This is a genomic window from Mesobacillus zeae (assembly GCF_003570705.1).
GTDB lineage: Bacteria > Bacillota > Bacilli > Bacillales > Cytobacillaceae > Mesobacillus_C > Mesobacillus_C zeae.
This window is the reverse complement of sequence record NZ_QWVT01000029.1, coordinates 171,433-229,103: the sequence shown is the minus strand read 5'-3', so window position 1 is coordinate 229,103 and position 57,671 is coordinate 171,433. Positions and strand designations below refer to the sequence as shown.

The following is a 57,671-nucleotide window of genomic DNA, read 5'->3' as shown; positions in this document are numbered from 1 at the left end:
TTGCATCTTTTTTAGGAAGGCTCATTGACTTTGAAACAACATACCCATCCTTATCGATCAAATAAAGCTCCGTTTCGACCATCGAGGTCTCTGCACTTTCTTTTTTGCCGCCATCTTTTGCTTCTGCCGCCGTTTTACCTTCAGTGCTGCCCGCTTCGCTGTCCTTCAGGTAAGTGACATTCTGCGGCGGGTCTATTTCTTTCTTCTCTTCATTTCCCAAAAGGCCGCAGCCGGACAGAAATACCGTGGTCGCCAGCACTGCCGTCCCCATCATAGCTGCACGTTTATTCCCAGACATATACATCCCTCCAAACACAGTTTGTACTACATGTATACGGGCTTGTTTCCATTTTAGACCGCTTGTCAAAAAAATAAAAACAGCTCCGTTTATGGAGCTGTCAGATTGTAGAGTAACCCCCTATTTTTTATTACTGATTTTGAAAATGGGAGTTTTTGAAGTTTTTTTATCTCTCGGACTAATATATAGATATTAACCTAAGACAAAAGCTGTCAGGAAACTAAACTAGCTAAGTTTCGATATTTTAAGTCATTTCCTCTTCAAGAATGCCCCTTTTTTTACCAAGCCGGCAGCCCGATGTATGACTCTCTTATCCCAGCTGAATTTTCTTTACATTGTCAACAGCTTGTCCGAGCCATTCCGACGCGATTGCCGAAAAAATCTTCCTTGATCCAGTGGTGTAAAATTCATGGACGGGTCTCTCTCCGCCTTCCAGAAGCATACCGCTATGATGGAGAATGGTGCTGACTTCCCTCGCAGTCTCTTCACCTGAACTGATTACTCTGATACAATTGCCCATCTCTTCTTTGATGATTGGCTCAAGAAGAGGATAGTGGGTACATCCGAGAATCAGTGTATCAATTCCGGTACCTTTCAAAGGCTGAAGGGTTTCAGCGACAATTTTTTCTGCAAGGGCACCTCTGTATTCACCGCTTTCAACGAGCGGAACAAATTTCGGACATGCCAGGCTGACCGCCTCGGTCCTGTCGTTAATTAATTTCAGCGCAAACTCATAAGCGCCGCTCCTGACTGTTCCTACGGTACCAATTACACCTACTCTGTAATTCTCGGTTACTTTGATTGCTGTCCTTGCTCCAGGATGGATGACACCGAGGACAGGGATATCGAGTTCTTGTTTTATGTCTTCGAGCGCAGCAGCAGTTGCCGTATTACAGGCAATTACAAGCATCTTAATGTTTTTTTCGAGCAAAAAACTGGTCAATTCCCATGTGAACCTGCGGACTTCCTCTTCAGGCCGGGGGCCATAAGGACAGCGGGCTGTATCGCCCAGATAAACGATTTTTTCATTAGGAAGCTGACGCATCACTTCTTTGACAACTGTCAGGCCCCCCACTCCTGAATCTATTATTCCTATTGGGTATTTCAAAGTTCTCGCCTCAACCTTCCCGCATTTCTTGGTGCAATTTAGCCATATTTTGTTTCAAAAGGAGAATCTCTTCCCCTGTATAATTCCTCAGGACATCCTGAAGGTAAATTTGCCGTTTCCTGATGACTTCATCAATGATCCTCTCCCCTTCTTCAAGGAGATGGATACGCACAACCCGCCGGTCATTCGGATCTTTCACCCTGACGACAAGCTCATTTTTTTCCATGCGGTCCACTAGATCTGTTGTTGTGCTGCATGCCAAAAACATTTTTCCAGACAAGTCGCCAATAGTCATATCTCCATCTTCAAACAGCCATTGCAGGGCAATAAACTGCGGCGGAGTAATGGTATAATTGCTTAAAATTTCACGGCCCTTTTGCTTAACAATTCCAGCTATGTACCTAAGATCCTTTTCTATATCGGCAAACGTGGCTGAATCCACGCGATGCTCTCCGTCTTCAAGTTTCATCGTTTACACTCCTATTATTGTTGGCATCGAAATCACTGGCCTGATTGTAGAGAAGTCTATCAATTCTCTTATTTTCTACTTTTTTCGGCAAAAATTCAAGAAAGAAATGAAGCCTGCAATGCTGCCGGCTTCACTCCGCGTGTTACAGATCGCTTGAACCCGGCTGATCGAGCATTTGCCGGCTATTCAATTAAAGTTCTAGCTCTCCCATTCTCAGGAGCTCTACAACAGCTTGAGAACGCCCCTTTACGCCAAGCTTCTGCATAGCGTTTGAAATATGATTGCGAACCGTTTTCTCGCTGATAAATAGTTCACTCGCAATTTCTTTTGTCGTTTTGTCTTGTACCAACAGTTCGAATACTTCTCTTTCTCGTTTGGTGAGTAACGGCTTGTGAGTATAGTCATTCTCCTTCAAGTATTGTAACCCTCCTTGCCTTCGCCAGCTGTGAACAACGGGGTGGGTATAATTTAGTCACGATATCATATGTCAGCGAAAGACGTGAAGTGACGGTTAATACACAGAGTAATCCATTAAAAAGAAAAATGTGCGTTTGCTACCGGATCCCTGATTTATCAATGCCTGTAAACTGCTTCTTCATTTCTTCGGTCCATGCCGAGCCCCTGCCTGTTTTTTTCGAGATCTGGACAATCGTACCCCGGCCGGCAAGGCACACGCTTCCGTCATCTTTTTTGGCCATGTAGTGAAGGTCAACCGAGGAGTTTCCAATCCTGGCAGCTTTTACATACACCTTAAGATTTTCATTAAAATATATCTGCTGCAGGTAATCACACTGAAGGTCTGCAACGACCGGGATTTTTTCGCTTTCAGGCCTGACCCAGTCCTGCATGAATCCTTTGCTTTGGAAGTATTGTATCCTTGCCTGCTCAAAGTAGACAAAAGGTACAGTATTATTTAAATGCCCAAACATATCAGTTTCGGAAAATCGTACAGTGACCGGATAGAAAAACTCAAATTCGTTTTCCCACTGTAAAAAGTTTTCTACATAGTCCAGTTTTCCCACATTGATGCCTCCTGTAAAAATGAATGCTCATTCATTCGTTATTCTCTTATTATAATTATTTTCAGATAATTTGCAAGAATTTCACTCCCGGTTTGGCGCTAATCGCGGCAAAGAAAAATAGCCCAGCTCCTTGATAGTGCTCCTGCCATTTAGCAATCTATCATTCAGGAATGCTATCATTACCACAACAATAAAAAAAAGCCTCTTCCTATACGGAAAAGGCTGTTTTAGCTTTAAATCTGGTCGCTTCCAAAAAAGCTCTTGAAAGCCTGGATGGTTGTCGCCCTGTTCAAAGCAGCGATCGATGTAGTCAAAGGAATGCCTTTCGGGCAAGACTGTACACAGTTCTGCGAATTGCCGCAGTTTGACAGGCCTCCATCTCCCATGATTGCTTCAAGGCGTTCCGCTTTATTCATTTCCCCGGTTGGATGGGCATTGAACAGGCGTACCTGTGACAATGGCTGTGGTCCAATAAAGTCGGATTTGCTGTTAACGTTCGGGCAAGCCTCAAGGCAGACGCCACAAGTCATACATTTAGAAAGCTCGTACGCCCACTGCCGTTTCTTTTCAGGCATACGCGGTCCAGGACCAAGGTCGTACGTTCCATCGATTGGAATCCATGCTTTCACCTTTTTCAAGGAATCGAACATTCTCTTCCTGTCTACCTGAAGGTCGCGGACAACAGGGAATGTCCGCATTGGCTCAAGACGAATTGGCTGCTCCAACTTGTCGATCAGAGCTGTACAAGACTGTCGTGGCCGGCCGTTGATGACCATTGAGCACGCGCCGCAAACCTCTTCAAGGCAGTTCATATCCCAGGCAATCGGCGATGTTGTTTCACCTTTTGCATTAACAGGATTCCGCCTGATTTCCATCAGCGCGGAAATCACATTCATATTAGGACGGTATGGCAAGTCAAACGTTTCTTCATAAGGGGTCGCATCAGCAGAGCCCTGACGTGTGATGATAAACCGGACAGTTTTATTTTCTGACATACCTCTTTACTCCCCTTTCTTTTTAGAGTAATCACGCTTACGCGGTTTGATTAATGAAGTATCGACATCTTCGTAATGGAAAGCAGGTGCCGCATTATCAGCTACAAACTTGGCCATAGTCGTTTTCAGGAATTCCTCATCGTTCCTGTCTGGGAACTCTGGCTTATAGTGTGCCCCACGGCTCTCGTTTCGGTTATAGGCTCCGATAGTAATGACGCGTGCAAGCTGAAGCATGTTGTTGAGCTGACGAGTAAACACCGCTCCTTGATTGCTCCATTTTGCCGTATCGTTAATATTGATATTTTGGTAGCGTTCCATCAGTTCGACAATTTTCTCATCCGTTTTCAAAAGTCTTTCATTGTTGCGCACGACGGTTACATTATCTGTCATCCACTCTCCAAGCTCTTTGTGAAGGACATAGGCGTTTTCAGTGCCGTTCATGTTCATGATGCTGTTCCATTTATCCTCCTGCTGCTTGGTAAAACGGTCAAACACTAAAGAAGAAACGGATTCAACACTTTTTTCGAGTCCATTGATATAGCGGATCGCGTTCGGGCCCGCTACCATTCCGCCGTAAATAGCAGAAAGCAGGGAATTGGCACCAAGACGGTTTCCTCCATGCTGTGAATAATCGCATTCTCCAGCCGCAAACAACCCTGGGATATTGGTCATTTGGTCATAGTCGACCCACAGGCCGCCCATGGAGTAGTGGACTGCAGGGAATATTTTCATTGGAACCTTGCGCGGGTCATCACCCATAAATTTCTCATAGATTTCTATAATTCCGCCAAGCTTAATATCAAGTTCTTTCGGATCTTTATGGGAAAGGTCAAGATAGACCATGTTTTCTCCATTGATTCCGAGCTTTTGTTCAACACAGACATCAAAAATTTCACGTGTTGCAATATCACGCGGGACGAGATTCCCGTATGCAGGGTATTTTTCTTCAAGGAAATACCAAGGCTTCCCGTCTTTATAAGTCCAGACACGACCGCCTTCACCACGGGCAGATTCACTCATCAGGCGCAGCTTGTCGTCTCCAGGAATGGCCGTCGGGTGAATCTGGATGAATTCACCGTTTGCGTAATAAGCTCCCTGCTGGTAGACGATGGATGCAGCTGAACCCGTATTAATGACCGAGTTCGTGGATTTCCCGAAGATAATTCCAGGGCCGCCGGTAGCCATGATTACAGCATCGGCAGCGAATGACTTAATTTCCATCGTAGTCAGATCCTGGGCAACGATTCCGCGGCATAGGCCTTCATCATCAATGACCGCGCCAAGGAATTCCCAGCCTTCATACTTTGTAACAAGCCCATCCACTTCAAATCGGCGCACTTGTTCGTCAAGTGCATAAAGAAGCTGCTGGCCTGTTGTAGCGCCGGCGAACGCTGTACGGTGATGCTGTGTTCCGCCGAATCTGCGGAAATCAAGCAAGCCTTCCGGTGTACGGTTAAACATGACGCCCATCCTGTCAAGCAGATGGATAATGCCAGGAGCGGCTTCTGTCATTGCTTTTACAGGTGGCTGGTTAGCCAGGAAATCGCCGCCGTACACTGTATCATCAAAGTGCTCCCATGGGGAGTCTCCTTCACCTTTTGTATTGACTGCTCCGTTTATGCCCCCCTGAGCACAAACTGAATGCGAGCGCTTGACCGGCACAAGTGAAAACAGTTCCACAGCCGTGCCTGCTTCCGCAACCTTTATGGCAGCCATCAAGCCTGCAAGCCCTCCACCTACAATTATTATCTTACCTTTAGTCATAGAGACCAACTCCCCCAATCCAAAGTCTGTCCATATATTCCGTTTATTGATAGCTTTCCATTAGATAAATGCTGCGAGTGCGCGCATTCCGACAATCGACAAGGCAACAAAGATTCCGATTGTGACATAGGTAGAGATCACTTGGGATCTCGGCGTCACAGTGATGCCCCAGCTCACGAAGAAAGACCACAATCCGTTAGCAAAATGGAAAACAGTAGAAAGGATTCCGATTGCATAAAAAGCGACCATAAACGGCGATGACAGGATATCCGCCATCATGTTGAAGTCAACTTCAGCCCCAAACGCGGCAGCAATGCGTGTCTCCCATACATGCCACGCAACAAATACAAGCGTGATGACTCCGGAAATCCGCTGGATCATGAACATCCAGTTCCGGAAGTAGCCGTACTGGCTGACATTATTCTTAGCGGAAAAAGCAATATAAAGCCCGTAAATAGCATGGAATAATAGCGGCAAGTAAATTACGAATACTTCCAGAAAAATCCGGAACGGAAGATGTTCCATGAATCCTGCAGCTTTATTGAAGGATTCCGCCCCGCCAGTCGCAAAGTGGTTGATTACAAGGTGCTGGACCAGAAAAAGCCCAACAGGTATGACGCCAAGCAATGAATGAAGCTTACGCCAGAAAAACTCTCGATTTTCCGCCATATGTATACCCCCTCTTGATATTAAAGCATGATGACAGGCCCATCCCCATAATCTCTGACAATAGCTGATTATTAAAAGCCTGACATCAAAATCTTACAATTGTGTGACATGTTCATTTTACTCCCATCGACAAAGACCGTCAAGAAAACGGATACACGATATGTTTATATAAATACAATTATTTAAAAATATTGATATATCGTTTTTTCTTTAAAAACATGGATTTACCCTTGCCTTTTTGATATATCGACATAATTTTTATGCAAGGTTAATCTTTTTTGAACTTTGATCACCCGTCAATTTTATTTTTCCTATTAGGATTGTCGGTATTTTTCTCCACAGGCTTTCCCCCAAAAAAATCAGCAGGTAAATTCGCAAGAAACCCTGCCTGTATCCAGGCAGATTGTATATAATAGAGAAATAGAAAGAGGGGAATAAACTTGAGCGAACTAACATCACCGAAAAATAACGAAAGCGCCAGCCAGCCTGCTGCTTCTGCATTTGGATATGAATTGATCAGGGATGTCCTGCTGCCCGACCTTCTCGGCAAGAATGAGCCCGATATTCTTTACTGGGCCGGAAAAAAACTCGCAAGAAAATATCCTCTCGGAAGCATGGAAGAAATCTTTGACTTTTTCCGGTATGCTGATTGGGGCTTGCTGAGCATCAAAGAAGAGAAGCGTAAGGAAATGGTGCTTGAACTTCAGGGCGAGCTGATTTCCTACCGCCTGAAAGAAAACAGCAATCTCAGCTTCCAGCTTGAGGCCGGGTTCCTTGCGCAGCAGTTTGCCATGCAAAAACAAGCTACGGCTGAAACCTTTGAACATTCCGGAAGGCGCTCGGGACGGATAAAGTTCACTGTCAAATGGGACAGCAGCGATCCATTAATGTGAAATTCGTAAAAAAAGCTTTCAAAGCACCGCTTTGAAAGCTTTTTTATTAATGCTGCCCGACCGACTGCTCCGACAGCCCAAACGCACTGTGGAGGGTTTCAACTGCTTTGACCATATTGGTATCATCAATGACTGCTGACACTTTGATCTCTGACGTGCTGACCATTTTCACCATAATTCCGCTGCCCGCAAGGACTTCAAACATTTTTGCGGCTACTCCTGGATTTGAAATCATTCCAGCTCCAACAATCGATACCTTTGCAAGGCTTGTCTCTGCTTCAATGGACCGGCACCCGATGGCTTCTTTGTTTTTTTCAAGGACACTGAGAGTTTCTTCAAGGTTCGGGCTTTTAATGGAAAAAGAGATAGCCGCATGATTCCTCTCTGTCCGGCTTTGAATAATGATATCGACATTAATATGATTTTCAGCTAGCAGTGAAAAAATCGCTGGAAGGCTATTAATTGAATCTTCAAGTCCGATGACAGAAATCCTTGTGATTTGATCCTCAAACGCTATACCCCTTACAACCAGGCTTTGTTCCATACGATTATCCTCCCCAATCATTGTTCCCGCTTCCTGTTCCATGCTGGACCTTACTTCAAGCGGCACTCCATAATTCTTTGCATATTCGACAGCCCTTGGATGTAGGACTCCGGCGCCGAGGTTTGCGAGCTCAAGCATTTCATCATACGACACGCTAAGAAGCTTACGCGCGCTTTTCACATACCGGGGATCCGTAGTAAAGACTCCGGTAACATCCGTGAAGATTTCACACTTATCTGCATGAAGTGCCGCGGCAAGGGCAACTGCAGTAGTATCCGAACCACCTCTTCCAAGCGTTGTGATTTCCCCTTGCTCAGTTATCCCTTGAAATCCGGCTGCGACAACCACTTTCCCGGCTGCCAAATCCCTGCTGATTTTTTCAGTCCGGATTTCTATAATCCTTGCATTTCCATGGACTGCTTCTGTGACAATCCCTGCCTGCCAGCCTGTATAGGAAACTGCTTCAATTCCATGCTGCTTGAGTGCGAGGGCAAACAGGGAAATCGTCACCTGCTCCCCGGTCGACAGAAGCATGTCCATTTCTCTCTTTGCAGGTGCCGCAGTCAGGTCCCCAGCCATTTCAACAAGCTTGTCCGTCGTTTTCCCCATTGCCGAAACAACTACAATCACATTATTGCCTTTTCGCTTTTCAGCGATTGCCCTTTCTGCAGCATTTCGTATCTTCTCAACACTTCCTACCGATGTTCCGCCAAACTTTTGTACAATCAGTCCCATCCTTAATCCCTTCTTCCTGACTCGTCATTCCCGGTTTTCCCGGAGTGCTTCCGCTTTTTCCCCAAAAACGAAAAAAAGCAATGAGAAAGCGTCTCATTGCTGTGACAACGTATATAAATACGCATGCACAGTGAGATAGCTCTCCAAGATCAAAGATCTTGACAGTCGGGCATTTATTCAATGCAAGACCAGCCAAAAAAGCAATGAGGCTTTCCCGGCTTCGGCAGACTTCCCTTTCAGTACCCCTCAAAGAATCTCATTGTTCTCCGGGTCCTTACTCTTAAAGTCCGCACCTCTACCTTCACTTTAATGCTATAAAGTGATAGAATATTAAATTTTTCTAATTATAGCACACTTATTTTTCGTTGAACAGATTTATTCCTGCAGTTTTTTTCTTAAGTCCCTAGCGACATTTTCAGGGATTCCGGCAGCACACAGTTCCTCAACCGTTGCTTCTTTCATCTTTTTCACCGATCCAAAATGCTTTAACAGCATTTTTTTTCGCTTCTCCCCAATTCCTGAAATATCATCAAGCATAGACTGAAAAGAGCTTTTCCCCCTAAGCTGGCGATGGAACGTAATGGCAAAACGGTGGACTTCATCCTGAATCCGCTGAAGCAAATAAAACTCCTGGCTCGTTCTTCCCAGCGGAATCACCCCGAGCGGGTTTCCGTAAAGAAGCTGCGATGTACGGTGTTTATCGTCCTTCGCAAGGCCTGCAATCGGAATATCAAAGCCAAGTTCATTTTCAAGGACGTCCCTTGCTGCATCAATGTGGCCTTTTCCCCCGTCAATGAGGATCAAATCAGGCATAGGGAGATTTTCACGCAAGACCCTTGAATACCTTCTCCTGACAACTTCCCTCATTGAAGCATAATCATCCGGCCCTTTGACAGTTTTGATCTTGTACTTGCGGTATTCTTTTTTTTCCGGCTTTCCGTCCAGAAAGACTACCATGGCGGAAACCGGGTCCGTACCCTGAATATTCGAGTTATCAAAAGCCTCGATACGGTGCGGCGTGTAAATGCCCATACTGATTCCAAGATTTTCAACAGCCTTGACTGTCCGCTCTTCATCCCGGTCAATCAGCGAAAACTTCTCCGTCAGAGCAATTTTTGCATTTTTTTCAGCAAGTCTGACCAGCTCTTTTTTCTGTCCGCGCTGTGGCTTTAACACTTTTACACTCAGCAGGGTGCTGGCCATTTCTTCATCTATCGTGTCAGAAAGAAGCACTTCCTTCGGCAGAAAATGCCCAGGGAGGGAATAGAACTGGCCCAAAAACGTGAGCATTTCTTCCTCGGGCTCCCCATGCACAGGGAACATGGAAACTTCACGCTCAATCAGTTTTCCCTGGCGGATAAAAAACACCTGGACACACATCCAGCCTTTATCGACAGCATATCCGAATACATCCCTGTCGGTAAAATCTGTCGAGGTCATCTTTTGTTTTTCCATTGTTGTTTCTATGTGGGCGATTTTGTCACGGAATTCCTGGGCACGTTCAAATTCAAGCGCTTCTGCTGCTTCAGTCATTTTGGCTGATAGCTCTTTTTTAATCTCTTTATAGCCTCCGTTCAAAAAACGACTGATTTCATCTTTGATAGACTTGTATTCCTCCTGCCCCACTTCTTGTATACACGGGGCCAAGCATTGTCCCATATGGAAATAAAGGCAGGCGCGATCTGGAAGGGAAACGCATTTTCTCAATGGATAAATCCTGTCCAGAAGTTTTTTTGTTTCATTGGCTGCCTGGACATTTGGGTAAGGACCGAAGTACTTGCCGCTGTCCTTTTTCACCTTCCTCGTGATAATGAGCCTCGGATGCCGCTCGGCCGTTAGCTTGATGAACGGATAGCTTTTATCGTCCTTCAGCATCACATTATACTTTGGATCGTACTTTTTTATCAGGTTCATCTCGAGAATGAGTGCCTCCATATCAGAGGAAGTTACGATATACTCGAAATCAACAATCTCATTCACGAGCCTGAGGGTTTTTCCGTCATGTGACCCCGTAAAATACGAACGGACCCTGTTTTTCAGCACTTTCGCTTTTCCAACATAAATGACAGTCCCCTGCCTGTCTTTCATTAAATAGCAGCCCGGCTGGTCCGGCAGCAGGGCAAGCTTATTCCTGATGATTTCGTTCATTCTGCTGCTCCTTTCCGCTATCTTTCCATCTATATAAAACAATCTCATTGTAGACTGGGTCAAACAACGAATTTGACCTGAATTGTGCTGCCTTTTCAATTTTCCCTTCAAGATCGGCGCCTTGGGATACAAACCCTTCCACTACACTGTCTGTCAAATAGATACTGTGATTCTGGTAGTAGCTTGAATCATGCAAAAACACATCATAAGTATATACCCTTTTATGTGAGTAAGGCATTTCCAAATATTCCATTACTCTCGTTTCCTCCCATGTATATACAACTAGCGGCGTTTCCTGTTTTTCGAGGAAATAGGCGGCCTGATAGATCGCCGGAATTTCCCTTGCCTGTTCCCTGATATCGGCGGATGCCAAACCAGATTGAATAATAAGCAGACAGGATGCAACGATGAGGGCGGGAAGTGTTTTTGCCTTTTTCAGCATAAAACCTATTACCAGAAAAATCACAAGCAGGGCAACTGGAATGATATGACGCGGTTTTTCAATATTCTGTGCTTCCAGAGCCCAGAGGAAATATGCACCTGCCATAAAGACGCCAATCCAAACAATATCGCTGGATACTCCTTTTTTCCATTCTTTCTTCCCTGGAATCAGCAAAAGCAGTAAAGCAACAGCATAACAACAAAACAATGCCAATGAACGGCCGGCCACACCCCACCAAATGATATTCCCGGCAGTATATTGTTTGATCCGGCCAAAGAACGACGCTTCATCAAGGGCAGCCGTACCGCCCCAGTCCTGAAAATGACCGCCGGTAAAACCAAAAGCAAGTTTCAGGAAAGGTGCGAGCCCTCCTTCTGTTACAGCGACTGCAGCGACCCAGACAAGCTGGAATAGAATTCCGATGAAAACGATCATCGAAGCGGACTTTATGCTGACCTGTTTCCATTTAAGCTTTATCATCAATAGGACGAGGAGCCCAATTCCAAGCGGAAGGTATGAGAGGCGGACGCCAAGCAAAATGCTGAACAAAAACATTGGAAGAAGAATATATGCTGGCTTTTCTTTTTCAGAGGCGAACACAAGTGACAGGAAATACCACCAGAACACTCCAAGCGCAGCGCCTTCCGACATTGGCGTATTTACCATTGCCAAGGGATATGCCGAAGTGTAGACAATAGCTGCAAGTAGCCAGGCATAATGGCGGGGCAAATGCCTTGCCGCAAGCAGGAAAACGGGGATAACCGAGCTTCCATATAAAATAATATTAAAAAGTGTCAATGCTGCGGGAGTATTACCAGTTAAAAGGCTGATCAGTTTACCACCTAAAATAAAATAAGGATATCCAGGAAAATGTGGCTGCATTCTCGAAAGATCATACCGCTCCAAAGCAAGGGAATAGTCTACCTGGTCCCACCCGGCAGCAAAAGGATTTACGTTCACAAGCTGGACCAGAAGGACAGCCAGTATGCTTAAAATGCTAATCCCTTCTATAAAATGATATATCCAGTATTTTTGCCCGTCCATTTTCAAGCTCATTATTTGCGCACCACCATCTGTAAAATAAAAAAAGTACAAGGAGTCTGCCTTGTACTTCTGATGCCCGGAGAGAGTTTTTTATTAGCTGATTTTACTTTCAAGAACCTCAGCTTCTGGCTTATTTTCTTCAGCCGCTGCAGATTTGGCTCCGTTTGACTTGCTCGAGGTAAGGAGATAAATACCAGCAAAATAACCGATATAAGCAATGATTTCTTCAATTGAAGGCATGGAAGAATATCCAAACAATGCTTTCAGGAATATGCCAATGTCCCCTGACAGTAGAGGAGTAACACCATTATCGCGCAAATAATGCTGATAATCAATCGGATGTTCCGGAAGAAGCCATGTAATGTCATAAACATGCGGCATTACGCTTCCAATCAGATTAATGTCCTGCATCATGGAAATAGCCTGGACAAGGAGTCCCGCTGAAATCAGGATGATGAATGCACCAGTAACCTTGAAAAACGTTTTTAACGGAACCCGCATTGTGCCTTTAAAGAAGAAATAGGAAATGAGTACGGCAATCAATGCACCGGATATCGCTCCCCAGCCCTGCATGGCCGCGCCTATGTTTCCTCCAGTGATGGCCGCAAAAAAGAATACGGTCTCTATCCCTTCACGCAGAACAACAAGGAATGAGTGAATCACCATACCAACAATATTGCCGGTACTGATGAATTTGTTCATCTTACCTTCCATATTGCCCTTAAGGTCTTTGCTGTGGCTCGCCATCCAGAAAACCATTTGCGTCAGCAGAACAGTGGAAACTAACATGATGCCGATCTTCAAGTAGATTTCACTGCCCATGGCAGCAAACCCGGTAAAGACGATTTGGAACAGCATGGCCACACCAATGCTTGCAAGAACAGCCAGACCTGCCCCCAGCCAAACATACTTCGTATACTTCTTTTGGTCCATCCTTTTCAGGTAGGTAACAATAATACCTACAATCAACAGCGCTTCAAGCACTTCACGGAATGTAATCAATAAAGCTTGTATTTCCATAGAAGTCTCTCCTCTCCAGCCGGGAATCCTTTTTTATGCTTTCCTGCGTCTGAGCGCAGTCATAACGACAAGGCCGATAACGGCAACAATCAAAACAATTGGTATCCAGTTCCGTACATTCGAAAGATCGGTCCAGTCTTTCTTGCCGGTTCCTTCTGTTTCGGTTGCACTTTCAGAAAAATGGCCGACGTCAAGACTCGTCATTTCAAATTCATCCTTCAATGTATCGAGAATCACTTTTTTACTGTTTTTAAAGCTTCCTATATCCGATTCTTTTTTTCCTACTCCGAATAATCCCGGGTTGCCAAGCGAGTTAAGTGCGGCATCAAACTCATCGCGAATTTTCTTGTCCGTACCGGTATCCTGCGACTCAACTTTTGGCGAAAGAGCTTCGTAAGTAGCAAAACCTTTCGCAAGGAGCTTCTTGCTTGTATCATACTCTTGGAAATTTTTTTCTATGCTTTCAAGTCTCCTTGCCACGTTAAGGACAAGCAGCTTTTCCATATTTTCTAGTGTAGCTTTTTTGTCTTTTTTCTCGATGCTTTTTAAAATGATTTCACCAGGCTCTTTCCCCATATGCATATCGGTTTCTTCTTTCACTGTATCAAATAGGGATTCTGCTCCGGCAAAATTCGGAGGGTTTTCATCAAGCTTAAGCTGCATCGACTTATATACTTCCGCAAGCTTTTCTTCGTTCGGGTCTCCATAAGAATAGGCAGAGGCTTGCCCAGGGAGAATATTAATGAGAACAAATATCATTGATAGCCAAAAAAATAATGCTTTCTTCATCGATTTCCCTCCTACACATTTCAATGATAATGATAATGATTATCATTTCCGTTGTCAACGGTAATTCTCAATCTTCACCGATTTGTCATCATTCTAAGCTTGTTTATACGAGATATCCTTACTTTTTTCCTTTTCTTCAAGCATGCTGACTTTTTCTACGGGGCGCTTCATTTCCTTTATAACGGCCGGCAGGACATTGGACATATATTTGCGGAAGGTGATAAAGGAGGTCCCTGTGCACCTGACTCTGTAGCGTATTGGCACTTCCAGCACCCTAAAACCTTTACGCACAAGGTTCAGAGTCAGAACCTGCGCGTAATTGTAATCATGAATGATTTCCGCATGCTTTAACGCATTTCGTGAAAAAGCCCTCATTCCTGACTGGCCGTCATAGAGCCACTTTCGCAGCAATATCATCTGGAGGAATGTAAACACATAGTTTCCCATCCTGCGGTGGAATTTCATCCCCTTGATTGTCCCCATAAATCTTGATCCCATTGTATAATCCGACATGCCGTTAAGGATTGGGGTAATGAGTTCGGGAATTTGTTCTGCTGGGTATTCACCATCCGCATCAATCATGACACCAATGTCTGCCCCCCTTCGAAAGCATTCCTCCAATCCTTGCCTGACAGCTGCACCCAGCCCTCTGTTAGAAGGAAAAGAAACCACATCATCAGCTCCGGCTTTCCAAGCTTCTTTGACCGTGCTGTCAGTAGAGCCGTCATCAATGACAATGACTTCCACCTCGATGCTCTTGTGAAAGCATCGAGGGATATCCTTAATTACCTGTCCGACCGAATCTTCTTCATTATAGGCCGGCAGAAATACGGTGATCTTTTGTTTTTTCAATTGAATTCTCTTCTTTCTTCACTTTGATTGCTTCGGCAAGGACCCTGCCTCGGCTATGACCAGGATAAGGAGCCCCAAGCAGGTATGAGAGCGTCGGAGCCAGCGAAACAAGACTTTGTTTTTCCTGGACCTTTTTCCCTTTCTCCACTGAAGGCCCGTGCATGAAGAATGGTACAAAACGTTCCCCTTCATCAAGATGCCCATGCCCGCCAATTCCGTCAGCCTGGCCATGGTCAGCACAAATAATCAGCGTAGTGTTTTCCATTTTCCCCTCTGCTTCAAGATAATCGACAAACTCCTCAATCAGTTTATCCGCCTCTTCGATTTTGCTGATATATTCATCATAAAGCACGCCCCTGCTGTGCCCCGTTTGGTCGGTTGCAATCATTTGGACAACTAGGAGGTCCGGGTCCTTCTCCTTCATGATGTTCCGGGCATGCGCCATGATAACAGGATCAGCTTTGTCATTATGCATAACCGCAGTAAATGTATCAACATCATCACCCATTGAGTCAACAAGATGGGCAACGGCAAGAAGCCTGCCTTTTTTGCCTACTTTTCGCAATGAATCAAATATGGTTTCAACTTTGATGCCTGTTTTCCAAACCATATTTGATTTAATCCCGTGTTCGTACGGATATGTGCCGGAAAACATTGATGAAAAGCACACAACGGTCCTGGCAGGATAAACTGTCTCCATATTCAAATACTCGGTACCGTTCTCTTTTAGCTTATCCAGGAAAGGCGTCTTAGCTTCATAAAACCGTTCCTTTCTCATCCCATCAACGACAATAACCACAACCTTGTCCGAAACCCCTTTTTGCGGGATGTGGGGACCTGCTGTATATTCCGCATACGGGGCAGGCTTCCAGTCAAACAAATACCGATGGAGGATGAAAGCATAAAGGAGGAGCGACACATAGAATATGCCGATTTCACCAATCGGAACCGCTGCTGCAGATTCAAGCTTGTCGTAAACAAGATTCCAGACTGAAAGAACCAAAAAGATTTTTGGGAGCTGTTCCTGGGCATTCCCGCTGGTTGAATCGCTGTTTTTTAGGACAAGCTTCCAGAACCGGGTGAAGTTCAGCCAAGAGGTTCCGATCCTCAAGTGATAATATAGTGTTCCCCAAAAGAAAACTGTAAAAAAGAAATAAAGGCCAGCAGCAAACAACAATAACGACAAATTCACGCTTGGCCAGATGAGGACAAAGGCTATGACCGGCACCCATAGGTAATTCCTTAAAAATAGCGGGAAATCAAAGAGATAGTATATGGCCAAAAGGGGAACTACGGCCAGGAAAGCAACACCTATATGTGCGGCTGCCTTAAGATCCCACATCTGGTTAAAATAAAAAAGAATTAATGTACCTGCAATAAAAATTGGTGTGAATGGTTTCCCTTCATTGAGAAGGTTCCAGCATCTCGCAGCTGTTTTTTCAAACCTTGACGCGTTTTTCACGCTTTTCTCTCCCTTCCTGGAGCCACTTTCTGATTGTTGGGAATGAAACAGGAAAAGCTGCCAGAACGAATGCCCCGGCTGCAAATGAAAATATAAACTTAATAGAGTGCGTCATAACTGCAGCAGAGTATGCCTCATTTACAGGAACACCTGCTAAGCCAAGGGCAAAAATCATGACAGCCTCATAGCTCCCTATTCCACCCGGTGTTACCTGGAAAATTTGTCCTGCCACAGTAATGCTGTTTACCCAGGCTGCCTCCCAAATGGAAGCATGTTCTCCCAAGATTGTCAGGACACCGTAGACGACCGCTGCTTCCATTATCCAGCTTCCCGCTGTCAAGACGATAACAAAAAGTCCTGATAATCCAGCAAGTCCGGTTTTCATCAATTCAACTTGCCTTTTTACAAATTTAGAATGCTTTTGTCCAGCCATAATGAAAGCGAAGGTCGTAATAGAAAAAAGCAGCAAAGGCCAGAAACGGAATTGCATATGCAGTGAAACAAGCCCTATCGCGGCAATCACAGATAATATGGCCATATCCAATAATCGGAGGACAACAACCGAATTTACTACCTGTCCGTTTGATATGCCGGGCTCCCGAAGCTTCAGTATGCCAATCCTTGCTAAATCCCCTGCTTTGAATGGGAGCAAATGGTTCAATAGAAGGCTGTAAAAAATTCCGGCTATACAGCTCATATAAGAAGGAGTATTTTTTAAATAAAGCTTCCATGCAAGCCCTCTCGCACAAAACGCTGCAAAATAAACAAACAGGATTGTCGTTAGCGTCAACGGCCTTTTAAAGATGGTTTCAATGTCTCCAAACAATATATCCAAATCTGCGTAAAGACAGGTAACAAGAATAAAGAAGGAAATTAATAAGAGGGACAATCCTGTCTTTATGGCTTTTTTAGAGGTATTCAGCATAATTCTCTGCCCAGCACACCGTTTTTTGGATACCTGTGCTAAAGTCTGTCTCAGGCTTGTATCCAATCAGCTTTTTAGCAAGAGTTATATCCGCCCACGTATGATGCACATCACCAGCCCGTTCCGCTCTCATGGCTGTCTTCATGCACGGAAAATGCAGATTCAGTTCCCGGAGAAGCGCCTCCATAGTCACAGGCTTACCTGAGCCAAGGTTTAAAATGGCGCTTTGATTAAGCTGTGTCAACGTCAGGTATAGGCCATTGATTATATCATCTATATATGTATAATCCCTTGAGCTGCCAAGTCCAAAAATATCAATGGTCTCCCCTTGCCGGAGTTTCTTGATAAACGAGGCAATGGCCATGTCAGGTCTTCCCCAAGGGCCGTAAACTGTAAAGAAGCGAAGAATCTTCACTTGATACTGATACATGCTCTCATATACATGACAGAAAGACTCTGCAGCAAATTTTGATGCCGCGTAAGGTGATACTGCCCTCCCGACAGCATCTTCTTCTTTAAATGCGCTGAGGATGGACTGATTGCCATAGACAGACGAAGAAGATGCAAATAAGACTTGTTTTGATTGGGCTTTCCCGGCAGCCTCCAAAACATTAACCGTCGCTTTAATATCATAGTCTATATACTGGAGCGGATTTTCAATAGAGTAGGCTACACCCGGTAATGCAGCTAGATGGACAACAGCTTCGGGGGATACCTCAGCGAACAGCTTTGCTGTCACTTCTGGATTCAGCAAATCGATTTTCTCGAATCTGAACTCACCCTTTTTCTGTATTTCCCTTAAATGCTGCTCTTTCCTCTCGGGAGAATAATAGGGATGCAGGGAATCAACGACCGTCACCTCATGTTTTTCAGCAATCAGTTTTCTTGCGAGGTGGTTTCCGATGAAACCTGCGCCTCCTGTGACAATTATCTTCAATTTAACACCCTCTTTTTTCTTCCTGAACAGTAGCATTTTACCATAGTCATTAAAAGTATGACAAAAGCCGCACAGTGGCGGCTTTTGTTTTTTACTTTGCAAGTTCGCTGATATTTCCCATGACTGTTTTGGCATGGGCTTTTGCTTCGTCTTGTTTGTTGTCGGAAACAGCCGTATAAAATTTCTCAGCTTCGTTAAGAGTTTCCTCGGATTTGTCTTCCCCGAGCTTCTCATTCATCTGCATTTGAAGTGCCTTCAGGAACATATTCCCTTCCATCGCTTCCACTTTTGCCATAGCCTGCTCGCCAGCTTTCAGCGCTTCAGGAGCCTGCGTATAGTAGCCATTGATTTTGCCGATAATTGCTTTATTGAACAATTTGTTAACATTGTCTCCCTTAATTGCCGAAGGGTCGGTTTCATTCAAAGTAAACAGCTTATTCAGCTCTGCAGCTGCAGCCTCGTCGCCTCCGCCAAGTGATTCCTTGATAGCCTGCAAAAAGCCCCAGCCCTCAGCCTGCATGATGGAAAGTTCGGCTTTATCTTTTCCTTCTTTCACTGCTGCTTCAATTTTTTCGCCATATGATTTTGTAGCAAGGTAGAAGGTGCGGTAAATAGATTTATCCGTTACTTGCATATATACACTGAAATCCTCCGCCTTGTCTGCTTTCAGCGCTTCTTCCTGCGCAGAAAGGCCTGAGTTGATATTTTCCGCCACACTATTCTCGCCGGTTAGTTCATAGTAGTTGTCCCGCTTTTCAGCCGTTGGAATGAATACTTTTTCAGCTAAATGCTTTACTTGTGCAAAAGCCATTTCAGCATCCTTTTTCTTCCCTGAGCCGAGCGCTTCTGATGCTGCTTTTTGAAGGGTCTTTTGGCTTTGGTAGAAATAGGACTGCGTGGTCTTGTTAATTAATTCACCAGCCACTACTGCATCCATTTCCCCGGATTTTCCAGCTTCGATGGATGCCTGGATCGCCTGGTCAAAATCAGCGCTGATCTCAGCAACGTCTTTTTGGAGCCCGTCCTGATATTTCTTCTGTACAAGATTCCAGTCGACTTTATTATTTTCTTCTGCCTTCTCAAGTTCAGCCTTCATTTCCTCAAAAGCTGCGGTTTGTTTTGCGGAATCAGTATCTTCCACTTTCACTTCTTTTTGCTCTTTCTGCGCTGGCTGCTCCTGCTTCTTTTCTTCAGGCTTTTCCGCATTTTCTCCGCCGGCTCCGCAGCCTGCAAGAACGGTGCTGGCTACCAGGAAGCCTGCAAAGATTTTTTTAAGCTCACGTTTTCTCATTGATGATTTCCCCCTGAGTATTTTTATTGTTTGGTTAATTGTTGATAATCATTTTCATTTACAATTTGAATTATAAAAGAGAATGATTATCAATGTCAAATATAATTCGAGAAAAATAGTGACAAATATGTGAAAAAACAAGTTTGGCAAAAAAAAAAAAATCCCCAGCTCGCTTCAAGCCGGGGATTTTTTTAAAAGATTAGATGTGTTTGTTAAGAAGCTCTGCAAGGCCTTCTTTTGGCTGGAAGCCGACAACTTTGTCAACAGCTTCGCCGTCTTTTAAAACAAGCAGCGTTGGGATACTCATAATCCCGAATTTTGCTGCAGTTTCCTGATTTTCGTCAACGTCGACCTTGACGATTTTTACTTTGTCGCCCATATCGCCGTCAAGCTCTTCAAGAACCGGGGCAATCATTTTGCATGGACCGCACCATGGAGCCCAGAAATCAACGAGCACAACGCCGGAACCTGTTTCTGTAGTGAAAGACTGGTCTGTTGCATGTGTAATAGCCATTTATATGCCTCCTAATAGAAATCTAAAATACTAACGACAGTATAGCACCCTTTCCATAGCGATGCTAATGATTTGTTTACGTATGTAATCTGCCCGTATGGCCTTTTTTTTATTCTGTAAAAAAAGACGGACGGGAAGCCCGTCCATCTGGATTTATTATGAGTGAACCTTTAGCTTCCTGAACTCTTCGGTAAGCATTGGCACGACTTCAAAGAGATCGCCGACAATGCCGTAATCCGCAACTTTAAAAATGTTGGCTTCCGGATCTTTATTGATGGCAACAATCACTTTTGAGTTCGACATACCCGCGAGATGCTGGATTGCTCCTGAAATGCCGCAAGCAATATACAAATCTGGTGTGACTACCTTGCCGGTCTGGCCAATTTGTAAGGAGTAATCGCAGTATTCAGCGTCGCAAGCTCCCCGGGATGCTCCTACTGCTCCTCCTAGCACGCTTGCAAGTTCCTTAAGCGGTTCAAAACCATCTTCACTTTTGACTCCCCGTCCGCCCGCAATCACAACTTTTGCCTCCGAAAGGTCAACACCCTCAGAAGCCTTGCGGACAACCTCTTTAATGACTGTGCGCAAATCCTTGATGTCCGCTTGAAGTGAGGATACTTCTCCGCTCCTGCTTTCATCCTTTGCAAGCGGTGCAATATTATTCGGACGGATTGTCGCGAATACAAGACCATCTGTCACTATTTTTTTCTCGAATGCTTTTCCGGAGTAAATCGGGCGGGTGAAAACAAGGTTTCCGCCTGCTTCTTCAACACTTGTCGCATCAGAGATTAATCCGGACTGCAGCTTGCTTGCTATTTTCGGGGCAAGGTCTTTGCCAAGGGCTGTGTGGCCGAAAATGAGGCCTTCAGGTTTTTCTCCATCAATGACTGTCATCAATGCTTGTGAATAGCCATCAGGAGTATACTGAACCAATTTCTCATCTTCTACAACAACCACTCTGTCCGCTCCGTATTGAATGAGCTCTGCGCCTAAGCTCTTCACATCGTTCCCGATCAGAACGCTGACAACCTCTCCGCCTTCAGCGGCAATTTTTGCTGCGCCAATCGTCTCAAAAGAGACGTTTCTTAATGCACCGTCACGCACTTCCCCTAATGTCAACACTTTTCTCGCCATTTAAATTCCCTCCTGCGTATATTCTGTTCACTATGATCAGATTACTTTTGCCTCTGTATGAAGAAGGTTCACCAGCTCTTTGATCTGGTCTGACAAATCGCCTTGGAGAACTTTCCCAGCTTCCTTCTTTGGAGGAAGATAAATTTCAATCGTCTTTGTTTTCGCTTCAACATCATCCTCTTCAAGGTCAAGATCATCAAGTTCAAGCTCATCAAGCGGCTTTTTCTTTGCTTTCATAATACCTGGAAGAGATGGATAGCGCGGCTCATTCAGTCCCTGCTGCGCAGTTACCAGAACCGGAAGGCTTGTCTCAATCACTTCGGAATCGCCTTCCACATCGCGCGTTACCGTAACCGTTTCTCCATTGATTTCAAGCTTTGTTATTGTAGTAACATAAGGAATTCCCAGCTGGTCGGCAACACGCGGACCAACCTGGCCGGAGCCGCCGTCAATGGCAACGTTTCCGCCGATAATCAAGTCTGCTTCCTTGTCCTTCAAATACTCCGCAAGAATTTTTGCTGTCGTGAACTGGTCGCCGTCCTCAATATCATCTTCTATATTAATCAAAACAGCTTTATCTGCACCCATTGCAAGTGCTGTTCGCAGCTGCTTTTCAGCCTCTTCGCTCCCGACGGAAACAACAGTTACTTCTCCACCCTCGGCATCTCGAACCTGGATTGCTTCCTCGATTGCATATTCATCATAAGGATTGATGATAAATTCAGCACCATCCTCATTGATGCGTCCCCCGGAAATTGAAATCTTTTCCTCAGTATCGAAAGTTCTTTTCATCAAAACGTAGATGTTCATGTTTTCCCCTCCCAGATATTCAAACATTTATTTCAGTTCGAAAGATTAAAAATATTATAGGCAAAAAATTTTTATGGATCTACTGGAAATCCTGTTGTCCATTAGTGCCCTTTAAATTCAGGCTGCCTTTTCTCAAGGAAAGCCCCAATTCCTTCTTTTGCGTCTTCAGAAACAAATACCTCGCCAAAATAATCTGCTTCTTTCTTAACCCCTTCATGGAACTGACCCGTTTTCGCATAGCCAAGCAGGTCGATGGCAGCCTTGACAGAAACAGGGCTTTTCTTTGCAATTGCCCCCGCCATCCTGAAGGCGCTTTCAAGAAGTTCTTCATCAGGGTAAGCATGATTTGCAAGACCGTATTGGACAGCCTGGACTCCTGTAATCGGTTCGCTTGTCAGCAGCATCTCGGCTGCTTTTGCCATCCCTACATATCTTGGCAGCCGCTGGCTTCCAGCGAAGCCGGGTATCAGGCCGAGCTGAAGCTCCGGCAGGCCGAGCTTGGCTTTTTCTGTAACCAGCCTGATATGGCAGGCCATTGCAAGTTCAAGTCCTCCGCCAAGTGCCGCACCGTGGATGGCTGCAATAATAGGCTTACTAAAGGTTTCCATTCTTTCAAATACCTTTTGTCCGTATTCGGAAAGCCTTGAGAACTCTTCCCCGGTTTTAATTGTGGTAAATTCCTTGATATCTGCACCGGCAGAAAAAAACTTGCCTTCCCCGTGGATGACAACCGCCCTGATTTCCTGATCCGCCTCAATCTCGTCCAAAATGGCCGAAAGCTCTTTCAAAAGCCCTGATGAAAGAGCATTAGCGGGAGGACGGGTTATCGTAATGTCTGCCACCCTGTTTTCCGAAGTCATTTTAAGATGCTCCAAATTTCTCCCTCCTTTGTTCTACATAACCGGCTGGCGATATCCACAGCCATTTATCAGCAATTGATGAATTGGTTTGGCAAGGGCCGGAAGGTCGAATTTCTGCTCATTCATCACCCATGAAGTAACTGTCTCGTCAATGGTGCCAAAAATCATCTGCCTTGCAAGCCTGATGTCCAATGTGCTGATAAATTCGTTCTTTTCAATCCCTTCCAAAATGATCCGGTCAATCATGGTGAGGTAGCCTTTAAGCACCTCGTTGATTTTAAGCCTGAGATCCTTGTTTGACTGCCGAAGTTCAAGCTGCGTCACAATGGCAAGATGCCGATCTTCGGACAGCAAAGTTAAATGTGTTTCGACCAACATTAATAACTTCTCCGCCGCCGTCTCTTTTCCTGCTATTTTTTCTTCAATATTTTCAACGAAGTACCCCATTTTTTCCTGGAAGAGGGAGATTAAGATATCTTCTTTGTTTTTAAAATATAAGTATATGGTGCCGTCCGCCACTCCCGCCTGCCGCGCAATCTTTGAAACCTGCGCCTGATGGTAGCCGTTTTCAGCGATGGCAACCACCGCTGCATCAATTATCTGCATGTACTTTGGCTTATTCTTTTTCATATGTCACCCCTCCCCCCCTGCAGGAAAAACATGGGCAGGAATAAAAACAGCATCAATGCCTGCCCGTTCGTCTGTTAATTTTAAAATGAATGAATAGTCATTCATATTTTTATAATAGTAGTCAACTGTATTTCTGTCAAGAAATAATCCTTATCCTACAGCTCATGCAGAATCTATATCCGCATTCTCTGCTGCAGCCTTGCTCCTCACTTTTTCCTCATTAACAAGCGCCCGTCTCAATATTTTCCCGACTGCTGTTTTCGGCAGTTCACTCCTGAATTCATAAAGCCTTGGCACCTTATATCCGGCAAGATGCTTACGTGTAAATGCGTTCAGTTCTTCTTCTGTGGCTGACATTCCAGCCTTGAAGACAATGTATGCTTTTACCGTTTCGCCTCTGTAGGGGTCAGGGACGCCTGCAATGACCGCTTCCTGTACAGCCGGATGTTCATATAACACTTCTTCGACTTCACGAGGATATATATTGAACCCGCCTGCTATAATCATATCCTTCTTCCTGTCAACAACATAGAAGAATCCATCTTCATCCATGTATCCCAAATCTCCTGTATAGAGCCAGCCGTCCCGTAATACTTGTTCTGTCTCTTCCGGCCTCTTCCAGTAACCTTTCATCACCTGCGGCCCTTTTACAGCGATTTCACCAATTTCTCCTGGGGGAAGTTCTTCTCCTGTTTCAAGCGAGAAAACTGCTGAATCCGTGTCCGGCCATGGCACTCCAATACTTCCTGGAACACGTTTTTGTCCCCAAAGGAAATTGGCATGAGTGACAGGGGAAGACTCAGTGAGCCCATATCCTTCTACAAGCTTTCCGCCGGTGACCTGTTCGAATTTCTGCTGCACTTCCTGCGGAAGGGGAGCTGAACCGCTTATGCAGGAGTCAATCGATGACAGGTCATATTTTTCTAGTTCGGGGTGGTTCAGAAGTCCAATATAGATTGTCGGCGCACCAGGGAAAAGGGTCGGGCGCAGCTTCTGGATCGTTTTCAATGTTGCCTCTGTATCAAACTTAGGCAGGAGAACCATTTTGTGCCCTTCCATGACTGAAAGGATCATAACAGCAGTCATTCCATACACATGAAAAAATGGCAGGAGGCCGAGGACAACTTCCGCCCCGCGCTTTGATTTATATAACCAGGCTCGGCACATGGCAGCATTGGCTGTCAGATTCTTATGTGTCAGCATAACTCCTTTGGGAAATCCGGTTGTCCCTCCAGTATACTGCAGGAGAGCGATGTCTTCCTCAATGTCATATGCGTATTGTACCAGGCTGCCAGCAGGCTGCTTTAATACTTTTGAAAGAAGGTGGACATTATGGCCATGCTTGACGCTGACAATCATGCCTTGCTTCTTTTTCTCAATGATGGGGTACAATAAATTTTTCGGAAACGGAAGGGCATCCTTAACTGCTGTCACTATCACATTTTCCAAATCCGTCATTTTTAAAATTTTTGAGACTTTTGGATAAAGAAGGTTCAGAGTGATGATTGCTTTTGCACCGGAATCCTTCATCTGGTATTCCAGTTCCCTTTCGGTATAGGTAGGATTCGTCTGGACAACAGTACCTCCTGCAAGCAATATTCCATAATAACTGATGACCGCCTGCGGGATATTCGGCAGCATGACAGCAACCCTGTCTCCCTTTCTGATTCCAAGTGACTGAAGATAGGCAGCGAGCTTACGGACATCGACAAGCAGTGCAGCGAAATTCATTTCCCTACCCATGAAGTGAATGGAACTTCTGTCGGGAAACTCGCTCGCCGTCTGGATAAGTCCCTCATGGATAGGCACCTTCCTGTACTCAAGCGTGTCAGGTATTTCTGGCGGATATTGTTTTAGCCAGATTTTTTTCCCCATCTTCTTCTCCTCCTTTTGAAAAATTTAGAAAATTCTTACGTTTGCATCCCATTATAATATACATGTCTTTTTATGACAAATTGAAATAAACAAGCCCGCAGTCACTCAGTAACCTTTAGGGAGCAAAGTGTTTGCCGAGGAATGAAGGATAAGATTGCCTCTCGTGCTTCAAATAAAATTACAACACATATGAGGATAAACTCGATAACCGGACAGGCGGAAAATTGGAGCTTGGTTGATATGCCATGAAAGTGGGCCGATGTCCGCTCCGAGGATGATCGATATATCGCAGAAGCTGGTTGATATCTCAAGAAACTTGCCATTCACAAAGCTGTAGGTGTTTTCCAGTAAATCCCAAACAACATTGCTCTTAAAAATCCATAAAACAAAAAAAGCATCATTACCCCGCTTAAATCAGCTGAGTAATGACGACTTTTTCCCTAAAGATGCTCTCAAATCACCAAAAACATACCTTCTTCGCCTTCGCCAATCTAAGGCTGCTGAAAGCAGCCCTTCCAGCTATGACAAAAATCAGGATAATACGAAAAGGTAAACCATCCCAATGATGATAAAAATGCCGCAAAGAACGAGCAATAGCTTCGCTAATCTTTCCATAACTCTCTTCCTTTCATATCCCGGCCCCAATGATATAGGACAATCCGACTGAAATCACCAGGGACAAAAAGCCGACTGCCCTGTTATCTTTTTCAATTTCATCATCAATCCTGAAGCCAGGGGTCAGGAATTCAAAAATGAAATACCCTGCAAGGAGGAGCACAAACCCAAATACACCCCAGCCTACCATTGTAATCAATGAATCATGCTGAAGAATGGTATGCCGAAAGATATTGGCGACGCCAAAAATTTTTCCTCCCGTAGCCATCGCGACAGACAGATTTCCTTTTTTAATCTCTTCCCAGTTCCGATATTTGGTTACCAGTTCAAATATAGCCAGGAACACAATCATGCAAAGGACTGCCACGCTGTAATATCCGGCAGTCAGGACGTACTCGTTTTTCCAGAAATGATTCATGCTCTATCTCCCCGCCAGCTATTTGAATTCGACGATTGTTACACCCGTGCCGCCTTCGCCTGCTTCCCCAAACCGGATTTTCTTTACGGAACGGTGATTTTTCAAGTATTCCTGCACACCTCTCATCAGAGCGCCTGTTCCCTTGCCGTGGATGATAGACACGCGGGGGTAGCCTGCGAGCAGACTGTCATCAATGTATTTTTCCGTGCGCATCAACGCGTCCTCATAGCGCTCGCCGCGAAGGTCAAGCTCAAGGCCGACATGGTAGTCGCGGCCCTTGACAGTAGCCACCTGCCTGGTTTCCTTCTGTTTAGGCGCTGCAACATACTGCAGGTTTTTTTCGTCCACTTTCATTTTCAGGATGCCTATCTGCACCTGCCATTCCTTCTCATTGATCTGTTCGACCAAGTGCCCCTTTTGGCCAAAGCTTGTAACAAGGACTTCGTCTCCAGGCTTCAGCTTAGGATTCGCCGGCTTCTGGCTTGCTCCTCTTTTCGCAGGAGTCCTCTCTGGCGCTGCTCCCTCAAGGCGTTTTCTGGCATCAATCAGTTCATGTTCCTTAACCTGGGCGCCATTCTCCAGCCTCATCCGCCTCAAGTCCTTGATGACTTGTTCTGCTTCAGTTTTTGCCTCTTCCACAATTCGAGAAGCTTTGTCCTTCGCTTTTTCGATTAGCTCATCTCTTCTGTCATAATATGCAGTGATCTGCTGCTGAAGGTCTTTCTTCAGATTTTCTGCATCTTTCAGGGTATCGTGGGCTTCTTTCAGCTCTTTTTCAGCAAGGCGTTTGCTTGTCTCAAGCGAGGCAATCATGTTTTCCACTTCGTTGCTGTCAGCACTGATATATGTCTTAGCTTTCTCGATGACAGAATCACCGAGTCCTAGGCGTCTGGAAATTTCGAAAGCATTGCTTCGGCCCGGCACCCCAATCAGAAGCTTATATGTCGGGCTCAATGTCGCAACGTCAAACTCAACACTTGCATTGATGACACCTTCCCTGTTGTAGCCATAAGCCTTCAATTCCGGATAGTGTGTCGTCGCAATCACCCTTGCCCCTCGGCTGTATACTTCATCAAGAATCGATATTGCCAGTGCCGCACCTTCCTGCGGGTCTGTACCGGCTCCAAGCTCATCAAACAGGACGAGGCTGTCGGAATCTGCCTTTTCAAGGATTCCAACAATATTGACCATATGGGAAGAGAAAGTACTCAAGCTTTGCTCAATCGACTGCTCATCCCCGATATCAGCGTAAACAGCCGAAAAAATAGCTATCTCGGAACCGTCAAGCGCCGGGATTTGCAGCCCAGCCTGAGCCATCAAGGTGCAGAGCCCCACCGTCTTAAGGGCAACAGTTTTCCCTCCCGTATTCGGTCCGGTAATGACAATCGTTGTGAAATCCTTTCCAAGGGAAAAGTTATTCGAAACAACTTCATCCCCTGGAATCAGAGGGTGTCTTGCCTGTGTGAGCATGATGATTCCGTTGTCGTTGATTTCCGGTTTGGAGGCTTTGATCTGTTTACCGTACCTTGCCTTTGCAAACATGAAATCAAGGCTTGCCAGTACTGCTGTGATTTCCAGCAGCTCTTCTCCAGACCCAGCGACAAGCACGCTTAGCTCTGCCAAAATTCTTTCAATTTCCTGCTGTTCCTTCACCCTGATTGCCTGCAGCTCATTGTTAAGCTGAACGATGGCCTGAGGCTCAATAAACAACGTCTGACCGGAAGCGCTCTGGTCATGGATAATCCCGCCGTAGTGGCCTCTGTATTCCTGCTTGACCGGAATGACAAAGCGGTCGTTACGAATGGTGACAATCGCATCTGACAGCATTTTTTGGGCGTTCGATGACCTGATCATGTTTTCAAGCCTTTCCCTTACCCTTGCTTCCCTTGACCTTAACTGCTGACGGAGGGAGCGAAGCGTATCGCTGGCACTGTCCAGTATTTCTCCGCCCTCATCAACTGCCCTCCTGATTGATTCCTCCAAATCCGCGAGTACAACAATTCTCCCAGCATATTCAGCCAAAATTGGCAAATCTATCTCTTCATTAATATCATTGATAAATTTTTTCATCATTCTGCTGGAATGGATTGTACTTGCCGCTTGTGTAAGCTCCTGAGGGCTGAGTACGCCCCCGATCAACGCTCTTTTGACGTGCGCGCGAATGTCATGGGTGCCGCCAAGCGGTACATTGCCTTTCAGGCGGAGTACTTTTGCAGCTTCATCCGTTTCTTCCTGAAGCCTGACGACTTCAGCATAATCCACAGACGGGGCAAGTGCCTCCGCCTTTTCTCTCCCTAGAGGGGATGATACATGGTCAAGCAACTGTTCAACGATTTTGTCAAACTCAAGTGTTTTAAGCACTCTCTGCAGCATCGTTTTCTTCCTCCTTATACGAGGATGCTGTATTAGCTTCTGCGGCTATGCAAATAGTCATGCAATTCCTCGAGGCTCATTGCATTCAGCACCGTCTTTTCCTGGATCCAGCCCTTTCTCGCAGCTGGAATCCCAATTTCCATATGTGAAAGTGTATCGATTTTATGTGCATCGGTATTAATAACAATTTTAACCCCGGCTTCTTGGGCTTTCTTCAAGTTTTCAGCGGAAAGGTCGAGCCTATGGGGATTGGCATTTAGTTCAAGCGCCGTCCCAGTCTCTTTCGCCAACTCGATAAGCATATCCATATCCACATCATAGCCTTCCCTGCGGCCAACTAGCCTGCCGGTCGGATGGGCAATAATATCAACATGCGGATTTGACAGTGCAGTTTTGAGCCGTTCCATAATCTTTTCCTGAGGCTGGGAAAAAGCCGAATGAATGGACGCGATAACAATGTCCAGCTCTGCCAGCAGACTATCCTCGAAATCGAGCGACCCGTCGGGCAGTATATCCATTTCAATTCCGGATAGTATCGTAAAATCATCGTACTTTTCATTTATAGACCGGATTTCCTCCAGCTGCTTTTTCACGCGGTCAGGAGTCAATCCGTTGGCAACCTTCAAATACTGCGAGTGGTCAGTTACCGCCATGTAACGGTAACCCCGCTTTCGGCAGGCTTCTGCCATTTCCTCTATCGAGTGTGCTCCGTCGCTCCACGCTGTATGCATATGGAGATCTCCCTTGATCGCACCAAGGGTTACAAGGCCAAGGCTATCATGATAACGTTCGACTTCTGTTCCATCCTCCCGCAATTCTGGCGGTATAAAAGGCCGGCCGAAGTGATGGTAGAAGTCTTCCTCTGTATGAAAAGTCAATATTTCCCCAGTTTCAGTATTTTCCACGCCATATTCACTGATTTTTTCCCCGCGTTCCTTTGCAAGCTGCCGCATGCGGACATTATGATCCTTGGAACCGGTAAAGTGATGGAGCGCTGTCACGAACTCTTTTGGCGTGACAAGCCTGAAGTCCACATTTACTTCATAATCAAGATCAAGAGTTAATGATACCTTCGTATCTCCCGCAGCAATCACTTCTTTTATGCGGGGAAGCTGCAGCAATCCCTGTTTCACTGTCTCGGCACTCTGTACAGACAGGATGTAATCAAGGTCTTTTACTGTCTCTCTCACGCGCCGAAGACTTCCTGCACGTGCGTATTTTTCGATTCCCTCTATTTCTCCGATTCTCTCTTCAATGCTCGCAGCAACTGAAAGCATGTAGGCGATTGGCAGGCGTTCAGGGCGGGTTCCTGCTGAAAGAAGGGATGTGAGAATTTTTTCTTCGGATTTTTTTCCAAAACCAGAAAGCTCACGCACCATCCCTTCTCGGCATGCCTTTTCAAGACTGGCACTGTCGTCGACCCCGAGTTCTTTATAGAGCTTTGCGAGTTTCTTTCCGCCGAGTCCAGGCAGCTTCAAAAGCGGTACCAGCCCTTTAGGCACAGCCTCCTGCAAATCTTTCAACACTGAAGATGTTCCTGTCTCCCTATATTCATCAATAACAGCGGCCGTTCCTTTGCCAATACCAGATAGCGCTGTCAAATCTCCCATTTCAGAAAGGCTTCGGTCATCCGCTTCAAGCGCTCCCGCGGCCTTTCTGAACGCGGATACCTTAAAAGGGTTTTCACCCTTCAGCTCCATATAGACTGCAATCGTTTCAAGCAGTCCTACTACATCTTTTTTATTTGCCGACATCGGATTACCTCCTGCCTGTATTTTTTCTTTGGGCACTTGCTTCAGAGCGCTAAAATAAAAACTTCTCTAGTCAAGAGAAGTTATGCCGCTACATATTGAATCCACAATTCTTTAATTTGCGCAGAGAAAATCGGTGTATGTTTGACGATTCCCTCAGCCAGCAGTGAATCCTGGAGCGGGCCCTGGACGGCTTCCAAAGGCATCAGCGCAGCAATGTACAATAAAATAAATGCAATAAGATAAACTTCTGCAAATCCAAGCAGGCCGCCAGCCCAAACATTCACGCTCTTAATAACTGGAAGATGGGCTACAAAATCCAGCATGGCACCGATCATTTGAAGCACAATCTTCACGAAAAAAAAGATGACAGCAAAAGCAATTGCACGGTAAAAAGCCTGTTCCATCCCCGAGCTTCCGAGAATCATGTCAGCGGCCGGGTAAGTGCTCGTACTTGGATAGGGAATCCACAATGTAAGCTTTTCCGCCAGGCTGGTGCAATAAATCGAGGCGACAATAAAGGCGGCGATAAATCCGGCCAAGTGGATGGACTGCAGAATAAAGCCCCTTTTTAAACCAATTAAAAATCCAGCCAGCAGGAGGATAAGAAGTATAAGATCGAGCATACTCGTCTTCAGTCCTTTTTTCTATTAATTTCGGCTTCAAGCCTTTCAGCGTGATCCTTCATTTTTATATAATCATTCACTGCGTTCACAGCGGTTAAAACGGCCAGCTTATTTATATCAAGGGAAGGATTCGCCGAGCTGATTTCTCTCATTTTATCATCAACCATCGAGGCAATGAGCCTAATATGGCTGGTGCTTTCTGAGCCGACTATTGTATACTGTTGTCCATATATATCAACAGTGGTGCGGCTTTTTTTTGTGTCCGACAACATTAATGCCTCCATTCGTGAGAATCCTACTCTATACTATAACATGAACGTAATCCTCGAGGAAAGCAAGACATGCTGTCTGCCTGTCAATAAGCCATATTGGCTTAATCTGATACAGCGGCAAAAAAATTCTAGCCAGGGAGTGCTGCTACATTGGGCAATATTGTATTGAATAAAAATTTGAATGAAATAGACAAAATGAAATCCTACTACAGTTCCTTTCTCAGTGAGAAAATCCCTCCCGGAGGAGTTTTTTCAGCAAAAACCCCAAGCTGTTCCATAACAGCATATAAATCAGGCAAAGTGTTATTCCAAGGGAAAGATGGCGAGACGGAAGCATCAAGATGGGGTAAACCTGAATCTGCAGGAGCTGCAGCTGTAAAAAAAGCTTCGCCCACCCACTTGCCTCCAAATATTTCAACCATGTCGGTCATCGGCTCCGATGAGGTGGGAACGGGAGATTATTTTGGCCCTATCACTGTCGTTGCAGCATATGCAAGAAAAGAGGATCTCCCTCTCCTTAAGGAACTCGGAGTCCAGGATTCCAAAAATCTAAAAGATGATAAAATCATCATGATCGCGAAACAGCTTGTCAAGATTCTTCCATACAGCCTCCTTACGCTGAATAACGAGAAATACAATGAACTTCAGAAATCAGGCATGTCTCAAGGGAAAATGAAAGGACTTTTGCATAATCAGGCGATCGGGCATCTGCTCCGGAAAATATCCCCGGAAGTCCCGGAAGCGATACTTATTGACCAATTCGCACAAAAAGAAGTGTATTACAACTATCTTAAAGGGCAGCGCAACATCATCAAGGAAAGGGTACACTTCAGTACCAAAGCGGAAGGCATCCACCTGGCAGTCGCGGCCGCTTCGATGATTGCCCGCTACGCCTTTGTCCAGCATTTTGACAACCTAGGCAAAAAAGCAGGGTTTACCATTCCAAAGGGTGCAGGGGCACAGGTCGACATTGCTGCAGCCAGGCTGATAAAAACGAAGGGCGACGGCTGCCTCAACGAATTTGTTAAGCTCCATTTCGCCAACACCGAAAAAGCGATGAAGCTTGCAAATAAGTGATTCCCTGCCTGCCAAAGGGTCGAGCATATAACTCAGGCATCTAGTAACGAAGAAAAGTAGGCATATTTTAAAGATGAACCCGTGGTATTCACAGATTTCTGGAGAAAATAGCTATTCAAGCAAGAAGTGACCTAATCGTGAAGAAAAGTTACCTTTCCAAACAACAAGAGGCAGCCTGGTGATGGCTGCCTCTCATTTTTATTCAAATTAACCTCTCAGAACAGCGCCTGCCTGCTCTTTTACTGAAGCGAGCACTTTTTCGTGGGTTTTTGCAATGTCTTCGTCTGTCAGCGTTTTTTCCGGGTCATAGTATTTTAGAGAGAATGCAATTGATTTTTTGCCTTCTTCCATCCGGTCGCCTTCATACAGATCAAATACACCAACCTCTTTCAGGAGCCTTCCGCCGGCACCTGCAATGATTTCTTTCAGTTCCCCTGCTGATTGTACTTTATCAACAACTAGGGCGATATCCCTTGTAATCGACGGGAACCTAGGGATTGCAATATAATGCAGCGGCTCTGATTTTGCGTCAAGCAGCATTTTCAGTGAAAGCTCGAAAACATATGTTTCTTTTAAATCCATTTCTTTTTGCACTGTAGGATGAACCTGTCCGGCAAAGCCTACTCTCTCACCATCAAGGAGCACTTCTGCTGTCCGGCCAGGATGCATGCCGTCCATTTCCCCAGCCTTAAATTGAACTCGTTCTTCAAGACCTAGTTTGGCAAACAAACCTTCAAGGATCCCTTTAAGCACAAAGAAGTCAACAGGCTTCTTTTCACCTTGCCAAGGATGGCTTCCCCACAATCCAGTAAGTGCTCCAGAAAGGTGCTCTCGCTCTTCCGGAAGCTCTGATACGCCATCCTTTAAAAATACCGTCCCAGTTTCGTACATTGCCAAGTTGTCATTCTGGCGTGCGGTATTGTACTTCAGCACCTCAAGCAGCTGAGGTACAATGCTTAGGCGAAGCATGCTGCGCTCCTCGCTCATCGGCATTGCCAATTCTACCGGCTCACGCTCTTCAAGGGCATATTGCAAAGCCTTGTCCCTGCTTGTTAAAGAATAAGTGACTGCTTGGTAAAGCCCAGCCCCCTCAAGGTAACGACGGACCACCCTACGCTTCTTTTGGTAATCTGTCAGTCTGCCTGGAACAGATGCGACAACCGGCAATGTTGAAGGCAGATTGTCATAGCCGTACAGACGGGCCACTTCCTCTATTAAATCCTCTGCAATTGTAATGTCGCCTCGGCGTGTTGGTACAATGACCGAGATGGTGTCATTATCCGCAGTTGAACGGAATTGAAGGCGGGCAAAAATATTTTCGATTTCCTTCATTTCAAGTTCTGTTCCTAATACAGAGTTGATTTTTCCAAGTGTTGTTGACACTGTCTTCTCTGATTTGTCGAGATAATCTGCCTCTACAGAACCTGCCAGCACTTCACCGCCCGTTAGCTCAGCCATCAGCTCAGCAGCTCTTTCTGCAGCCTTATGAACCCTAGCCGGATCAACACCTTTCTCGAACCGAGAGCTCGCTTCGCTTCGCAAACCATGATCTTTGGAAGATTTGCGGATGGAAGCACCTGCGAAATAAGCCGATTCAATCAAGACTGTTACTGTATCGGCATTCACCTCGGAATTTGCTCCGCCCATGACGCCGGCAAGAGCAATTGGCTCAGCACCATTGGTGATGACAAGATGCTCTTCTGACAGGCTGCGCTTAACGGAATCTAGCGTCTCAATTGTTTCGCCTGATTTGGCGCGGCGGACAAGTATTTCTTTTGAACCAAGGCGGTCATAGTCAAAAGCATGGAGCGGCTGGCCGTATTCAAGCAGGATATAGTTCGTTATATCAACTACATTGTTATGCGGCCGGATTCCGGCAGCCATCAGCCTGCCCTGCAGCCAAAGAGGTGAAGGACCAACTTTTACATTTTTGACAACCTTGGCCACATATAATGGATTATCTTCCTTCGCTTCAATATTGATTTTAATATAATCGGAAGCTTGTTCGGAGATCTCGGCCGCTTTTGGCTCAGGGAGCTTCACATCTTTCCCAAGAATAGCAGCAGTCTCGTAGGCTACCCCAATCATGCTCATACAATCCGCTCTGTTCGGAGTAAGTCCAAGCTCGAGCACCTGGTCGTCACGACCGAGCAAGGCCATTGCATCCTGGCCCACTTCCGTATCCTCTGGGAAAACATAAATGCCTTCCGCAAACTCCTTGGCAATCAGCTTTCCTTCAATGCCAAGCTCCTGAAGCGAACAAATCATGCCATGGGATGATTCTCCGCGAAGCTTCGCTTTCTTTATTTTGAAATTGCCTGGAAGGACAGCGCCGACTGTAGCTACCGCAACTTTCTGCCCTTTGGCAACATTGGCCGCTCCGCAAACAATTTGGACGGGCTCTTCTTCGCCAATGTCCACAAGTGTTTTATTCAGTTTCTCAGCATTCGGATGTTTTTCGCATTCGATGACATGGCCAACAACAAGGCCGCTTACTCCCTCGTTTAACTTGTCAACACCTTCAACTTCAATTCCGCTTTTCGTGATTCTTTCGCCTAATTCTTCAGCTGAAACGCCTGTAAGATCGACGTATTCCTGAAGCCATTTATAAGATACCAGCATGGTTATTCCTCCTACCCTTATTCGGTTACCGAAAATTGCTTTAAGAAACGGATGTCATTTGTATAGAAATGTCGGATATCGTCAATCCCGTACTTCAGCATAGCGATTCGCTCAGCCCCTATGCCAAAAGCAAACCCGGTATATTTTTTTGAATCGTATCCAGCCATTTCAAGGACATTCGGATGCACCATCCCTGCCCCGAGGACTTCAATCCAGCCGGTTCCTTTACAAATACTGCAGCCTTTTCCTCCGCAAATCTTGCACGAGATATCCATTTCAACAGACGGTTCTGTGAAAGGGAAAAAGCTTGGGCGAAGACGGATTTCCCTGTCCTGGCCGAAGATCTTCTTGGCAAGGACCTCAAGGGTTCCTTTCAGGTCGCTCATACGGATGTTTTCATCCACAACAAGCCCTTCGATTTGCATAAATTGGTGCGAGTGAGTCGCATCGTCATTGTCGCGTCGGTATACTTTTCCAGGACAAATGATTTTGACAGGACCTTTTCCTGCATTCTTTTCCATCGTCCTCGCCTGGACTGGTGAAGTATGTGTCCGAAGAAGGGTTTCTGCATTGATATAAAAAGAATCCTGCATATCGCGCGCCGGATGTCCTTTCGGCAGGTTGAGCGCTTCAAAATTATAATAGTCGTTTTCGACTTCCGGTCCTTCGGCAACGGTATAGCCCATCCCGATAAACAGATCCTCTATCTCCTCGACAATTTTTGTAAGCGGATGCTGACTTCCTGCACGAACAGGCCTTCCTGGCAGGCTAACGTCGATTTTTTCTGCGGCAAGCCTCTTGGCTACGGCAGCTTCCTCAAGCTCCACCTGTTTTGCTTCAATCTTCACTGAAATGCTATCCCTCACTTCATTCGCAAGCGCTCCCATAGCCGGGCGTTCTTCTGCGGACAGTTTCCCCATCCCTTTCAGCACTTCCGTAATCGGGCCTTTCTTCCCAAGGTAGGAAACCCGGATGTCATTTAATTCTTTCAATTCGGCAGCTGCGGACACTTTTTCAAGCGCTTCTGCCTGCAGTTCCTTCAATCGTTCCTGCATGCTTCATCCTCCTTTTATTCAAAAAAAATTTCCGCCAATTATGGCAGAATGCACAAAAAGACCCCACCCATATAAAGGGACGAGGTCTTGGTTCGCGGTACCACCCTTTTTAACAGGCAATACGATATGTACTGCGTGTTCGCTTCATTGGGATAACGGCATGGGCCGGAGCATCTTTACATTCACCTTGGAATGGTCCCGATGCCAACTCTGGAGGTGAACTTCGCTTGGTGCTGCCAGGTAATGCTTCCAGTCTAAGGCATTTCCTTCCTGCATGGCATCTTTCCAAACTACTCTTCTCCGTCAACGTTTTTACAATCGTATTTTTGCTGTTATTATAGTACATTCTGCGGCGAGTATCAAATTAAATTATCAAAAAGGGTCCTATTTCGGCATTTTCAAATAATATAGCAGAATGCCAGCAGCGACAGCCACATTCAGCGATTCGCTTTTTCCCAGGATCGGAATGTAAAGGTTTCCGGCTGTTTTCGCAAGCAGATCCTTATCCACACCATTCCCCTCATTACCGACAATCAGGGCAAATTCACTCCCCTGATGCAAATCTGTGTATGGCATGCCATTCAGAAGGGCCGTTCCATATACAGGAATATCTTGATTTGTTAGCTGGTCAATCCACTCATACAGGCTGCCTGACAGGACTGGCAGATGGAAATGGCTTCCCTGGGCGGAACGGAGAACCTTAGGATTGTAAATATCTACACTGCCTGCTCCGACAATGACTGCATCAATTCCGGCAGCATCTGCTGTCCTGATCATTGTTCCTAGATTTCCAGGATCCTGGACCGCATCAATAAGGAGAAAGGTTTTACCTGACACATTTCCGGCGGCAGGCTGGCGGCAGACGGCAAAAATCCCCTGGGTTGTTTCGGTCTCTGCAAGGATTTCGGCTATCTCTTGCGTTACTGTTGTAGTAGGAACAGAGCCATAATCGAGCCCTGGCGGCATTTCGGCTTTTTCACTTACAATGATTTCGAGAACTTCGGCATTCCCCTTCAAGGCCTCTTCTACAAGATGGAATCCTTCTATAATAAAGCTGCCTGATTTATCGCGTTCTTTCCTTGTCATCAGCTTCTTCCATTGCTTGACTTGCGGGTTTTTAGCAGAATGGATGTATTTCATGTAACGGACGCTCCTTTTGCCGGTAAAGTTATCTTGCCGGTCGATTCCATTATTATAGCGCAAAGCGCGTACATAAATAAACAGATTCTGTCCAAGCTAATAGTATTACAGGGAAAGAAAGGAGTTTTGGAAATGAATCTTAATCTTCGCCATGCTGTCATCCATAATGTTTCGGGGAATTCCCAGGATGAACTGAAAAGTACCATTGTTGATGCCATAGAAAACGGAGAAGAAAAAATGCTTCCCGGTCTCGGAGTCCTATTTGAAGTCATCTGGCAAAACGCTTCCCATGAGGAGCAGCAGGAAATGCTGACAATGCTTGAAGAAGGCTTGAAAAAGTAATCAACATCCTGCTCCATGCTATGCTAATAAACGGGATCACTTCAATAGTACAAACAAGTAAAACACATTGGAATTCACAAATGAATCCAATGTGTTTTTATTTTCAGAGGGACCTTAAAATTCGCAAGAAAAAAGATCGCCCTTACGCAGCTAAAATTAGCTAGATAAGGACGACCTTCACCAAATATGCTTTTTTCATCCATCCGAGGAGGCCGAAGCCTCCTTTTTCAGCGGAACAGTCTCTTATCACATATTTTTACGAAATCATATTATTCAAATGTGATTTTATCGACTGTTTTGCGGTCAAGCCGCTTGATGACTTCAACGATCAATTTGACTGCATTTTCATAGTCGTCACGGTGAAGCATTGCAGCGTGTGAGTGGATATACCGTGTCGCAATGGTTATCGACAAGGACGGAACCCCGCCATTTGTCATATGGATAGCGCCGGAGTCTGTCCCTCCGCCTGCTATGGAATCGAACTGGTAAGGAATGTTCAGTTCGTCGGCGACATCTGTCACGAAATCGCGCAGTCCTTTGTGGGAAACCATGCTCGCATCATAAAGGATGATTTGCGGGCCTGCACCCATTTTTCCTTGTGCTTCTTTCTCGGTAACTCCCGGTGTATCGCCGGCAATTCCAACATCCACACCAAAAGCGATGTCAGGTTTAATCACTTGAGCTGATGTCCTTGCTCCGCGAAGTCCGACTTCTTCCTGCACTGTGCCGACACCATACACTTCATTTGCGTGATCTTGTGCCTTCAGCTGTTTCAGAACATCGATTGCAATCGCACAGCCAATGCGGTTATCCCAAGCTTTTGCCAGAAGCATTTTCTCATTGTTCATGACGGTGAATTCGAAATACGGCACGACCATATCCCCCGGACGGATTCCCCATTCCTTGGCTTCATCACGGCTAGATGCGCCGATATCGATGAACATGTCTTTAATATCAACAGGCTTCTTGCGCACTTCCGCCGGCAGGATATGCGGCGGCTTTGAACCAATCACACCTGTAACGTCTCCTTTGCGGGTTACAATCGTTACCCGCTGTGCGAGCATGACCTGCCCCCACCAGCCTCCGACTGTCTGGAAACGGAGAAAACCTTTATCATCTATGCTCGTAACCATGAAGCCGACTTCATCGAGATGGCCCGCGACCATAATCTTTGGTCCGCCTGCTTCTCCGGTCTTTTTGGCAATCAGGCTGCCCAGCCCGTCTGTTGTTACTTCTTCCACATGTGGCTCTATGTATTTTTTCATCACTTCACGCACTGCCCGTTCATTGCCGGGTATCCCGTTGGCATCGGTCAAGTCTTTGAGCATTGTTAAAGTATCATCGTATTTAGCCATCATTTCGACTCCCTTAACTTTATAGTTTCGCTTTTTATTATACCGCTTGCCTTGTGCAATGTACAAAAAATTCTAACTAATATCCTTTTTGCTGGCGTTCATAATTAATTTCATTTTTTCTGCAGTAGGCCTGCTGTATTTCTTCCTCGCTTATGCCCATTATGCTTGCAAGTGTAAGATAGCCTGCAAACATATCCCAGTATTCCTTTTCCTCTCTGGAAGCCTGAAAAGCAAGGACACTCTCATAGACTTTTAAAAACTGGCTGTTTGCGGTTCCTTCAGCCTCTGCCGCGAATGCAAGCTGCGGGACGCTTCCTTTTTCATAACTGCACTCAAGTCCAAGGGACAGCATGAAATGAATCCCATCAACGAATTCCTCAAGAATGATGTCTTTCCCGGAAGCAGGTTTTACACTCCAAAATTTAAAGCATCTTGTCTCGTTGGCAAGCTCGCCAAGTTCCACAAGCAGCGCAAGGACTTTTCTTCCAAATAAATCTTCTCCCGCCAGGCCGTGTTTTTCCTCTATATGAGAATCTAATTCTTCCTGCATTAGAAACAGCTTGTTAAAATTCATTATTAAATCCTCCTAAAAAATTGATAAGGCTATTTTCTCTGTTATCGAAACTATTTCTCCCTTCATCCGTAATGAAAGATAATAAGTAAAGCGAGGGGGATGCCATGTTCTGGATTATGCGCCTTGTACTTGTATCCCTGTTAATATTTATTGTTCTCAGCATTGTGAAATATTTGATCAATCCAAAGAGAAAGCTTGATCTAGCCCTCAGGCAGCATAAATTTTACTATATGGACGACAAGAATAATATGAGAAAGAATTTTTTTGTCACCCATAAAGGGGCATTATTCGAAGGAGAAAAGTATCCAGAAAAATCATCTTCCACTTCTGTAGCATCCATTCTTGTCTGGGCCAGGAACTCCGAGTGCGTAAAGGAACTGGACCCTGTTGATTTCCGCTTCATTGAAAAAAGGATACATGAGTTCTATCCAAAAGCGGTCATCTCATGGAAAAGCCCCATACAGGAACCGATGGATAAAAGAAGTAGTTGAACATGAGCGGCAAAGTCACTGCAGAAAATAATAAACGAGAGCAGAAAACTGGATGGCCGAAAGAGCCGGAAAGCCTGCTCTGAAAGCCATGTGTTTCGTCTTGTGCCGGAAAAACAACATCCCTGCCGTCATGCCTGGCGCGGCCCCCAGCAAGGCTGTAATCCATAGGTTTTTCTCACTGACTCTGTACCGGCCTTTTCTTGCCCGGTCCTTGTCCATGCCCATGAGAAAGAACCCGAAAATATTCCATAATGCTAAAACCCAAGCAAATGAAAGCTCCATCTCCAATAAAATATACCTCCTAAAAAAAGCCATCCCCTGTTTCGGGAATGGCTTTTGTCATGATCAAGACAGGTATCTTTTTCGTCAGATACTGCCTTGATCCATTTGCCAGCAACTAATGTATGTCACTGAACGGGTGCTTGCGCTTTTTTATATTACTTGTTGAATTGAGCTTTTGCAGCGTCAGCAAGCTGAGTGAATGCTGCTTCGTCGCTGATTGCAAGTTCAGCAAGCATTTTACGGTTTACTTCGATGCCTGCAAGCTTAAGGCCATGCATCAAACGGCTGTAAGAAAGACCGTTCATGCGGGCAGCCGCATTGATACGAGTGATCCAAAGTTTGCGGAAGTCGCGCTTCTTCTGGCGACGGTCGCGGAATGCATACATCAGGGACTTCATAACCTGCTGGTTTGCAACTTTGTACAATGTATGTTTGGAACCATAATAACCTTTTGCTAATTTAATAACCTTTTTACGACGCTTGCGCGTAACTGTACCGCCTTTTACACGTGGCATGTAATTTCCCTCCTATATATGAATCGAGAATAACTCGAATTTACTTAATGTTGTCTAGCAAATGGCGAATGCGTTTGAAATCGCCTTTGGAAACAAGGCCGCTCTTGCGAAGCTTACGCTTTGCTTTCGTAGATTTGTTAGCGAATAAGTGGCTTGTATAAGCGTGTGAACGCTTGAGTTTGCCGGATCCTGTTTTCTTGAAACGCTTTGCAGCGCCGCGGTGAGTTTTCATTTTTGGCATTTGGGACTTCCTCCTCGTTACTTGTCGTTTTTAGGGGCTAAAACAAGGAACATGCTCCGCCCATCCATTTTAGGGTGGGATTCAATGGTCGCAACTTCCTTGCATGCTGCAGAAAAGCGGTCCAGAACGCGCTGGCCGATCTCCTTATGTGTAATGGCACGACCTTTGAAGCGGATCGATGCTTTCACCTTATCGCCTTTTTCCAAGAACTTGATGGCATTGCGAAGCTTTGTGTTAAAGTCATGCTCATCAATGGACGGGCTGAGGCGGACTTCTTTAATGTTGATGATCTTTTGGTTCTTGCGTGCTTCTTTTTCCTTCTTTTGCTGCTCAAATTTGAATTTTCCGTAGTCCATGATCCGGCCTACAGGGGGTTTCGCATTTGGGGCAACCAGAACAAGGTCAAGATTGACACGCGCTGCAATTTCAAGTGCTTCGTTTTTTGATTTAATTCCCAGCTGCTCGCCATTTTGGTCAATGAGACGAACTTCTCGGGCACGGATGCCCTCGTTCAACAGCATATCTTTGCTAATAGTTAGCCACCTCCAGGGTTTTATAGGAATACATTGTTTGGGTTAAGAATACACACACTGAACAGCCAAGCCGCTTCCGGCAGATACTGCCGAAAATTCCTCTGATCAAGCTGCAGCGGCGGATTCCACATTCTGCGCAAATAAAAAAAGTGCGGGATTTAACACCCACACTTTACGAAACAATTAAAAATAAAGAGTTTCCGTAAAACCTGGCAACTGCCACATCAGCGTCAATCAGGTGAGAAGCGGGTGCTTCTTCTTTTCCTCAAACCGTATTCATATTTACCTTTGTAACTATAGCACAAAGAAATTTCAGTGTCAAACATATCACTAGGTATTATTGTAACGAATTGTATTGTAGCAAATATGCGCTGTTTATGCAATACCTTTTCTGAAAATGGTCCCTTCGCCTTCTATTTTTTAGCTTCTTTGTCAAAAAGCTCCCTGAAGGCTTGCAGCGACATTGTTTCCGATTTTTGCTCGCCGTATTTGCGGACATTGACTCCTGTTTCTTCCATTTCCTTGTCTCCGACAACAAGCATGAAAGGAATTTTTTGCATTTGTGCTTCACGAATTTTATAGCCGATTTTTTCATTCCGGCTGTCCATTTCAACCCTGAAGCCTGCAGCTTTCAGGCTGTCCTGCACTTCTTTTGCATATTCAAAGTGGATATCCGGTGAGACAGGGATCACGATTGCCTGTACCGGAGCAAGCCAGGTTGGGAATGCGCCTTTGTATTCCTCGATCAGGAAGGACACGAAACGTTCCATTGTCGAAACCACTCCACGGTGGATAACAACAGGACGATGCTGCTTCCCATCTTCTCCTACATAGGTAAGATCAAAACGTTCAGGCAGCAGGAAGTCAAGCTGGACAGTAGAGAGTGTTTCATCTTTGCCAAGCGCTGTTTTGACCTGGACATCAAGCTTAGGACCGTAGAAAGCAGCTTCTCCTTCTGCCTCGAAATAGGCAACGTCAAGCTCATCCATTGCTTCCTTCAGCATGCTCTGGGCCTTTTCCCACATTTGGTCATCGTCAAAATACTTTTCTGTATCTTCAGGGTCACGGTACGACAGCCTGAAGGAGAAATCATTAATATTGAAGTCTTTGTATACTTCCTGGATCAACTGGACAACACGTTTGAATTCTTCTTTGATTTGATCAGGACGGACAAAAATGTGGGCATCGTTTAACGTCATTCCCCGAACCCTCTGAAGGCCTGACAGTGCGCCGGACATTTCATAACGGTGCATTGTACCAAGTTCGGCAATCCTGATTGGCAGCTCACGGTAACTGTGAATGCTGTTTTTGTAAACCATCATATGGTGAGGGCAGTTCATCGGGCGAAGCACGAGCTGCTCATTATCCATATCCATAACCGGGAACATGTCTTCCTGGTAATGGTCCCAATGGCCTGAAGTTTTGTACAGGTCGACGCTGCCCATGATAGGAGTATAAACATGGTCATATCCGAGGCTCACTTCTTTGTCAACAATGTACCGCTCCACAACCCGGCGGATGGTTGAACCTTTTGGCAGCCATAGCGGAAGTCCTTGGCCGACCAGCTGGGAATTGGTGAACAAGCTAAGTTCCTTTCCAAGCTTCCTGTGGTCGCGTTCCTTTGCTTCTTCAAGAAGGCGTAAATGCTCAGCTAGTTCTTCTTTCTTAAAGAACGCTGTTCCGTATATACGCTGCAGCATTTTATTATCGCTGTTGCCTCTCCAATAGGCTCCTGCAATGCTCAACAGTTTAAACTCTTTGATTTTCCCGGTGGATGGCACATGCACGCCACGGCAAAGGTCAAAGAACTCTCCCTGTTCATAGATAGTGACTGTCTCATCTGCTGGAATTGCTTCAATCAGTTCGAGCTTGTACTCGTCCCCTATTTCTTCGAAAAGCTTTACAGCGTCAGCACGGCTGACTTCTTTTCGGACGACCTCAACATTTTCTTTCACGATTTTCGCCATTTCTTTTTCAATGGCCGGAAGATCTTCCGGAGTCAGTGAATTTTCGAGATCGATATCATAATAAAATCCGCCTTCGATGACAGGGCCGACGCCAAGCTTTGCTTTTGGATAAAGCCGTTTAATTGCCTGCGCCATAAGATGGGCTGTACTGTGGCGAAGAACCTCCAATGCTTCATCCCGCTCTGGAGTGATAATTTCAATTGCAGTATCCTCTTCGATAGGACGGCGCAGATCGTACATTTGTCCATCTACTTTCCCGGCAACTGCTTTTTTCTTAAGGCCTGGGCTGATGGAAGCCGCAATATCTTCAATGGTTGTGCCGGCAGGATACTCCTTCACTGCCCCATCCGGAAACTTTATTTTCATATTGTCTGCCATGACTGCTCCTCCTTTTAATTTGGCGAAGTTGCTTTTTGTGCGCTCCGCCTTTTTGGTAAAATAAAAAAACCCGTCCCTTAAAAATAAAGGGACGAGTTTAACACACGCGGTTCCACCCAATTTTCCGTTCCAACAGGCCTGAAAGGCCAAAACAACGGCTTTGGTCATGATAACGGCTGTTGCCGTCAGCAGCTACTGGCGGGCATTGCCCGGCGTTCACAACTGAAGTTCAGAGGCGGTATGCTTGATTCTTTAGTGTTAGGAAGGTTCCAGCCTTGCCTTCCCTCTCTATAAACCTGTAAAGAAAGCCCTTGTCCTCATCAATACTTTTACTTGATTGACTTATTATGTAGGTAATTATAGTTTGTAATTCTTTCAAAATCAAGTGGACAACAGGACTTTTTTCTACAGATTCAATTTGCCTGGATTTTTTGTTTCCGAAAATCAGGTTCAGCACGGACGATGACGCGCTCTTCAAAAATATTTTGAATGGTGCGGACAAGAGGCTGGTCCGGCTGGTCTGAATAAAGATAAATGGACGACGGCGCAATGGAAAGCAATGGCGCGATTGTCACCGAATCCACATAGACAGGATGATTGACGAGAAGCTTCCTGTCTATCATCCGGAAGAGCTCACTCCGTTTCAGTTCATGGTAGTGTTCATCATAAAAAACGGTCTCATCGTCTACGACAAGCACATGCAAATGATCCTTCACAGGCGCACGCCCTGAGAGAAAGCCTCTTAAAGTCTGGATAAACACCTGGTATTCCTGCTCCATCTTGTACTCGTCAATGGCAATTTCCGCATAAGTATAAAGCTTGTCAAAAAAAGGCTTCAGGCGGAACCTTGCAAATGAATCGAATGAAAAAGAAATATTCCCCTCCATTATTTCGTCTATTGCAGCTTTGATCAGCTGGCTCTCATCAGGGCCGCTCAAAAAGGACTGCAATTCTTCACGTTTACCTTCAAGTACAGAATGGATGATTTCCAGGATCTGCTCCTGTTCTTCAGCTTCCGTATAGTAAAAACGTTCCGCCAAAATCAACCTGAAGAAATCTTCCCGCTTATGGATAAGGATAAATTCATAAAAGCCCTTTCTTATATGTTGAAAATCCTTTTCCAATAAAGACGAGGTAAGGATTGTAATACTGTTTCTTCCTTCATGAAGAAGGATCCTGCCATCTGCCGGCAGGCCTGGCATTTGCCTGGTGATATGCTGATACAGGCTGCAGGCTTCCCTGCCAGTTTGGAAGATGATTTCAATCAACGATATCCCCCCATTGTGATATTCTCCTGATTTCATATATATGGGGGACTTGCCGGGTTTAGAAGCAGGTAAAAAATCGTAAACACGCAAAAAGCCGCAGAGTTAACTGCGGCTTTTTGTTTATTATTATGGGTAAAGGCCTGAAGGCGATCTCCAGGTTTGCTATACTCGCCTGTTTTTCCCTTCCACCTTGACAGGTTCGGCTAAATACTTAATTCTCTCCAGGATTCTTGCAGCCTTCAGCTGTTCTTCTCCCCCGCGCTGGCTGTGGGCCAAATGGTGTTCAAGGCCGTCCAGGTCAAAATTCGAGGAAAAAAGTGTTGGAAGATTCTCCATCATCCTAAACTGTAGAATGGGGCCAAGGATATCGTCCCTGATCCACCCGCTCATCGTTTCCGCGCCTATATCATCAAGCATAAGGACTGGTGCTTTTTTTATGGCATCAAGCTTATCCCCGACAGAGTGGTCCCCTATCGAGTTTTTCATTTCCCGAAAAAGCTCAGGCGCATAAATCAAGAGTGAGCCTACATGCTTTTTAGCCAGTTCTCCGGCAATTGCACCAAGAAGAAACGACTTACCTGTTCCAAATGGGCCATGAAGGTATAGTCCTTTCTGCCGCTCGCCTGGCTTGTAAAGCTCAACAAATTCCTTCGCCATTTTAATGGCCTTAAACCTGCCCTTTTCAATCTCAATATCAGCGAACGAAGCCTTCAGGATTTCTTTAGGGACAAACATACTTTCAATCAGCCGTTCGTTTTTCTGGCTCTCATCATACATCACTTTTTTCGGACAGCGGTCATAGCTGACATCAATATAACTGCCACTCAGCACCAGTATCGGCTCATACCCCGGTATCATATTTGTACAGGAATCTAGCGATTTGCAGTCTCTGCATGCTTTGCTTTGAGTTGAAAATTCATGCAGTTTCATCAGGCTCTTATCAATCATTTCCCGGGAGATTTCACCCTCGTTGCGCTTAAAAAAATCCTGTATCCACGGATCGCTGAGCACTTCGTTTTTCTGGGCCTCATACCTTTTATTGAAATCAGGGTTATTTGCCAGCTTTCTCAATGTTTCGTTTATGTTTTGCACTCCGGTCACCTCCCGGCTTCAAAATTTTTAAGTTCTTCTTCCAGTTTCTTTCTTTCCTCTTCAAAATCAAAATCTTCCTCCACCTGAGCCGTTTGGGATTCGTTCTTTTTCTCAAACCAGTCAGGAAGATGTTCTTTTCGGCTTGAATTTTTAAGAGGTGCCGACCGACCCTTTTTCTCTTCAGCCCACTCCAGATACTGGCGGTGCTCTTTCTTGGCCAGTTCCATTGCTTCCTTGACCGTCTTTATTTGCTTTCTCGCCCAGTGCCCTGCTATTTTTTCCATATATCCCTTATTTAGCTTCATGTCTGTCTTCAGCATGACATACTCAATCAGGACATTGACGACACCTGGCTGAAGCTTTTGTTTAAACATGACTTCTTCAATGATGTGCAGGTCATTTTTTGACGGAGCTGCGCCATCGGATATATGGAGCAAATACTGGCGTGGAGATGTGGTTTCTAAATAGTGAATGAGCTTTTCTTCTGTTGACGAAGGCTGTCCGGATGTCAGCCTGTGCGAAATAGGCTGGACACGGTCAAGCAATGCAGGCAGCTGGTCATTGTTTTCAAATTGGTACCAGTCCCTCGCCGCTTTCCTCAGTTCCTCCACATCGATTTCATCTTCTTCGGTAAGCGCACCGAGGATCAGGTTCTTCATTTGCAAAGCATCAATTCCATACAGGAATGACAGCTTGCTGATAGCTTCCTTGACCTTAGAAGACAGGGCTTTGCCCGGGACAAGAGATTCCTTTATTCCCGCTGTAAGGAGCCCGAAGTCGAATCCGTCCGGGTCCACCTGGATGCCCCCCGGCTCTGTTCGGCTAATAAAGGACTTTCCTTCCATCGCTTCTAAATCTTCAGCTGCATCACGTGAATGTTTAAGCGCATCTGTGGAGACTGATACAAATACATCCTGAAAAGCGCGTGTAATGTTCTCATATCCAGCAGTATGACCAGCAGGTGCTTTGTCGCTGAAAAATCGTTTCAGTCTCCCGAATTGGTTTTTTCCTATTTTTCTGTATAAATAAATATTGAGCATTCCATCAAGGAAAAATTGTTCAGGAGAAAGCGGAGGCTGAAGCTCATATACAAACGAGCGGCTGTCTCCGTTTTTAACATATGTCTTTAAGAGCCCCATGGCTTCAAGCTTAAGCCTTGCCTGGTAAATATCATTGAGTCCGAGACCGGTGATTGTCATCAGGCTGTGATGGGATACTGCCCCTGACCAGAGACGGTTCTCCTCAAGCTCCGCCCACAGTGTCAGATAAAGACTCAGGCAGGAAGGGCCAATCAATGGCTGGTATAGGAAAGTCAGCACCTTCCTGTCGTATTCATGGATCAGTCCATTTGCCGAAACTGTATATTGGTCTACAGGTAAGAGTTCCTGCCAATGCTGTGCCATAACCATCTGCCTTTCCGGGCTTTCGCGCGTATTCCGCCGCCAAAAAAAGAGCCGGGAAATCCCTGCAGCTCTTTTCAGCCCTGTTCTTTCTTGATTAACTCTTTTAACTCTTCAATGAAGACATTAATATCTTTAAATTGACGGTATACGGATGCAAATCGGACATATGCCACTTCATCGACTTTTGCAAGCCTGTCCATCACCATTTCACCAATCGCTTCGCTTTTCACTTCGGCAACACCCTGGCTTCGGAGCTCTTTCTCCACTTCCGAAACAATGTCTTCGAGTTCCTTAAGGGCAACAGGCCGTTTCTCGCACGCTTTAATAAGCCCCCTAAGAAGTTTCTCCCTGTTAAATTCTTCGCGGGTTCCTTCTTTTTTGACAACAATCAAAGGAGTTTCCTCCACTTTTTCAAAAGTTGTAAACCGGTACCCACACGCTTCGCATTCCCGTCTTCTGCGGATTGACTTCCCTTCATCAACCGGACGGGAATCGAGGACTCGGGTCGAATTATTGTGACACGCTGGACACTTCATCTCGATCAGCTCCGAATTTTTTCTATATATCATATCGTTCTTATATGCACATGATCTACCCTTCTATCTTATTAAAAAGAGAGCCGCTGTACAAGAGGACTGGTTAATTTCCATATTTACCGGATCCGGCGGCGGGAAGTGACTCCCCGAGCTTGGAGTAAAGATCGGATACTTTATTTTTAATGATTGGATATGCACCGGCGATATAAAACTTTTCAGAAGAAAGCAAAATGTCCACTGCAGTTTCATACGGACGCAGTGTAATCACTGTAACGACTAAAAAAGCTGGTATACCATCATGCGTTTCAGCTGAAATTTCACCATGCTCACTGGAGATACTAACAACTGTGACTGATGGATCAGTTCCTAAAATTTTTTCAACAGTTTGAAAGACCTGCTGGAAGTTCGCTTTATAATACCTTGTCCGCAATTCAGGTTCTTTATGGTTATCGCTTGTCTCGCATTGTTTCTTGAAACGGTTCACCAGGGCCTGTCCCCCCATCACATTCTTTTGGTACTATTCTATACTATTTCAGAGCAAATGAAAAAGAGGTGTATAGGATACACCTCTCATTTATAATCCATTATTAAAGTGCTTTTGCCTGCTTCACTTGCACTGGACCCATTCCACGCGGAATTTCAATGTTCTCGCGTGTTTGTGCTCCTAGCGCTTCTCCAATATAATCTGCAGCGATATTGGGATTCAAATCCCCGCAAGTATAAACATCAATGCTTGCATATCCATGCTCCGGAAAGCTGTGAATAGTTAAATGTGATTCTGAGATAATGACAACCCCACTTACACCTTGTGGCGCAAACTTGTGGAAAGCCACCTCGCGGACTTCAGCACCAGATTTCAATGCTGCCGCTACAAACGTTTGTTCAATATAATCCATGTCATTCAACTTATCAAAATCGCAGCCCCATAATTCCGAAATTACATGACGACCCATTGTTTCCATTATTCAGTTTCCCCCTCTTACTTTTTTAGCTATTAAAATGAAATTCTTATCTTTCAATGGTCGTTAACTACCACGGGGGAAAGTTAGTCCAAAGAGGTCCTAACCCTTTAAGTAGCCAAGCATTACCTTCATTAAGAAGTTCACGATGACTAGTATACTTTGTTTATTTTTGTTTTGCAACACATCGAACACAAATTTTTTCCTGAAAATATTTGCTAAAGAATGGCTTTCAAACAAAAGCAGGGGCAGCGTTTTTTCCTTTGAAACCAGGATGCTTCAAGAGGCTTTTTCTTGTGGAGTACAGTATTTGTTATTCAAAACGCAAACAAGCCTGCGCATTAGCGCAAGCTTGTTCCCGCAAAGCGAATATTAACCGACCTTGACAGCGACGGTCTCGGACATTGCCTTGGCAACATGGTTCGCAAGATCTACAACTCTGCAGGAATAGCCCCACTCGTTATCATACCATGCAAGAACCTTTACTTTTCTTTCTCCGATCACCATTGTGGACAAGCCATCAATGATTGCCGAATGTTCATTTGTATTGAAATCGATGGAAACTAACGGATCAGTTGTGATATCAAGGATACCTTTAAGGTCTCCTTTTGATGCAGCAAGGAAAGCATCATTGATTTCATCAACAGTCACTTCTTTTTCAAGGTCAACAACCAGGTCTACAAGCGAAACATTGGGAGTCGGCACCCTTAAAGCCATGCCATGAAGCTTACCTTTTAGCTCCGGCAGCACAAGAGAAAGCGCTTTCGCAGCACCTGTGGATGTTGGAATGATGGACTGTCCGCATGAACGGGCACGCCTCAAATCCTTATGTGGATTATCAATATTCTTCTGGTCATTCGTATAGGCATGGACTGTTGTCATCAAGCCGTTTTTAATTCCAAACCTGTCATTAAGGACCTTTGCAACCGGTGCAAGACAGTTGGTTGTACAGGATGCATTTGAAATGACATCGTGCTCATCGATCATTAAAGCGCCATCATTCACGCCCATGACAACAGTGATGTCTTCTTCTTTTCCTGGTGCTGTCAGGATGACTTTTTTCGCTCCTGCTTCAAGATGAAGCGCAGCTTTGTCTCTTGAATTGAATTTTCCAGTTGCTTCAATGACAATGTCAACCTTCATTTCTCTCCATGGCAGTTCAGCCGGATTACGGTTGCTAAGCAATTTAACTCTCTTTCCATTGACAATCAAAGCATCGTCAGCCGGGATTACTTCTCCCTGGAACTGGCCATGTGTAGAATCATATTTTATTAAGTGTGCCAAAGTCTCTGCTGGATAGCTCGCATTAATGGCCACAACCTCAAGATTATGTTCAAGAATAGCTTTCCTGAAAACCATTCTTCCAATTCTCCCAAAACCGTTAATTGCAATTCTTGCCTTCATATTACGGCCCCTTCCACATTAGTGTTATACTCAAATACCCCTCATTAGTAATTAGTATAACATATTAGTTTTTGTTTGTGATAATTAAAATCACACATTTTAAATATAAAATAATTCTGAAAAATACTTTTGGAAAGGGGCTCGTCCTTTATTAACAAGGTAAAACAAAAGGAACCTTTTCAGGTCCCTTCCAATCCCCATTGGGATAAAATATGCTGGAGCTGCCTGCCCGTTTCTTCCGTGGTACCATTGTTATCAATGATCCGGTCAGCAAGGTTTATTTTATCCTTAAGAGGCATTTGCGATTGAATTCTAGCCATTGCTTCTGTTTCTGTCAGGCTGTTTCTGGCCATTAACCTTCTGAGCTGCGTTTCTTCATTTACAAAAACCAGGATGATCTTGTCCACCATATATTCAAGCTTGCTTTCAAACAGCAACGGAATATCGAGGATGACAGCCTGTTCACCGCGCAGGACTGATTCATCCCTTTTCTCCATCATCCTTTTTCTGACCTCTGGGTGGACAATTCCATTCAGGAGGCGCCTTTTATCCTCATCATTAAATATGATGCCTCCAAGTTTTGCCCTGTCGATCTCTCCTGCTGAATCAAGAATGCTGCTTCCGAATTCATTTATGATTTCACGGTAGGCTTTTTCTCCTTTTTGGACAGCAAGTCTTGCTTCCACATCAGCATCAATAATAGGTAGTCCTCTTTCGGAAAGCATCCAGGATACTGTGCTTTTCCCGCTGGCGATCCCACCAGTCAATCCAATGATTAAAGTCATGCCAACTGCCCTCCCTTCGCAGTCCCGCTGTCATCATCGCTGGCAGGATGGACAATAGTGCGTTCCGCGTCCGCCGACAACCGTTTTTTCAATCATTCGTCCGCATACATTGCAAGGCTCATTTTTCCGGCCATACACATTTAATTCCAGCTGGAACATTCCAATCTCGCCCTGCGAGTTGATATAGGATCTGATTGTACTGCCGCCTTTTTCGACGGCTTCCTGCAACGTCGCTACAATTTCCCTGTGAAGCTCTTCTGTTTCCCTGTCTGACAGCGAACTGGCCGTCCTTTCCGGGTGAATGCCGGCCCGGAACAATGCTTCATCAACATATATATTCCCGAGTCCGACAAGTATCTTCTGGTCAAGGAGGGCTGCCTTGATCTTGCGGTTTGTCTTTTTCAGCCTGGCAGAAAGCAGTCCCTTTGTGAACTCCACGGAAAACGGTTCAGGGCCGAGTCCAGAGAGCGGAGAGTTTTCAAACTCCGTACCCCGCTTGTACAAGTGCATCGTCCCGAACTTCCGTACATCCCGGTATCTTAATTCACTTCCATCTGTGAATTGGAAAACAGCATGAATATGCTTGTCGAGTGGTTCGTCATGCTGGAACAGCATATACTTCCCTTCCATACGCAAATGTGAGACAAGGGCATAGTGGTCCGTGTAAAAGATGAGGAACTTGCCTCTCCGGCCGATTTTGTTGATTTTTTCACCTTTTAGGCTATCGGCAAACATTTGTGGCTCTGTCGGATTTTTCACCATCTTGGGCCAGCCGATTCTTACTTCATGTATTTCCTTTCCGAGCACTAACGACTCCAAGGTTTTCCTGACTGTTTCAACCTCCGGTAATTCAGGCAAATTCTAGCCCTCCTTCTTACTTAGCATCAAACCATGTTGGCCCGCAGGCATAGTCCACTTTCAGCGGGACATTCAGCTCTACGGCATTCTCCATAACATCCGGAACAATCTCTTTCAGCTTTTCGATTTCATCCTCAGGCGCTTCGAAAATCAATTCATCATGTACCTGAAGCAACAGTCTCGCCTGCATCTTTTCCGTCTTTAGCCTGTCGGCCATTTCAATCATTGCCTTTTTTATGATATCTGCAGCGCTTCCCTGAATTGGTGTATTCATGGCAGTACGCTCTGCAAAGCTTCTGAGATTGAAATTCCTGCTCGTGATTTCCGGAATATATCGCCTTCTGTGAAGCAGCGTTGAAACAAAGCCCTTTTGTTTCGCATCTTTTACGATATCATTCATATATTCCTTGACACCTGGATAGCTTTTTAAATACCTGTCAATGAATTCTCCAGCTTCTTTACGTGTAATTCCAAGACTTTGCGAAAGCCCATAGTCGCTGATTCCGTAGACAATCCCGAAATTGACGGCTTTTGCATGCCTGCGCATATTAGAGGTTACTTCCTCTGCTCCGACATGGAATACCTCCATTGCCGTCTTCGTATGAATGTCGTGCCCTTCACGGAAGGCTTCTATAAGTTTCTCATCACCTGCAATATGGGCAAGCACCCTCAATTCAATTTGCGAATAGTCGGCGGCAAAAATCACCCAGCCTTCTTCGGAAGCGATAAATGCCTGCCGGATTTTCCGTCCTTCTTCCAGCCGGATCGGAATGTTCTGCAAGTTGGGATCAGTTGAACTCAGCCTTCCAGTCTGGGTAAGCGCCTGGTTGAACCGGGTATGCACCTTGTCCGTCTCTTTGTTCGCAACCTTCTGCAGACCCTCGATATAGGTAGACTGCAGTTTGCCAAGTTGACGATATTGCAGGATTTCCTGAATGATTTCATGCTTCGGGGCGAGCTGCTCAAGCACATCTGCTGAAGTAGAGTAGCCCGTTTTCGTTTTCTTTATTGCAGGAAGCCCAAGTTTATCAAACAAAATAACTCCAAGCTGTTTCGGTGAATTGATATTAAAACTTTCACCTGCATGACGATAAATTTCAGACTCGATTTTTTCAAGCTTCCCCCGAATTTCACTGCTCATTCTCTGAAGCCTGTCAATATCGAGTTTTACTCCCTGATACTCCATGTCGGCGAGGACGAGTGACAAAGGCATTTCCAGCCCTGTGAACAGCTCCCATTGCTCATTTTTCTTTAACCCGTTGATAAGAGTTTCCTTCAAATCCATTAACAGCACAGCTTTCCGCACAAGATGCTCTGCTAATTTTTCTTCGGCAGGAATACTCCGTTTTGCACCTTTTCCGTAAAACGAACGGTCCGGCTCAGGTCCTCTTTGGCCATGAAGCTTCGCCAGTTCTGACAGGTCCTCGGCATTCTCCGAAGGGTTAAGAATATAAGAAGCTAACAGGACGTCGAAGTCTGCCCCTTTTAAATGAATTCCTCTGTGGCGGAGCGCAACTTCCGAACGCTTGGCATCATAAACAATTTTCTTGCTGCTTTCGTCTTCGGCCCAGTTCTTGAACGCTTGGGACTGGCGTGCTTTTTCAACTGGGAAGTAATAGCTTCCTTTTTCATTGGAAACTGAAAATCCAATGATATCAGCGTAATGATAATTGTCATCCAGTACTTCTACATAAAGTGCGTTCTCGCCGGCAAACAGTTCTGCCGTAATTTCCTCGGGTGCTTCGTACGAGATTTCCTCAAGTTCTAGGCTTTCTTCCTGCACCTCTCCATCATCAATTTTATCAACGAGGGAATTAAAGCCAAGCTCTTTAAAGATTTTTAGCAGGGCATCTTTTTCGAAGCCTTCATACTCCAGTTCGGACAGTTCGAGCTGTACTGGCGCCTCCCTTGTAATGGTGGCGAGCTCCTTGCTCATGACTGCCTGGTCCTTAAATTCACTGAGCTTTTCCTGCAGTTTCTTCCCCTTTACCTGATCGATTGATTGAAGAAGTGTTTCAAGTGTTCCAAACTCCTTCAGTAGCTTGATGGCGGTTTTCTCACCGACTCCCGGTACACCCGGTATATTGTCGGATGCATCCCCCATCAAGCCCTTCATATCAATAATTTGTTCAGGAGCGAGACCGTATTTCTCACGGATATGTTCCGGTGTATAATCTTCAATATCGGTAATTCCTTTTCGGGTAATGCTAACTGTCGTTGTCCCGGAACTCAACTGGGTAAGGTCCTTGTCACCAGATATCACCTTAACTTCGTATCCTTCTTTATCGGCACGCGTGGAGAGGGTTCCAATAATGTCATCTGCTTCATAATTCTCAAGTTCGTACTGGGGAATGCTGTAAGCTTTCAGCAGATCCCTGATAAAAGGAAACTGTTCAGAAAGCTCAGGCGGCGTCTTTTGCCTTCCGCCCTTATATTCACCAAATGCGGCATGCCTGAAAGTCGTCTTGCCAGCATCGAACGCAACGAGCATATGTGTTGGTTTTTCATCCTCAAGAATTTTCATCAGCATCATGGTAAAACCGTAAACAGCATTCGTGTGTATACCCTTATCATTATTGAGCAAGGGCAGCGCAAAAAAAGCGCGGTAAGCAATGCTGTTTCCATCTATCAAAACTAACTTGTTTGCCATTGTTTTGCCTCCTTTTAAATCCTCATGCCGGGTTTACATTCCGATAAGAAAAACGCAAGCCTCCCGTCTAGCAAAATACACCAGTCGCTTACGCTGGATAGTTATCCAAAAATTTTTATACTTTCTTATCTTCATAAAAAAGACCGTTATTCCTTTTCATTATTCTACCATGAGATAGAATAGAAAGAAAAATAACGGTCTGCTCCCCCGGACAATGAAAAAGGACACAAGCGGGGTCAGCTTGTGTCCTTTTTCTGCTCCTTGGATGAAGGGGTTTACAAGTATGATTGTAACAACGGAATGTAAAGCCTGAATGAACCGATTGTTAATATACTGTAAAATTGGAAACACCTTCTCCTTTGGAACGTTAATCGGGAATTTTCTTTCTCAGCCTGATATAGAAAGCCGTTCCCTTGCCCACTTCACTTTTAACCTGGATGCTTCCTTTATGAGCCTCAACAATATGCTTGACGATCGCCAGACCAAGGCCCGTCCCCCCAGAGTTCCTGCTTCTCGCTCGGTCAATTCTGTAAAACCGTTCAAAAATACGCGGTATCTCTTCTTTTTCAATCCCGATTCCGGTATCTTTCACTTTGATGACAACAGCATCCCTATTGTCCCTGATAGAAATGAACACAGTGCCTCCATCAGGTGTATAGGTAAGGGCGTTGTTGACAAGATTGATCATCACTTGTTTCAGCCGGTTGGCGTCACCCTCGATGACAACTTCTTCATCGGGGGAAGGAAAGTCCAGAGTGATTTTCTTTTCGGCCGCTTTAGCTTCAAGAATGGCCAGCACATCTTCGATTTCACTGACAATATTGACTCTTTGCAAATCAAGATGGAAGCCGTTCTGCTCAATCTTCGAAAGATCGAGCAAATCCTGGATCAGTGTTTGGAGCCTGTCGCTTTCTTTTAAGATAATGGACAGGAAAGCTTCAAGGGTGCCGCGATCATTCATAGCTCCATCCAAAAGCGTTTCTGAAAAGCCTTTAATTGAAGTGACCGGTGTCTTTAATTCATGAGATACATTTGCTACAAAGTCTTTTCTCATTTGTTCAAGCTTTTTCATTTCTGTAATATCATGGAAGACGAGCAATACTCCCTTCCAGACATTGTTCATACCTATAATTGGTACCCCATAGACCTGGAAATGCCTGCGTTCTATGCCAAGCGGCAAAAGAACCTGCCTGCCTGTCCTTTGTTCGGTCATGAAAATGTCCTCAATCAGCATTCTGATTTCTTTATGTTCAACCACTTCATAATAAAGCTTATACAGGTAATCTGCTGGTTCGACTTCAAAGATATCCTTGTATGCCCTGTTGATTAAATTGATATAGCCTCGACTGTCAATCAGGATAAGCCCGCTGCCCATACTTTCGATCAGCGTGCTTAAGCGGTCCTGCTGCATTTCCTGGGCTTTCATCAATTCCTGTAGATTCCGTGCCAAAATATTGATCGATGCACCCAGCATTCCGGTTTCGTCACTATGATCCTCAAAGGTCCTTGCTCGGTAGTTTCCTTTTGCAAGTTCGATGGCAACATTCGTAGCTGACTCAATCGGCTTTGTATATCGCTTGGTGATTTTGGAAACAAGAAAGACAATCAGAACCATGGCAAGACCAAGGCTTATGCCTAGGATCCACCATATCTGGCTGTAAGCTTCCTTAAGTTCACTGACTTTTGACTCAAGGATCAGATATCCTTCTTTTCCGCCCTCATGCTGAATGGCCACCGGGTAATACTTCAAGGCTTTTCCCATTGATAGAACGGGATAACTTTTTTTGTTTAGTTTCCCTTCAACAGCTTTGCCCATTATTTCTTTGTGCCGGACTGTTATTTTTCCGGGTGATCCTTCAGTATCGTATGTGACATTGCCTGTTTCATCGACAATGATAATCCTTGCATCCAGCAGTTCACTAAATTCAGAGACTGCCGTCCGGTCCAATGCGGCGATGCCGCCATGCTCTTCAATATGAGCTGCAACGATGCGCGCTTCCTTTTGAAGGCGGTCACTGATAGAATCGATATAATAATGTTTAAAAAGCTGGCCAATAAATAACCCTAATCCGATCAGGACAGAAATAAGGAGAGTGACCAGGGCGAATAAAAGGCGCGTCCTGTATTTCGTCATTCTGTCCTCGGTTCCTCCAGCTTGTACCCAAGTCCGCGAATCGTTTTAATATAGGAGGGCTTTTTTGTATTAATCTCGATTTTTTCCCGGAGATGGCTGATATGGACATCCACAATCCTGGTATCACCTGCAAAATCATAATTCCAGACAGCACTGCGCAGCTGGTCCCTTGTAAGCACGCGTCCCTTATTCTTCGCAAGGTACAGAAGCAGTTCAAATTCCTTTGGAGTTAATTCCAAAAGTCCTTCAAGGAAAAAGGCTTCGTAAAACTCGGGAAGAATCTTTAAATCTCCGATTACAATACTGTCAGTCTGTTCTTCCTGGCTTTCCGCCGCTTCCTGATGCAGCTGTGCTCTCCGAAGAATCGCCTTTGTCCTCGCTACTACTTCCCTCGGGCTGAAAGGCTTCGTCATATAGTCATCCGCACCGAGCTCCAAACCGAGCACCTTGTCAAACTCATCATCCTTTGCGGTCAGCATCAGGATAGGTGTCATGATTTTTTGCTGGCGGAGCTGTTTGCAAACCTCGATTCCGTCCAGTTTGGGCAGCATTAAATCAAGAATAATCAGGTCAGTTTTTTCTGCCATGGCCAAATTCTTTCCTTCTTCACCGTCCATTGCCGTCAACACAATGTACCCTGCCTGTTCAAGGTTGTATTTCAGCAATGTTACGATTGACTGCTCATCATCGACTACCAGTACTTTCTTCTCCATATTGGCCCTCCA

General features: G+C 45.2%; 55 protein-coding genes, 1 riboswitch and 3 other annotated features (1 of these 59 running past the window's edge). Of the genes, 4 read left to right on the top strand and 51 right to left on the bottom strand.

Annotation, left to right across the window (positions count from 1 at the left end; genetic code table 11):
• The 8 genes from D1970_RS17060 to D1970_RS17025 all read right to left on the bottom strand — a co-directional run.
• Positions 1–298, bottom strand: partial view of a GerMN domain-containing protein gene (locus tag D1970_RS17060; RefSeq protein ID WP_119114069.1) — the 5' end (the start) only. The gene continues 785 nt to the left of window position 1, outside the view; the window shows 298 of its 1,083 coding nt (coding positions 1–298); the start codon lies at positions 296–298; the stop codon falls past the left edge of the window.
• Positions 299–608: 310 nt separating this feature from the next.
• Entirely contained in the window at positions 609–1,406 is a 798-nt protein-coding gene (racE, locus tag D1970_RS17055; protein ID WP_119114068.1) for a glutamate racemase, read from the bottom strand.
• A gap of 10 nt (positions 1,407–1,416) precedes the next feature.
• Positions 1,417–1,875 carry a MarR family winged helix-turn-helix transcriptional regulator gene (locus D1970_RS17050; RefSeq protein WP_119114067.1) on the bottom strand — a complete coding sequence of 153 codons (459 nt, stop codon included), beginning with the start codon at positions 1,873–1,875 and terminating at the stop codon, positions 1,417–1,419.
• A gap of 190 nt (positions 1,876–2,065) precedes the next feature.
• Positions 2,066–2,290 (bottom strand): helix-turn-helix domain-containing protein, encoded by a 225-nt coding sequence (locus D1970_RS17045; RefSeq protein WP_042459328.1) that lies wholly within the window; start codon positions 2,288–2,290, stop codon positions 2,066–2,068.
• 139 nt (positions 2,291–2,429) lie between these two features.
• A complete protein-coding gene (locus D1970_RS17040) occupies positions 2,430–2,897 on the bottom strand; it encodes an acyl-CoA thioesterase (RefSeq protein ID WP_119114066.1) in 468 nt (155 codons plus the stop codon).
• A gap of 233 nt (positions 2,898–3,130) precedes the next feature.
• Positions 3,131–3,892 (bottom strand): succinate dehydrogenase iron-sulfur subunit, encoded by a 762-nt coding sequence (gene sdhB, locus D1970_RS17035; RefSeq protein WP_119114065.1) that lies wholly within the window; start codon positions 3,890–3,892, stop codon positions 3,131–3,133.
• Between the two features lie 6 nt (positions 3,893–3,898).
• On the bottom strand, positions 3,899–5,656 hold the full coding sequence (sdhA, locus tag D1970_RS17030; RefSeq protein ID WP_119114064.1) for a succinate dehydrogenase flavoprotein subunit: 1,758 nt from the start codon (positions 5,654–5,656) through the stop codon (positions 3,899–3,901).
• A gap of 60 nt (positions 5,657–5,716) precedes the next feature.
• Positions 5,717–6,325: a succinate dehydrogenase cytochrome b558 subunit gene (locus D1970_RS17025; RefSeq protein ID WP_119114063.1), complete on the bottom strand. Its 609-nt coding sequence runs from the start codon at positions 6,323–6,325 to the stop codon at positions 5,717–5,719.
• Between the two features lie 440 nt (positions 6,326–6,765).
• Here D1970_RS17025 and D1970_RS17020 point away from each other — a divergent pair, with 440 nt between their 5' ends.
• Entirely contained in the window at positions 6,766–7,218 is a 453-nt protein-coding gene (locus D1970_RS17020; protein WP_119114062.1) for a YslB family protein, read from the top strand.
• A 46-nt stretch (positions 7,219–7,264) separates the two neighbouring features.
• Here D1970_RS17020 and D1970_RS17015 read toward each other — a convergent pair whose 3' ends face one another.
• The 21 genes from D1970_RS17015 to zapA all read right to left on the bottom strand — a co-directional run bounded on the left by D1970_RS17015 (position 7,265) and on the right by zapA (position 31,282).
• Positions 7,265–8,497, bottom strand: coding sequence for an aspartate kinase (locus tag D1970_RS17015; RefSeq protein WP_119114061.1), 1,233 nt, complete (start codon positions 8,495–8,497; stop codon positions 7,265–7,267).
• 128 nt (positions 8,498–8,625) lie between these two features.
• A riboswitch (Lysine riboswitch) is annotated at positions 8,626–8,803 on the bottom strand.
• A 69-nt stretch (positions 8,804–8,872) separates the two neighbouring features.
• Positions 8,873–10,645 carry an excinuclease ABC subunit UvrC gene (gene uvrC, locus D1970_RS17010; protein WP_219915580.1) on the bottom strand — a complete coding sequence of 591 codons (1,773 nt, stop codon included), beginning with the start codon at positions 10,643–10,645 and terminating at the stop codon, positions 8,873–8,875.
• Positions 10,623–12,143 (bottom strand): glycosyltransferase family protein, encoded by a 1,521-nt coding sequence (locus D1970_RS17005; protein WP_119114059.1) that lies wholly within the window; start codon positions 12,141–12,143, stop codon positions 10,623–10,625. Before D1970_RS17005 ends, uvrC begins: the two co-directional genes overlap by 23 nt.
• A gap of 81 nt (positions 12,144–12,224) precedes the next feature.
• Positions 12,225–13,151, bottom strand: a complete 927-nt coding sequence (locus tag D1970_RS17000; protein ID WP_119114058.1) for an FTR1 family iron permease — start codon at positions 13,149–13,151, stop codon at positions 12,225–12,227.
• Positions 13,152–13,184: 33 nt separating this feature from the next.
• Entirely contained in the window at positions 13,185–13,940 is a 756-nt protein-coding gene (locus D1970_RS16995) for a hypothetical protein (RefSeq protein ID WP_119114057.1), read from the bottom strand.
• 93 nt (positions 13,941–14,033) lie between these two features.
• Positions 14,034–14,792, bottom strand: a complete 759-nt coding sequence (locus D1970_RS16990) for a glycosyltransferase family 2 protein (protein ID WP_119114056.1) — start codon at positions 14,790–14,792, stop codon at positions 14,034–14,036.
• Positions 14,752–16,254 carry an alkaline phosphatase family protein gene (locus D1970_RS16985; protein WP_119114055.1) on the bottom strand — a complete coding sequence of 501 codons (1,503 nt, stop codon included), beginning with the start codon at positions 16,252–16,254 and terminating at the stop codon, positions 14,752–14,754. The genes D1970_RS16990 and D1970_RS16985 overlap by 41 nt, the downstream gene beginning before the upstream one ends.
• Positions 16,232–17,179, bottom strand: a complete 948-nt coding sequence (locus tag D1970_RS16980; RefSeq protein ID WP_119114054.1) for a lysylphosphatidylglycerol synthase transmembrane domain-containing protein — start codon at positions 17,177–17,179, stop codon at positions 16,232–16,234. Before D1970_RS16980 ends, D1970_RS16985 begins: the two co-directional genes overlap by 23 nt.
• Entirely contained in the window at positions 17,163–18,116 is a 954-nt protein-coding gene (locus D1970_RS16975) for an NAD-dependent epimerase/dehydratase family protein (protein WP_119114053.1), read from the bottom strand. Before D1970_RS16975 ends, D1970_RS16980 begins: the two co-directional genes overlap by 17 nt.
• A 91-nt stretch (positions 18,117–18,207) precedes the next feature.
• Positions 18,208–19,407, bottom strand: coding sequence for a hypothetical protein (locus D1970_RS16970; protein WP_119114052.1), 1,200 nt, complete (start codon positions 19,405–19,407; stop codon positions 18,208–18,210).
• A 199-nt stretch (positions 19,408–19,606) separates the two neighbouring features.
• Complete coding sequence (gene trxA, locus D1970_RS16965; RefSeq protein WP_119114051.1) at positions 19,607–19,921, bottom strand: thioredoxin; 315 nt, start codon at positions 19,919–19,921, stop codon at positions 19,607–19,609.
• 156 nt (positions 19,922–20,077) lie between these two features.
• Complete coding sequence (locus D1970_RS16960) at positions 20,078–21,055, bottom strand: electron transfer flavoprotein subunit alpha/FixB family protein (RefSeq protein ID WP_119114050.1); 978 nt, start codon at positions 21,053–21,055, stop codon at positions 20,078–20,080.
• A 36-nt stretch (positions 21,056–21,091) separates the two neighbouring features.
• Positions 21,092–21,865 (bottom strand): electron transfer flavoprotein subunit beta/FixA family protein, encoded by a 774-nt coding sequence (locus D1970_RS16955; RefSeq protein ID WP_119114049.1) that lies wholly within the window; start codon positions 21,863–21,865, stop codon positions 21,092–21,094.
• Between the two features lie 101 nt (positions 21,866–21,966).
• Entirely contained in the window at positions 21,967–22,725 is a 759-nt protein-coding gene (locus D1970_RS16950) for an enoyl-CoA hydratase (RefSeq protein ID WP_374978562.1), read from the bottom strand.
• Between the two features lie 33 nt (positions 22,726–22,758).
• Positions 22,759–23,355 carry a fatty acid metabolism transcriptional regulator FadR gene (fadR, locus tag D1970_RS16945; protein WP_119114047.1) on the bottom strand — a complete coding sequence of 199 codons (597 nt, stop codon included), beginning with the start codon at positions 23,353–23,355 and terminating at the stop codon, positions 22,759–22,761.
• A gap of 162 nt (positions 23,356–23,517) precedes the next feature.
• Positions 23,518–25,230: an AMP-binding protein gene (locus tag D1970_RS16940; RefSeq protein WP_119114046.1), complete on the bottom strand. Its 1,713-nt coding sequence runs from the start codon at positions 25,228–25,230 to the stop codon at positions 23,518–23,520.
• A 628-nt stretch (positions 25,231–25,858) separates the two neighbouring features.
• Positions 25,859–26,263 carry a DUF350 domain-containing protein gene (locus tag D1970_RS16935; RefSeq protein WP_119114045.1) on the bottom strand — a complete coding sequence of 135 codons (405 nt, stop codon included), beginning with the start codon at positions 26,261–26,263 and terminating at the stop codon, positions 25,859–25,861.
• 18 nt (positions 26,264–26,281) lie between these two features.
• A complete protein-coding gene (locus tag D1970_RS16930) occupies positions 26,282–28,636 on the bottom strand; it encodes an endonuclease MutS2 (RefSeq protein WP_119114044.1) in 2,355 nt (784 codons plus the stop codon).
• Positions 28,637–28,668: 32 nt separating this feature from the next.
• Entirely contained in the window at positions 28,669–30,390 is a 1,722-nt protein-coding gene (gene polX / locus D1970_RS16925) for a DNA polymerase/3'-5' exonuclease PolX (protein ID WP_119114043.1), read from the bottom strand.
• A gap of 80 nt (positions 30,391–30,470) precedes the next feature.
• Positions 30,471–31,013 carry a CvpA family protein gene (locus tag D1970_RS16920; protein ID WP_119114042.1) on the bottom strand — a complete coding sequence of 181 codons (543 nt, stop codon included), beginning with the start codon at positions 31,011–31,013 and terminating at the stop codon, positions 30,471–30,473.
• Between the two features lie 8 nt (positions 31,014–31,021).
• Positions 31,022–31,282 carry a cell division protein ZapA gene (gene zapA, locus D1970_RS16915; RefSeq protein ID WP_119114153.1) on the bottom strand — a complete coding sequence of 87 codons (261 nt, stop codon included), beginning with the start codon at positions 31,280–31,282 and terminating at the stop codon, positions 31,022–31,024.
• A gap of 153 nt (positions 31,283–31,435) precedes the next feature.
• Between zapA and rnhC the strand changes: the two genes are divergently transcribed.
• A complete protein-coding gene (rnhC, locus tag D1970_RS16910; protein ID WP_119114041.1) occupies positions 31,436–32,362 on the top strand; it encodes a ribonuclease HIII in 927 nt (308 codons plus the stop codon).
• A 207-nt stretch (positions 32,363–32,569) separates the two neighbouring features.
• Here the strand turns inward: rnhC and pheT are convergent, their stop codons facing one another.
• From pheT to D1970_RS16895, 3 genes are all read right to left on the bottom strand, one after another.
• The gene (gene pheT / locus D1970_RS16905; protein ID WP_119114040.1) at positions 32,570–34,984 is read right to left on the bottom strand and encodes a phenylalanine--tRNA ligase subunit beta; all 2,415 of its coding nucleotides are present in this window, start codon (positions 34,982–34,984) and stop codon (positions 32,570–32,572) included.
• A gap of 17 nt (positions 34,985–35,001) precedes the next feature.
• On the bottom strand, positions 35,002–36,039 hold the full coding sequence (gene pheS / locus D1970_RS16900; RefSeq protein ID WP_119114039.1) for a phenylalanine--tRNA ligase subunit alpha: 1,038 nt from the start codon (positions 36,037–36,039) through the stop codon (positions 35,002–35,004).
• A 72-nt stretch (positions 36,040–36,111) separates the two neighbouring features.
• Positions 36,112–36,355 (bottom strand) — a binding site (T-box leader).
• Positions 36,356–36,423: 68 nt separating this feature from the next.
• Complete coding sequence (locus tag D1970_RS16895) at positions 36,424–37,179, bottom strand: TrmH family RNA methyltransferase (RefSeq protein WP_119114038.1); 756 nt, start codon at positions 37,177–37,179, stop codon at positions 36,424–36,426.
• A 132-nt stretch (positions 37,180–37,311) separates the two neighbouring features.
• Between D1970_RS16895 and sspI the strand changes: the two genes are divergently transcribed.
• A complete protein-coding gene (gene sspI / locus D1970_RS16890; RefSeq protein WP_119114152.1) occupies positions 37,312–37,521 on the top strand; it encodes a small acid-soluble spore protein SspI in 210 nt (69 codons plus the stop codon).
• Positions 37,522–37,790: 269 nt separating this feature from the next.
• On the opposite strand, the gene D1970_RS16885 is transcribed toward sspI, so the two are convergent.
• Together D1970_RS16885 and D1970_RS16880 are read right to left on the bottom strand one after the other, a co-directional pair.
• Entirely contained in the window at positions 37,791–38,876 is a 1,086-nt protein-coding gene (locus tag D1970_RS16885) for a M42 family metallopeptidase (RefSeq protein ID WP_119114037.1), read from the bottom strand.
• Positions 38,877–38,952: 76 nt separating this feature from the next.
• Complete coding sequence (locus tag D1970_RS16880) at positions 38,953–39,450, bottom strand: dUTP diphosphatase (RefSeq protein WP_119114036.1); 498 nt, start codon at positions 39,448–39,450, stop codon at positions 38,953–38,955.
• Positions 39,451–39,554: 104 nt separating this feature from the next.
• On the opposite strand from D1970_RS16880, the gene D1970_RS16875 reads away from it, so the two are divergent.
• Entirely contained in the window at positions 39,555–39,941 is a 387-nt protein-coding gene (locus D1970_RS16875; RefSeq protein WP_119114035.1) for a sigma-w pathway protein ysdB, read from the top strand.
• Positions 39,942–39,956: 15 nt separating this feature from the next.
• Here D1970_RS16875 and D1970_RS16870 read toward each other — a convergent pair whose 3' ends face one another.
• The 17 genes from D1970_RS16870 to D1970_RS16780 form a co-directional block, all read right to left on the bottom strand.
• Positions 39,957–40,223 carry a DUF1294 domain-containing protein gene (locus D1970_RS16870; protein ID WP_119114151.1) on the bottom strand — a complete coding sequence of 89 codons (267 nt, stop codon included), beginning with the start codon at positions 40,221–40,223 and terminating at the stop codon, positions 39,957–39,959.
• 155 nt (positions 40,224–40,378) lie between these two features.
• Positions 40,379–40,738, bottom strand: a complete 360-nt coding sequence (rplT, locus tag D1970_RS16865) for a 50S ribosomal protein L20 (RefSeq protein ID WP_119114034.1) — start codon at positions 40,736–40,738, stop codon at positions 40,379–40,381.
• A 40-nt stretch (positions 40,739–40,778) separates the two neighbouring features.
• Positions 40,779–40,979: a 50S ribosomal protein L35 gene (gene rpmI / locus D1970_RS16860; RefSeq protein WP_119114033.1), complete on the bottom strand. Its 201-nt coding sequence runs from the start codon at positions 40,977–40,979 to the stop codon at positions 40,779–40,781.
• Between the two features lie 17 nt (positions 40,980–40,996).
• Positions 40,997–41,500 carry a translation initiation factor IF-3 gene (infC, locus tag D1970_RS16855; RefSeq protein WP_119114032.1) on the bottom strand — a complete coding sequence of 168 codons (504 nt, stop codon included), beginning with the start codon at positions 41,498–41,500 and terminating at the stop codon, positions 40,997–40,999.
• Positions 41,501–41,649: 149 nt separating this feature from the next.
• Positions 41,650–41,779 (bottom strand) — a sequence feature (ribosomal protein L20 leader region).
• 146 nt (positions 41,780–41,925) lie between these two features.
• Positions 41,926–43,857, bottom strand: coding sequence for a threonine--tRNA ligase (gene thrS, locus D1970_RS16850; protein ID WP_119114031.1), 1,932 nt, complete (start codon positions 43,855–43,857; stop codon positions 41,926–41,928).
• Positions 43,858–43,941: 84 nt separating this feature from the next.
• Positions 43,942–44,190: a binding site (T-box leader), on the bottom strand.
• A gap of 80 nt (positions 44,191–44,270) precedes the next feature.
• Entirely contained in the window at positions 44,271–45,125 is an 855-nt protein-coding gene (gene ytxC, locus D1970_RS16845) for a sporulation protein YtxC (RefSeq protein WP_246369959.1), read from the bottom strand.
• A gap of 162 nt (positions 45,126–45,287) precedes the next feature.
• On the bottom strand, positions 45,288–46,217 hold the full coding sequence (dnaI, locus tag D1970_RS16840; protein WP_119114030.1) for a primosomal protein DnaI: 930 nt from the start codon (positions 46,215–46,217) through the stop codon (positions 45,288–45,290).
• A gap of 5 nt (positions 46,218–46,222) precedes the next feature.
• Positions 46,223–47,620 (bottom strand): replication initiation and membrane attachment family protein, encoded by a 1,398-nt coding sequence (locus D1970_RS16835; protein WP_119114029.1) that lies wholly within the window; start codon positions 47,618–47,620, stop codon positions 46,223–46,225.
• A gap of 74 nt (positions 47,621–47,694) precedes the next feature.
• Positions 47,695–48,156 (bottom strand): transcriptional regulator NrdR, encoded by a 462-nt coding sequence (gene nrdR / locus D1970_RS16830; protein ID WP_119114028.1) that lies wholly within the window; start codon positions 48,154–48,156, stop codon positions 47,695–47,697.
• Between the two features lie 103 nt (positions 48,157–48,259).
• Positions 48,260–48,640 (bottom strand): hypothetical protein, encoded by a 381-nt coding sequence (locus tag D1970_RS16825; RefSeq protein ID WP_119114027.1) that lies wholly within the window; start codon positions 48,638–48,640, stop codon positions 48,260–48,262.
• 103 nt (positions 48,641–48,743) lie between these two features.
• Positions 48,744–49,118 carry an adenosylmethionine decarboxylase gene (gene speD, locus D1970_RS16820; protein ID WP_119114026.1) on the bottom strand — a complete coding sequence of 125 codons (375 nt, stop codon included), beginning with the start codon at positions 49,116–49,118 and terminating at the stop codon, positions 48,744–48,746.
• 369 nt (positions 49,119–49,487) lie between these two features.
• Positions 49,488–50,519 carry a glyceraldehyde-3-phosphate dehydrogenase gene (locus D1970_RS16810; RefSeq protein ID WP_119114024.1) on the bottom strand — a complete coding sequence of 344 codons (1,032 nt, stop codon included), beginning with the start codon at positions 50,517–50,519 and terminating at the stop codon, positions 49,488–49,490.
• Between the two features lie 179 nt (positions 50,520–50,698).
• Entirely contained in the window at positions 50,699–51,304 is a 606-nt protein-coding gene (gene coaE / locus D1970_RS16805) for a dephospho-CoA kinase (protein WP_119114023.1), read from the bottom strand.
• A 33-nt stretch (positions 51,305–51,337) separates the two neighbouring features.
• Positions 51,338–52,162, bottom strand: coding sequence for a DNA-formamidopyrimidine glycosylase (gene mutM / locus D1970_RS16800; protein WP_119114022.1), 825 nt, complete (start codon positions 52,160–52,162; stop codon positions 51,338–51,340).
• 16 nt (positions 52,163–52,178) lie between these two features.
• Positions 52,179–54,812, bottom strand: a complete 2,634-nt coding sequence (gene polA, locus D1970_RS16795) for a DNA polymerase I (protein WP_119114021.1) — start codon at positions 54,810–54,812, stop codon at positions 52,179–52,181.
• A 367-nt stretch (positions 54,813–55,179) separates the two neighbouring features.
• Complete coding sequence (gene pnpS / locus D1970_RS16785) at positions 55,180–56,946, bottom strand: two-component system histidine kinase PnpS (RefSeq protein WP_119114019.1); 1,767 nt, start codon at positions 56,944–56,946, stop codon at positions 55,180–55,182.
• Positions 56,943–57,659, bottom strand: a complete 717-nt coding sequence (locus D1970_RS16780; protein WP_119114018.1) for a response regulator transcription factor — start codon at positions 57,657–57,659, stop codon at positions 56,943–56,945. The genes pnpS and D1970_RS16780 overlap by 4 nt, the downstream gene beginning before the upstream one ends.
• Between the last annotated feature and the right edge of the window lie 12 nt (positions 57,660–57,671).

Bases quoted from the DNA above. Each gene is read 5' to 3' on its own strand.
- uvrC (WP_219915580.1), bottom strand. From the start codon at position 10,645: ATGAACGAAATCATCAGGAATAAGCTTGCCCTGCTGCCGGACCAGCCG.
- coaE (WP_119114023.1), bottom strand. From the start codon at position 51,304: ATGACTTTAATCATTGGATTGACTGGTGGGATCGCCAGCGGGAAAAGC.
- D1970_RS16885 (WP_119114037.1), bottom strand. From the start codon at position 38,876: ATGGCTAAATACGATGATACTTTAACAATGCTCAAAGACTTGACCGAT.
- D1970_RS16940 (WP_119114046.1), bottom strand. From the start codon at position 25,230: ATGGGGAAAAAAATCTGGCTAAAACAATATCCGCCAGAAATACCTGAC.
- infC (WP_119114032.1), bottom strand. From the start codon at position 41,500: ATGCTGTTGAACGAGGGCATCCGTGCCCGAGAAGTTCGTCTCATTGAC.
- D1970_RS17015 (WP_119114061.1), bottom strand. From the start codon at position 8,497: ATGGGACTGATTGTACAAAAGTTTGGCGGAACATCGGTAGGAAGTGTT.
- pheS (WP_119114039.1), bottom strand. From the start codon at position 36,039: ATGCAGGAACGATTGAAGGAACTGCAGGCAGAAGCGCTTGAAAAAGTG.
- D1970_RS16835 (WP_119114029.1), bottom strand. From the start codon at position 47,620: ATGGCACAGCATTGGCAGGAACTCTTACCTGTAGACCAATATACAGTT.
- D1970_RS16810 (WP_119114024.1), bottom strand. From the start codon at position 50,519: ATGAAGGCAAGAATTGCAATTAACGGTTTTGGGAGAATTGGAAGAATG.
- rpmI (WP_119114033.1), bottom strand. From the start codon at position 40,979: ATGCCAAAAATGAAAACTCACCGCGGCGCTGCAAAGCGTTTCAAGAAA.
- sdhB (WP_119114065.1), bottom strand. From the start codon at position 3,892: ATGTCAGAAAATAAAACTGTCCGGTTTATCATCACACGTCAGGGCTCT.
- D1970_RS17000 (WP_119114058.1), bottom strand. From the start codon at position 13,151: ATGGAAATACAAGCTTTATTGATTACATTCCGTGAAGTGCTTGAAGCG.
- D1970_RS16920 (WP_119114042.1), bottom strand. From the start codon at position 31,013: ATGCTCGATCTTATACTTCTTATCCTCCTGCTGGCTGGATTTTTAATT.
- trxA (WP_119114051.1), bottom strand. From the start codon at position 19,921: ATGGCTATTACACATGCAACAGACCAGTCTTTCACTACAGAAACAGGT.
- D1970_RS16970 (WP_119114052.1), bottom strand. From the start codon at position 19,407: ATGAGAAAACGTGAGCTTAAAAAAATCTTTGCAGGCTTCCTGGTAGCC.
- pheT (WP_119114040.1), bottom strand. From the start codon at position 34,984: ATGCTGGTATCTTATAAATGGCTTCAGGAATACGTCGATCTTACAGGC.
- D1970_RS16780 (WP_119114018.1), bottom strand. From the start codon at position 57,659: ATGGAGAAGAAAGTACTGGTAGTCGATGATGAGCAGTCAATCGTAACA.
- D1970_RS16995 (WP_119114057.1), bottom strand. From the start codon at position 13,940: ATGAAGAAAGCATTATTTTTTTGGCTATCAATGATATTTGTTCTCATT.
- nrdR (WP_119114028.1), bottom strand. From the start codon at position 48,156: ATGAAGTGTCCAGCGTGTCACAATAATTCGACCCGAGTCCTCGATTCC.
- sspI (WP_119114152.1), top strand. From the start codon at position 37,312: ATGAATCTTAATCTTCGCCATGCTGTCATCCATAATGTTTCGGGGAAT.
- polX (WP_119114043.1), bottom strand. From the start codon at position 30,390: ATGTCGGCAAATAAAAAAGATGTAGTAGGACTGCTTGAAACGATTGCA.
- D1970_RS16935 (WP_119114045.1), bottom strand. From the start codon at position 26,263: ATGAATCATTTCTGGAAAAACGAGTACGTCCTGACTGCCGGATATTAC.
- thrS (WP_119114031.1), bottom strand. From the start codon at position 43,857: ATGGCAGACAATATGAAAATAAAGTTTCCGGATGGGGCAGTGAAGGAG.
- D1970_RS17005 (WP_119114059.1), bottom strand. From the start codon at position 12,143: ATGAGCTTGAAAATGGACGGGCAAAAATACTGGATATATCATTTTATA.
- D1970_RS17025 (WP_119114063.1), bottom strand. From the start codon at position 6,325: ATGGCGGAAAATCGAGAGTTTTTCTGGCGTAAGCTTCATTCATTGCTT.
- D1970_RS16875 (WP_119114035.1), top strand. From the start codon at position 39,555: ATGTTCTGGATTATGCGCCTTGTACTTGTATCCCTGTTAATATTTATT.
- pnpS (WP_119114019.1), bottom strand. From the start codon at position 56,946: ATGACGAAATACAGGACGCGCCTTTTATTCGCCCTGGTCACTCTCCTT.
- polA (WP_119114021.1), bottom strand. From the start codon at position 54,812: ATGGCAAACAAGTTAGTTTTGATAGATGGAAACAGCATTGCTTACCGC.
- D1970_RS16895 (WP_119114038.1), bottom strand. From the start codon at position 37,179: ATGAAATACATCCATTCTGCTAAAAACCCGCAAGTCAAGCAATGGAAG.
- D1970_RS16960 (WP_119114050.1), bottom strand. From the start codon at position 21,055: ATGGCGAGAAAAGTGTTGACATTAGGGGAAGTGCGTGACGGTGCATTA.
- D1970_RS17050 (WP_119114067.1), bottom strand. From the start codon at position 1,875: ATGAAACTTGAAGACGGAGAGCATCGCGTGGATTCAGCCACGTTTGCC.
- sdhA (WP_119114064.1), bottom strand. From the start codon at position 5,656: ATGACTAAAGGTAAGATAATAATTGTAGGTGGAGGGCTTGCAGGCTTG.
- speD (WP_119114026.1), bottom strand. From the start codon at position 49,118: ATGGAAACAATGGGTCGTCATGTAATTTCGGAATTATGGGGCTGCGAT.
- fadR (WP_119114047.1), bottom strand. From the start codon at position 23,355: ATGAAAAAGAATAAGCCAAAGTACATGCAGATAATTGATGCAGCGGTG.
- D1970_RS16870 (WP_119114151.1), bottom strand. From the start codon at position 40,223: ATGGAGCTTTCATTTGCTTGGGTTTTAGCATTATGGAATATTTTCGGG.
- D1970_RS16880 (WP_119114036.1), bottom strand. From the start codon at position 39,450: ATGAATTTTAACAAGCTGTTTCTAATGCAGGAAGAATTAGATTCTCAT.
- D1970_RS16955 (WP_119114049.1), bottom strand. From the start codon at position 21,865: ATGAACATCTACGTTTTGATGAAAAGAACTTTCGATACTGAGGAAAAG.
- D1970_RS16980 (WP_119114054.1), bottom strand. From the start codon at position 17,179: ATGCTGAATACCTCTAAAAAAGCCATAAAGACAGGATTGTCCCTCTTA.
- rplT (WP_119114034.1), bottom strand. From the start codon at position 40,738: ATGCCACGTGTAAAAGGCGGTACAGTTACGCGCAAGCGTCGTAAAAAG.
- D1970_RS16930 (WP_119114044.1), bottom strand. From the start codon at position 28,636: ATGCTGCAGAGAGTGCTTAAAACACTTGAGTTTGACAAAATCGTTGAA.
- D1970_RS16950 (WP_374978562.1), bottom strand. From the start codon at position 22,725: ATGACTTCGGAAAACAGGGTGGCAGACATTACGATAACCCGTCCTCCC.